This is a genomic window from Rhizobacter sp. OV335, assembly GCF_900142965.1.
In the GTDB taxonomy this organism is placed as follows: Bacteria; Pseudomonadota; Gammaproteobacteria; order Burkholderiales; family Burkholderiaceae_C; genus Rhizobacter.
This window is the reverse complement of the sequence record NZ_FRCQ01000015.1, coordinates 1-57671: the sequence shown is the minus strand read 5'-3', so window position 1 is coordinate 57671 and position 57671 is coordinate 1. Positions and strand designations below refer to the sequence as shown.

General features: G+C 66.7%; 47 protein-coding genes (1 of these 47 running past the window's edge). 22 read left to right on the top strand and 25 right to left on the bottom strand.

The annotated features are described in order from the left end of the window. On the bottom strand, positions 1-343 hold the 5' portion of the coding sequence (locus tag BUE42_RS16810) for a winged helix-turn-helix transcriptional regulator (protein ID WP_073466272.1). 17 nt of this gene lie to the left of the window's left edge; 343 of the gene's 360 nt are visible here — the first part of the coding sequence; the start codon lies at positions 341-343; the stop codon falls past the left edge of the window. 113 nt (positions 344-456) lie between these two features. On the opposite strand from BUE42_RS16810, the gene BUE42_RS16805 reads away from it, so the two are divergent. Beyond that, the gene (locus tag BUE42_RS16805; protein ID WP_073466270.1) at positions 457-1191 is read left to right on the top strand and encodes an SDR family NAD(P)-dependent oxidoreductase; all 735 of its coding nucleotides are present in this window, start codon (positions 457-459) and stop codon (positions 1189-1191) included. A 25-nt stretch (positions 1192-1216) separates the two neighbouring features. After that, positions 1217-1816, top strand: coding sequence for an NADPH-dependent F420 reductase (locus tag BUE42_RS16800; protein WP_073466268.1), 600 nt, complete (start codon positions 1217-1219; stop codon positions 1814-1816). Between the two features lie 158 nt (positions 1817-1974). Here BUE42_RS16800 and BUE42_RS16795 read toward each other — a convergent pair whose 3' ends face one another. Next, positions 1975-2955: an MBL fold metallo-hydrolase gene (locus BUE42_RS16795; protein WP_073466266.1), complete on the bottom strand. Its 981-nt coding sequence runs from the start codon at positions 2953-2955 to the stop codon at positions 1975-1977. Between the two features lie 88 nt (positions 2956-3043). Here BUE42_RS16795 and BUE42_RS16790 point away from each other — a divergent pair, with 88 nt between their 5' ends. Further along, entirely contained in the window at positions 3044-3994 is a 951-nt protein-coding gene (locus BUE42_RS16790) for a LysR family transcriptional regulator (protein WP_073466264.1), read from the top strand. A gap of 132 nt (positions 3995-4126) precedes the next feature. Here BUE42_RS16790 and BUE42_RS16785 read toward each other — a convergent pair whose 3' ends face one another. Then, entirely contained in the window at positions 4127-4378 is a 252-nt protein-coding gene (locus BUE42_RS16785; RefSeq protein ID WP_073466262.1) for a GlsB/YeaQ/YmgE family stress response membrane protein, read from the bottom strand. Positions 4379-4620: 242 nt separating this feature from the next. Between BUE42_RS16785 and BUE42_RS16780 the strand changes: the two genes are divergently transcribed. Then, positions 4621-5541, top strand: a complete 921-nt coding sequence (locus tag BUE42_RS16780; RefSeq protein WP_073466260.1) for a LysR family transcriptional regulator — start codon at positions 4621-4623, stop codon at positions 5539-5541. A 162-nt stretch (positions 5542-5703) separates the two neighbouring features. Here the strand turns inward: BUE42_RS16780 and BUE42_RS16775 are convergent, their stop codons facing one another. From BUE42_RS16775 to BUE42_RS16765, 3 genes are all read right to left on the bottom strand, one after another. Continuing rightward, positions 5704-6396: a dienelactone hydrolase family protein gene (locus BUE42_RS16775; protein ID WP_073466257.1), complete on the bottom strand. Its 693-nt coding sequence runs from the start codon at positions 6394-6396 to the stop codon at positions 5704-5706. Between the two features lie 8 nt (positions 6397-6404). Beyond that, positions 6405-7151 carry an SDR family oxidoreductase gene (locus BUE42_RS16770; protein ID WP_073466255.1) on the bottom strand — a complete coding sequence of 249 codons (747 nt, stop codon included), beginning with the start codon at positions 7149-7151 and terminating at the stop codon, positions 6405-6407. Positions 7152-7321: 170 nt separating this feature from the next. Continuing rightward, a complete protein-coding gene (locus tag BUE42_RS16765) occupies positions 7322-9190 on the bottom strand; it encodes a sigma-54-dependent Fis family transcriptional regulator (protein ID WP_073466253.1) in 1869 nt (622 codons plus the stop codon). Positions 9191-9463: 273 nt separating this feature from the next. Here BUE42_RS16765 and adh point away from each other — a divergent pair, with 273 nt between their 5' ends. Beyond that, entirely contained in the window at positions 9464-10984 is a 1521-nt protein-coding gene (gene adh / locus BUE42_RS16760) for an aldehyde dehydrogenase (RefSeq protein WP_073466420.1), read from the top strand. A 1-nt stretch (position 10985) separates the two neighbouring features. Then, entirely contained in the window at positions 10986-11375 is a 390-nt protein-coding gene (locus tag BUE42_RS16755) for a DUF779 domain-containing protein (RefSeq protein WP_073466251.1), read from the top strand. 49 nt (positions 11376-11424) lie between these two features. Here the strand turns inward: BUE42_RS16755 and BUE42_RS33035 are convergent, their stop codons facing one another. Continuing rightward, positions 11425-11583, bottom strand: a complete 159-nt coding sequence (locus BUE42_RS33035) for a hypothetical protein (protein WP_159445436.1) — start codon at positions 11581-11583, stop codon at positions 11425-11427. Positions 11584-11711: 128 nt separating this feature from the next. Here BUE42_RS33035 and BUE42_RS16750 point away from each other — a divergent pair, with 128 nt between their 5' ends. The 3 genes from BUE42_RS16750 to uvrA are packed head-to-tail and all read left to right on the top strand — an operon-like array spanning position 11712 to position 16502. After that, complete coding sequence (locus BUE42_RS16750) at positions 11712-13019, top strand: NRAMP family divalent metal transporter (protein WP_073466249.1); 1308 nt, start codon at positions 11712-11714, stop codon at positions 13017-13019. Between the two features lie 16 nt (positions 13020-13035). Then, complete coding sequence (locus BUE42_RS16745) at positions 13036-13974, top strand: cation diffusion facilitator family transporter (RefSeq protein WP_073466247.1); 939 nt, start codon at positions 13036-13038, stop codon at positions 13972-13974. Next, complete coding sequence (uvrA, locus tag BUE42_RS16740) at positions 13971-16502, top strand: excinuclease ABC subunit UvrA (RefSeq protein WP_073466246.1); 2532 nt, start codon at positions 13971-13973, stop codon at positions 16500-16502. Before BUE42_RS16745 ends, uvrA begins: the two co-directional genes overlap by 4 nt. Here the strand turns inward: uvrA and BUE42_RS16735 are convergent. After that, positions 16477-18411, bottom strand: coding sequence for a TOL_0244 family TonB-dependent receptor (locus BUE42_RS16735; RefSeq protein ID WP_083614207.1), 1935 nt, complete (start codon positions 18409-18411; stop codon positions 16477-16479). The genes uvrA and BUE42_RS16735 overlap by 26 nt on opposite strands. Before the next feature lie 105 nt (positions 18412-18516). Here BUE42_RS16735 and BUE42_RS16730 point away from each other — a divergent pair, with 105 nt between their 5' ends. Together BUE42_RS16730 and BUE42_RS16725 are read left to right on the top strand one after the other, a co-directional pair. Next, positions 18517-19044, top strand: a complete 528-nt coding sequence (locus BUE42_RS16730; protein WP_073466244.1) for a TOL_0243 family YfiR-like periplasmic protein — start codon at positions 18517-18519, stop codon at positions 19042-19044. 2 nt (positions 19045-19046) lie between these two features. Further along, positions 19047-21059, top strand: coding sequence for a sensor histidine kinase, YfiR-like protein-associated (locus BUE42_RS16725; protein WP_073466243.1), 2013 nt, complete (start codon positions 19047-19049; stop codon positions 21057-21059). A gap of 3 nt (positions 21060-21062) precedes the next feature. Here BUE42_RS16725 and BUE42_RS16720 read toward each other — a convergent pair whose 3' ends face one another. Then, on the bottom strand, positions 21063-22736 hold the full coding sequence (locus BUE42_RS16720; RefSeq protein ID WP_083614205.1) for a RecQ family ATP-dependent DNA helicase: 1674 nt from the start codon (positions 22734-22736) through the stop codon (positions 21063-21065). A gap of 190 nt (positions 22737-22926) precedes the next feature. Next, a complete protein-coding gene (locus tag BUE42_RS16715) occupies positions 22927-23298 on the bottom strand; it encodes a hypothetical protein (protein ID WP_073466242.1) in 372 nt (123 codons plus the stop codon). A gap of 124 nt (positions 23299-23422) precedes the next feature. On the opposite strand from BUE42_RS16715, the gene BUE42_RS16710 reads away from it, so the two are divergent. Beyond that, on the top strand, positions 23423-23857 hold the full coding sequence (locus BUE42_RS16710) for a VOC family protein (RefSeq protein WP_073466241.1): 435 nt from the start codon (positions 23423-23425) through the stop codon (positions 23855-23857). Between the two features lie 91 nt (positions 23858-23948). On the opposite strand, the gene BUE42_RS16705 is transcribed toward BUE42_RS16710, so the two are convergent. From BUE42_RS16705 to BUE42_RS16695, 3 genes are all read right to left on the bottom strand, one after another. Next, on the bottom strand, positions 23949-24458 hold the full coding sequence (locus tag BUE42_RS16705; RefSeq protein WP_143171549.1) for a hypothetical protein: 510 nt from the start codon (positions 24456-24458) through the stop codon (positions 23949-23951). Between the two features lie 78 nt (positions 24459-24536). Continuing rightward, on the bottom strand, positions 24537-26036 hold the full coding sequence (locus tag BUE42_RS16700; RefSeq protein WP_073466239.1) for an FAD-dependent monooxygenase: 1500 nt from the start codon (positions 26034-26036) through the stop codon (positions 24537-24539). A 61-nt stretch (positions 26037-26097) separates the two neighbouring features. Continuing rightward, positions 26098-26721 carry a dienelactone hydrolase family protein gene (locus tag BUE42_RS16695; protein ID WP_073466238.1) on the bottom strand — a complete coding sequence of 208 codons (624 nt, stop codon included), beginning with the start codon at positions 26719-26721 and terminating at the stop codon, positions 26098-26100. 68 nt (positions 26722-26789) lie between these two features. Between BUE42_RS16695 and BUE42_RS16690 the strand changes: the two genes are divergently transcribed. Continuing rightward, a complete protein-coding gene (locus BUE42_RS16690) occupies positions 26790-27353 on the top strand; it encodes a GNAT family N-acetyltransferase (protein WP_073466237.1) in 564 nt (187 codons plus the stop codon). A gap of 76 nt (positions 27354-27429) precedes the next feature. Here BUE42_RS16690 and BUE42_RS16685 read toward each other — a convergent pair whose 3' ends face one another. Further along, positions 27430-28029 (bottom strand): hypothetical protein, encoded by a 600-nt coding sequence (locus BUE42_RS16685; protein ID WP_073466236.1) that lies wholly within the window; start codon positions 28027-28029, stop codon positions 27430-27432. A 58-nt stretch (positions 28030-28087) separates the two neighbouring features. Between BUE42_RS16685 and BUE42_RS32255 the strand changes: the two genes are divergently transcribed. After that, entirely contained in the window at positions 28088-28537 is a 450-nt protein-coding gene (locus BUE42_RS32255; protein ID WP_073466235.1) for a winged helix-turn-helix transcriptional regulator, read from the top strand. 74 nt (positions 28538-28611) lie between these two features. Here the strand turns inward: BUE42_RS32255 and BUE42_RS16675 are convergent, their stop codons facing one another. The 4 genes from BUE42_RS16675 to BUE42_RS16660 form a co-directional block, all read right to left on the bottom strand. After that, the gene (locus BUE42_RS16675) at positions 28612-29799 is read right to left on the bottom strand and encodes an MFS transporter (protein WP_073466234.1); all 1188 of its coding nucleotides are present in this window, start codon (positions 29797-29799) and stop codon (positions 28612-28614) included. Positions 29800-29989: 190 nt separating this feature from the next. After that, the gene (locus BUE42_RS34305; RefSeq protein ID WP_200798975.1) at positions 29990-30142 is read right to left on the bottom strand and encodes a hypothetical protein; all 153 of its coding nucleotides are present in this window, start codon (positions 30140-30142) and stop codon (positions 29990-29992) included. Between the two features lie 208 nt (positions 30143-30350). Beyond that, positions 30351-30839: a hypothetical protein gene (locus BUE42_RS16665; RefSeq protein ID WP_369822972.1), complete on the bottom strand. Its 489-nt coding sequence runs from the start codon at positions 30837-30839 to the stop codon at positions 30351-30353. Between the two features lie 6 nt (positions 30840-30845). After that, positions 30846-31130, bottom strand: a complete 285-nt coding sequence (locus tag BUE42_RS16660) for a hypothetical protein (protein WP_159445435.1) — start codon at positions 31128-31130, stop codon at positions 30846-30848. A gap of 238 nt (positions 31131-31368) precedes the next feature. Here BUE42_RS16660 and BUE42_RS16655 point away from each other — a divergent pair, with 238 nt between their 5' ends. Genes BUE42_RS16655 through BUE42_RS16640 form a run of 4 tightly spaced genes read left to right on the top strand, consistent with a single transcriptional unit; the run spans position 31369 to position 34809 of the window. Further along, positions 31369-32427 carry a DUF2169 family type VI secretion system accessory protein gene (locus BUE42_RS16655; RefSeq protein WP_073466417.1) on the top strand — a complete coding sequence of 353 codons (1059 nt, stop codon included), beginning with the start codon at positions 31369-31371 and terminating at the stop codon, positions 32425-32427. Next, positions 32424-33482, top strand: coding sequence for a beta-ketoacyl synthase N-terminal-like domain-containing protein (locus tag BUE42_RS16650; protein ID WP_073466231.1), 1059 nt, complete (start codon positions 32424-32426; stop codon positions 33480-33482). The genes BUE42_RS16655 and BUE42_RS16650 overlap by 4 nt, the downstream gene beginning before the upstream one ends. Beyond that, positions 33482-34288, top strand: a complete 807-nt coding sequence (locus BUE42_RS31640) for a DUF4150 domain-containing protein (protein ID WP_083614203.1) — start codon at positions 33482-33484, stop codon at positions 34286-34288. Before BUE42_RS16650 ends, BUE42_RS31640 begins: the two co-directional genes overlap by 1 nt. After that, a complete protein-coding gene (locus BUE42_RS16640; RefSeq protein WP_073466230.1) occupies positions 34285-34809 on the top strand; it encodes a hypothetical protein in 525 nt (174 codons plus the stop codon). The genes BUE42_RS31640 and BUE42_RS16640 overlap by 4 nt, the downstream gene beginning before the upstream one ends. 65 nt (positions 34810-34874) lie before the next feature. On the opposite strand, the gene BUE42_RS16635 is transcribed toward BUE42_RS16640, so the two are convergent. Further along, the gene (locus tag BUE42_RS16635) at positions 34875-35840 is read right to left on the bottom strand and encodes an alkaline phosphatase D family protein (protein ID WP_159445434.1); all 966 of its coding nucleotides are present in this window, start codon (positions 35838-35840) and stop codon (positions 34875-34877) included. A gap of 251 nt (positions 35841-36091) precedes the next feature. On the opposite strand from BUE42_RS16635, the gene BUE42_RS16630 reads away from it, so the two are divergent. After that, on the top strand, positions 36092-40819 hold the full coding sequence (locus BUE42_RS16630) for a DUF3320 domain-containing protein (protein WP_073466228.1): 4728 nt from the start codon (positions 36092-36094) through the stop codon (positions 40817-40819). On the opposite strand, the gene BUE42_RS16625 is transcribed toward BUE42_RS16630, so the two are convergent. From BUE42_RS16625 to paoA, 4 genes are read right to left on the bottom strand one after another with little or no spacing between them, the layout of a single operon-like run. Continuing rightward, the gene (locus BUE42_RS16625; RefSeq protein ID WP_143171545.1) at positions 40803-41690 is read right to left on the bottom strand and encodes a PEP-CTERM sorting domain-containing protein; all 888 of its coding nucleotides are present in this window, start codon (positions 41688-41690) and stop codon (positions 40803-40805) included. The genes BUE42_RS16630 and BUE42_RS16625 overlap by 17 nt on opposite strands. A gap of 42 nt (positions 41691-41732) precedes the next feature. Next, a complete protein-coding gene (gene paoC / locus BUE42_RS16620) occupies positions 41733-43943 on the bottom strand; it encodes an aldehyde oxidoreductase molybdenum-binding subunit PaoC (protein ID WP_073466226.1) in 2211 nt (736 codons plus the stop codon). Continuing rightward, complete coding sequence (locus tag BUE42_RS16615; RefSeq protein WP_073466225.1) at positions 43940-44896, bottom strand: FAD binding domain-containing protein; 957 nt, start codon at positions 44894-44896, stop codon at positions 43940-43942. Before BUE42_RS16615 ends, paoC begins: the two co-directional genes overlap by 4 nt. Continuing rightward, on the bottom strand, positions 44893-45549 hold the full coding sequence (paoA, locus tag BUE42_RS16610; RefSeq protein WP_073466224.1) for an aldehyde dehydrogenase iron-sulfur subunit PaoA: 657 nt from the start codon (positions 45547-45549) through the stop codon (positions 44893-44895). The genes BUE42_RS16615 and paoA overlap by 4 nt, the downstream gene beginning before the upstream one ends. Positions 45550-45929: 380 nt before the next feature. On the opposite strand from paoA, the gene BUE42_RS16605 reads away from it, so the two are divergent. The 3 genes from BUE42_RS16605 to BUE42_RS16595 are packed head-to-tail and all read left to right on the top strand — an operon-like array spanning position 45930 to position 56027. Continuing rightward, positions 45930-51470, top strand: coding sequence for a choice-of-anchor D domain-containing protein (locus BUE42_RS16605; RefSeq protein WP_159445433.1), 5541 nt, complete (start codon positions 45930-45932; stop codon positions 51468-51470). Then, a complete protein-coding gene (locus BUE42_RS16600) occupies positions 51467-55561 on the top strand; it encodes an RHS repeat domain-containing protein (RefSeq protein WP_073466222.1) in 4095 nt (1364 codons plus the stop codon). The genes BUE42_RS16605 and BUE42_RS16600 overlap by 4 nt, the downstream gene beginning before the upstream one ends. Further along, positions 55551-56027 (top strand): DUF4265 domain-containing protein, encoded by a 477-nt coding sequence (locus BUE42_RS16595; protein WP_073466221.1) that lies wholly within the window; start codon positions 55551-55553, stop codon positions 56025-56027. Before BUE42_RS16600 ends, BUE42_RS16595 begins: the two co-directional genes overlap by 11 nt. Positions 56028-56062: 35 nt before the next feature. Here the strand turns inward: BUE42_RS16595 and BUE42_RS16590 are convergent, their stop codons facing one another. Further along, a complete protein-coding gene (locus tag BUE42_RS16590; RefSeq protein WP_073466220.1) occupies positions 56063-56953 on the bottom strand; it encodes an alpha/beta fold hydrolase in 891 nt (296 codons plus the stop codon). 50 nt (positions 56954-57003) lie between these two features. Then, entirely contained in the window at positions 57004-57522 is a 519-nt protein-coding gene (locus tag BUE42_RS16585; RefSeq protein WP_143171543.1) for a hypothetical protein, read from the bottom strand. Between the last annotated feature and the right edge of the window lie 149 nt (positions 57523-57671).

Below are 57671 nucleotides of genomic sequence, written 5' to 3'. Positions count from 1 at the left end.
TGGCAAAGATGCTTGCCATCTCCGCCGCGTTCTCGGTTCCCCAGGTGCACAGCGGGACGATCGCGTTGGCCAGGCTGCGACCGAGCGGGGTCAACGCGTAGTCCACACGCGGCGGCACCTCCTTGTAGTCGTTCCGCGCGAGCACGCGATCGGCCTCCAGATCCTTCAATTGCTGGATCAGCACCTTGTCGCTGACGCCCTGGGTCAGGCGCTTGAGTTCGCCGTAGCGCTTCGGGCCGTCGCGCAGAAAAAACAGGATCAGCGGTTTCCACTTGCCCGAGATGACGCGCAGTGTCGCGTTGAGCCCGCAGCCGGTGTCGCAGATTTCAGGGGGCGTCGTCATTTTTAGGTACTTACCAAAAAGTGCATACTTGTCCTTAGGTTATCAGAACTCCATAGTTGTCCTCAGGCAAGCATTTCTCCAGCTTCCCCGCAACGCAACCAAGGATCTCTGACATGACCAGACTGAATGGAAAGACCGCCGTGATCACCGGCGGCGCGACCGGCATCGGCTTCGCCGCAGCAAAGCGTTTCATCGAGGAAGGCGCCTTCGTCTTCATCTACGCCCGCCGACAAGAATCGCTCGATGCCGCTGTGGCCAAGCTCGGACCCAATGCCCGTGGGGTGAAGGGCTCGGTCTCCGATCTGGCCGACCTCGACCGGCTCTACGCGGCAGTGAAGGCCGAGCGCGGAACCCTCGACATCGTGCTCGCCAATGCCGGGGCGGGAAGCCAGGCTCGGCTCGGCGAGATCACCGCCGAGCACATTGACGAAACCTTCGACACCAATGTGAAGGGCACCATCTTCACGGTCCAGAAGGCGCTGCCGCTGATGGGCAAGGGTGGTTCGATCATCCTGACCGGATCGAGCGCCGGCACCACGGGCGCCCCGAGCATGAGCGCCTACAGCGCGAGCAAGGCGGCAGTGCGCAACCTGGCGCGGACCTGGGCGGAGGACTTGAAAGGCACCGGCATCCGGGTCAACGTGCTGTCGCCCGGGGCGACGGCGACCGAACTCGCGAAGCAAGCGCTGGGCGAAGAAGGCCAGAAGGTCTACGCCGCGATGACGCCGCTCCAGCGCATGGCCGATCCGGCGGAGATCGCAGCGGCGGCTGCCTTTCTCGCGTCGTCGGACAGCAGCTTCATGACCGCCAGCGAGGTTGCCGTCGACGGCGGCCTGGCGCAACTCTGACCCGCTGAACCCAAGGAGAACACACATGAGTTACGCAATCATCGGCTTCGGCAAGATCGGCCACGCTCTCGCCAAGGCGTTTGCCCGCAATGGCATCGAAGTAGCCGTTGCAACCACGCGCGCCCCGGAAAGCTTTGCATCCGATGCGGCCGCGATCGGACCCCAGATCATCCCCAAGACACTGGCGGAAGCCGTCAAGGCGGACGTCATCTTTTTGGCAGTCCGTTTCGAGTCGCACCCGGATGTCGCGAAGGCGCTGCCGACTTGGCAGGGGAAGACCATCATCGATGTGACCAATGCCTATGGCGTGTCCCCTGAGGCGCTGGGAGGACAGCCTTCTTCAAAGGTTGTCGCGCAGGCCTTCACGGGTGGAAGACTGGTCAAGGGCTTCAACCATCTGGTCGCTACTGTCCTTGACCAGGATCCTGCCGTGCACGGTGGCAGGAGAGTCGTGTTCCTGGCGAGCGACGATGACGGCGCCGCAGCGGAGATTGGTGCGCTTGCTGAAAATCTCGGCTTCTCGCCGATCAAACTTGGCAGGCTGTCAGAAGGTGGACTGCTTGTGCAGGCGCGCGGAAACAGCTGGGGTCAACTGATCTTCAAGGACTTGGTCAAGTTCGCCTGATGAATCGTGATCGCTGATTCCGATGCGAGCCTGCCTCGTGGACATTGGCAGCCACAGTTTGATTGAAGCGAGGGCATGCCGGCGGTAACCGCGATCACGAAGCCGTCGATGGAGGACATGCCTTTACTCCGGAGGCCGGCAACGTTTCAGCGCATGGGTCACTTCGCCTCGTAGTGGTCGTTCACGTAGGTCATGGGGATCCACCGGTAGCCTGTGCCATCGCGGCGCAGATGGCCGACGCCGGGGAACGAGATGTGGTCGGCCGCGACCCAGTACCGGCCCTTGACCGCGTCGGCGAACGCCTTCTTGCGCGTTGCTGCGGCGGCCTTGGGATCGACGTCGAAGACGATCGTCACGCCCGGGTCGGGCATCTGAACTTCCGCCACGTGAACCAGGTCGCCCCAGAACACCAGCTTCTCGCCCTTGCTCTCGAGCGCGTAGAAGGTGTGGCCCGGTGTGTGGCCCGGAGCGGGGATGGAACGGATGCCGGCGAACAGCTCGGTCGCGCCGGAGAACGTCTTCACCTTGCCGGCATCGACATAGGGCTGCACCTTGGCTGACGCCTCGTCGAAGTACTTCTTCGCGGCATCCCGCGCCCGGGCGCGGCTTTCGGGATTCAGCCAGTACGCGACCTCCTTCTGCTCGATGTGGACCGTGGCGTTGGGAAACACGATGCGCTTGCCATCCATCAAGCCACCGGTGTGGTCGGTGTGGATGTGCGTGATCAGGATGTCGGTGATCTGCTCCGGCGTGACGCCCACCGCCTTGAGACTGGCCTCGAGCTTGTTCAACGTCGGGCCATAAAGCTCGCCGGTGCCGGCGTCCATCAGGATCAGGCGGTCGCCCGCCCGGATCAGGTAGGCGTTGACCGAGGCATCGACCTCGGTCGTCTGATACGTGTCCGCCAGGCGCGACGCCACCTCGCCGGGCTGGGCGTTGGTCAGCAGCTTCAGCGTCGGGATCGGCAGCGTGCCGTCGGACAGCGCCGCGACCTCGAAGTCGCCGAGCTTGAAGTGGTAGTAGCCGGCTTGATAGCGGCTCACCTTGGTCGCAGGCGCCTCGGCCGCGGATGAGACCGGGGCGACCAGGCTGGTGGCGACAGCGGCGGCCAGGAAGGCCGCAAGGAATGTGCGTTTCATCGTGGAGGCTCTGTTAAGTGGTGAAAGGCACTATAGTTATCGCCATCCGATTGATAAAGAATGAGATCACGATTTCACAATCAATAATATGGAAACAATGATCGACAACCTGGTCGAGCTGACGATCTTCGACAAGGTCGCCAGTGCGGGCAGTCTCACGGGGGCCGCGAACGAGCTGGGCCTGTCACTGGCAGTGGTCAGCAAGCGCTTGGCCAGCCTCGAGGCGCGCATGGGCGTTCGCCTGCTCAACCGGACCACACGGCGGCAATCAATGACGCAGGAAGGCGAACGCTTCCACCTGCATTGCGTGCGCATCCTTGCGGAGGTGCAGCAGGCCGAGGCGGTGATGCAGCACAGCCGCACCGACATCAACGGACACCTGCGGGTGACGGCGACGCGCATGCTGGGCACGCGCTATCTCGCAGCGCTGGCGGCGCAGTTCCAAGCCATGCATCCGGCGTTGAGGATCGAGCTCGTCTTGAGCGATGACGTCGTGGATCTCGTGGAGCAAGGCATTGACCTGGCGCTGCGCTTCGGGGTGCTCGACGACTCGACGATGACGGCACGCCACATCGCCGACAGCGAGCTCGTCCTGTGCGCCGCGCCGGACTACTTGCGGCGCTTCGGCTCTCCCGACACGCCTGCTGCACTCTCAGCGCATAACTGCATCCTCTACGGCACGCGAAGCACCCGACACTGGCTCTTCCAGCACGAAGGCAAACCGGTCTCGGCCGAGGTGAACGCGACCTTCCTGTGCAATGACGGCAACGCGGCCAAAGCGCTCGCGCTCGCCGGCGGTGGGATCTTTCTCAAGTCGATATGGGATGTGGGCTCGGAACTGAGGGATGGAACGCTGGTGCGCGTGCTGGGGCGATACAGCATCCCCAGCGCACCGCTGCATGTCGTGTACCCGCATGCATTGCATCTGGCCCCGCGAGTACGCCACTTTGCCGATTACGCTCTCAAGAGCCTTCGCAGCGAATGGGAGCTGCTTACCGACAAGGCCTCCGCGGGGGATCGCTCTCCGATTGAGGTTTGATTCTGAGAGGACTCTTGCTTGTTCACGAACCGTTTGCCAGCGCTTTGACTTGCCGTCATTGGCCTGGCGGCCGGATCCATTACTTTCGTCGTACTCCTCTGGCCAGTCTTCACAGGTTCGTTCCAGGCGCGGTCAGCTGCTGCTGCCCTTGAGCTTGCTGACGACGAACAGCAGCACGATGGCGCCGATGACCGAGGCGATCCATCCGGCCGGCTGCCCCACCGAATACCAGCCTATCGCCTGGCCGACGAAGCCAGCGATCATCGAGCCGGCGACGCCCAGCAGGCAAGTCAGGATCCAGCCCATCTTCTGCTCGCCTGGCAGCAGAAAGCGCGCGATCGCGCCGACGATCAGCCCGACGAGGATGGTGCTGATGATGCCCATGGTGTTGGCTCTCTCGTGTGATGGATGTTGAAGATCCTGCCAGACCGAGCATGCCACAAGCCCGCGAACGGACGGGCGTGTGTTGATGGCTTTCGCGCCTCGCCCGGCAGCCGAATCGCAGCACCGGCGGAATAGCGGAGGGTCAGGGACATCGTATCGAGCCCCTGTAGAGTGAGGGCGCGCGGCCGTTCGATGGACGCAGCCCGGCTGCTCTGCGCCGTCGGTTTGTTGAGGTGAGTCAATTGGACAGACTGGAAGCGATGGCGATGCTGGTTTCTTCCGTCGAGGAGGGAAGCCTGTCGGCGGCCGCCAGGAAACTGCGGATTCCCGTTGCCACGCTCACGCGCAATGTCAACGACCTGGAGGCGATGGTCGGCACGAAGCTTCTCGTTCGAACCACGCGCAAGCTCTCGCTGACGGATGCGGGAGCCGACTACGTTGCCGCGGCAAGGCAGATTCTCGAACAGGTCGATGAGCAGGAACGTCGCGCCTCCGGCGAGTTCACGAACCCACGCGGCGAGCTCGTCGTGACAACGCCGGTGCAGGTGGCGCGGCTGCGGGTACTGCCCGTCATCCATCAATTCCTTGCGCAGTTTCCCGAGATCCGCATACAGCTCCTGCAATCCGACCGCAACATCGACCTCGTCGACTCGCACGCGGATGTCGCGGTGCGGATCGGCCGCCTGCGCGACAGCAGCCTGGTGGCCACGCGGGTCGGGTTGTTGCGCGTCGTGGTGGTGGCCAGCCCGGCGCTTTTGGAGAAGCACGGCGTGCCGCGCAGCCCCGAGGATCTGCGCGGCTACCCTCGCGTCGTGTTCAACAGCCCGTTCCTGTCGCCGTGGCGCTTTCGCCATCCGGAAGCCAGCGAGCTGCACACGATCACGGACACACCGCGATTGCTCGTGTCGTCGCCAGACGCAGCCGCCGATGCCGCCATCGACGGCGTGGGCGCGACGATGCTGCTCGAGCACGACGTGGCAGAGGCAGTGCGCGCCGGGAAGCTCCGATTCATCCTGCAGGAGTTCGAGGTCGACCCGATCCCAGTGCATCTCGTCCACCTGTCTCGCGACATGATGCCGGTCAAGCTCCGCCGATTCATCGACTTCGCCGTCCCGCAACTTCGCGAGGCATTGGCAGACTTCGGACGCATCCCGTCGCCTTGAGAAGTCGCGCGCTTCGACGGTGCCGCGCTACTTTTTCAGCGGGCGAGCCGCCCACACCAAGTCCGGCGATGGTCTCGTCGCCCACCTCCTTGGTGTGGATCACCGCGTGGTCGCCGGGAGAAATGCGCATTTCATTGTTCCTGTGAGGTCATCAGAACGGGGTCAGGCCAGGTGCCTGGCGAAGAACGTGAACGTGCGGTCCCACGCCCTCTGCGTCCACACCGGGTCATGGTGCGTCTCCGCGATCCGCCCCTCGCCCACCGCCTGCTCGTTGCCGAACGCGTGGTGCGCCAGGTAGTGGTGGAAGTCGTGCTTCACGCCGGCGGCTGTCAGTTTTTCCACCAGGCCGGCCACCAGGGCCGGCGGGAAGAACTGGTCCTGGTCGGCCCAGTGGCCCTGCAGCGGAACCTTGATCTTGCTGGCGTCGAGGTACTCCAGCGGCGGGCAGCCGTACCAGGTGACGGCGGCGTCGAGCTCGGGCACGTTGGCGGCGGCCAGCAGCGTCAACGCGCCGCCCATGCAGAAGCCGACGCAGCCGACCTTGGCGGCGCGGGTCTTCAAGAACTGCACGGCGCCACGCACGTCCTGGGCGGCGGCGGAGCCGAAGTCCAGGCCGTTCATCAGGTGGTGCGCCTCCTCCTTCTCGACCGTGCTCTTGCCGCGGTACAGGTCGGGCACCAGCGCCAGGAAGCCGGCGTGGGCCAGGCGGTCGGCGACGCCGCGGATCTGGTCGTTCAGGCCCCACCATTCCTGGATCACCACCACCGCGGGTGCGCCTTGCGGCTGCGCCGGCTCTGCGAGGTAGCCCGGCAGCTCGTGGCCATCCGGGCGCTTGAATTGGATCGTCGTTCCCATGGTGATCCTCAAAACTGGGTCAGGCCGCCGTCGACCACGAGTTCCGTGCCGGTCGTGTATGACGAGTCGTCGCTGGCGAGGAACAGCACGGTCTTCGCGAGTTCCGCGGCATCGCCGAAGCGCTTCAGGCCGATCTTCTGCGTGACGCCGGCGGCGACCTCCGACAGCACGTTGTCGGGCAGGCCGATCTTGCTGTAGAAGGGTGTCGCGATGGCGCCCGGGCTGACCGCGTTCACGCGGATGCCGCGCGGCGCCAGTTCTGCGCCCAGGGTGCGAACCAGCGAGCGCGCCGCAGCCTTGGTCGCTGCCAGGATCGACAGGCCCGCGAAGCCGATCGTGTTCAGGAACGACGTCGTCACGATGATGCTGCCGCCCTGGGCCATCACCGGCGCCGCCTTCTGGATCGTGAAGAACGTGCCGGTGAAATTGAGCGCGAGGTTGTCGGCAACGTACGCTTCCGTCACCGCCTCCAGCGGAGCGACCGTGGTCGCGCCGGCGTTGGCGAACAGGACGTCGATGCGACCGAACCTGGCGCGCGTCTCTTCGACGGAACGCTCGATGTCGGCCACCTTGCGGATGTCGGCACGCACCAGCAGCGCCTTGCCGCCGAGTTGGTTGCCGGCCGCGGCCAGGCGCTCTGCGTTCGAGCCGACCAGCACCACCTGGGCGCCCTCGGCCTGGAACAGCTTCGCGGTTTCCAGGCCGATGCCCGACGTGCCGCCAGTGATGAATGCAACTTTGTTCTTGAGCTTCATTTCAGGTAGTTCCCATGGTTGAGTTGAGTGACGAAGGAGACGTTTCGGTCGATCACTTCGCATGGGATGAATCATGTGTCTCGCCACTCGGAAGCGGAATGAGCTGAATGCGAGCAACATCTGCTCGGGAAACGGCGAGATGGTGAACTCGTCGAAGACTGATGCGGCGGTCAGCGGGACGTCGAGCGCTGGGCCAGGTGGCGATACACGGTGCTGCGATGAACGCCGAGGCGCTTTGCGGCCGTGGCGACGTTGCCATGGCACGCCGACAGCACCTGGTCGATGGTGTTCTCGACGACGTCCGAGAGTGCGGGCTCGACCTCGACGAGGTGGTGCTGCGGATCCTGCGCCGTTGTCGCAACGAAGCGATCCGGCAACTGGTCGACGCCGAGGGTGTCACCTTCGTCGGCCAGCGCAACCATCGCGCGCAGCACGCTGTTGAGCTCTCGCACGTTGCCGGCCCACGCATGCGCGTCGAGCCGGTCGAGCGCCGCCCGGTCGATGGAAAGCCGCTTCGCTTGCGCCAGCTGGCCGAACAGGCGCTCGATGAGGGCGCGCCGGTCGCGCCGCTGGCGCAAGGGCGGCACGGCCACGCGGTAGCCGTCGACGCGGTAGAGCAGGTCGGCCCGGAAGGCCCCGGCCGCGCTCATCTGCTGAAGATCGCGGTGAGTGGCGCAGACGAGGTCGAAGTCGACGCGGATGCCCGGCCCGCCACCGAGCGGCACGACGGTGCGCTCCTCGAGCACGCGCAGCAGCCGCGTCTGCAGCAGCAGCGGCATGTCGCCGATCTCGTCGAGGAACAGCACGCCGCCCGACGCCTCGCGGATGCGCCCCGGCATGCCGCGCCGGCGCGCGCCGGTGAAGGCGCCGGCCTCGTAGCCGAACAGCTCGGCCTCGATCAAGGTCTCGGGGAGCGCGGCGCAGTTGACCGCGACGAACGGTCCCTTGCTGCGTCGCGAGGCGTGGTGGAGCGCACGGGCGAACACCTCCTTGCCGCTGCCCGTCTCGCCGGTGACCAGGATCGGCAAGCCGCCATCGAGGACCTTGCACGCGAGCTTCAGCAACGGGGCGACATCGTCCATCGCGGGATGCACCTCGGCCACGCGCGCCGCAGGCGGCCGGCTCGGCGTGCGCCAGCTCGCGCCGCGAGCCGCGCGCTCGACCGTCGCGGCGATCTGTCGGCCGTCGGGCAGCGTCAGCAGGCCTGCCCGGCTTTCGAGCTGGGACCAGCGCATGCCGATCAAGGCCTCGACGGATTGATCGAGCAGGCCGCCCCAGGCGGTGCCGAGCAGTCCGAGCGCGACCCGATTGGCCGCGACGATGCGGCCGTCGTCGATGACGACCAGCCCCTCGCGCGCGGTGCCCAGCAGGCCGGGCTTGGCGTGGAAGCGCAGCAGGTGGCCGCTGGCTTGCGCGAGCATCAGCCGGTGCTCGACCTGCTGCGCCGCCATGCGCACCAGGCCCAGCGTGTGGTCATTGACCTGCGCCGCCTCGCCCGAGATGTCGATCACGCCGGCGATCTCGCCGCGGCCGGTGAAGATCGGCGAGGCCGCACAGCCGATCGCGCCGTTCTGCGGCAGGAAGTGCTCGCCGCCCAGCACCATCAGCGACTGGCGTTCCAGCAGCGCGGTGCCGATGGCATTGGTGCCGCGGCTCGTTTCGGACCACTCGACGCCAGGCGCGAGCGCGATGCGCTGCGCCTTCGGCAGGAACTCGGGGCTGCCGATCTCCTCGAGGATCAGGCCCGACGGGTCGGTGAGGATCACGACGCAGCCGGCGCTCAACGCGTGCTCGGCCAGGCCGTCGAGCTCGGGCTGCGCGCACGCCAGCATCTGCATCGATTGCTCGCGGCGTTCGCGCAGGTGTTGCAGCAGCACCGGTTCCGGCTCGACCACCGCCTGGTCGACGCTGCGGCAGCGTCGCCACGAACGGGAGATGTGCGGAGCCATGCCCTCGGCATCCGACAGGTCTCGGCCCTGCATGAAGAACAGATCGCGGGCGTGCTCGATCCGCAACGAAAGCGCCTGCGCCTCTTTCATGCCTGTCTCCGATCTCTGTCTTCGATCTTGCTGGCGTGTCGCAGCACGCGACATGCCTCGCGACATCGTCGCACGGATGTGTCGCAGATCGCGAATCCCGACCTGCGCGTCCGGTTGTGACATGCGCGGTGATGTCAACGGTGCAGCCGCTCCGATCGATGCCGAGGCGCGGGTTCGGGTAAGCACCGACCCGATCGGGTACGTGCGTTGCAGACCTTGCCCTGCGGCATCGCAGTGGGCGACGCCGACCACACCCAGATCGGAGACGCAAAGATGGACAAGCTCGACCCTGGCAAGTTCGGCACCCCGGTGGCCTTCAAGAAGCGCTACGGCAACTACATCGGCGGCGAGTGGACGGCGCCTTCCGGCCGCCAGTACTTCGAGAACATCACGCCGGTGACCGGCCTGCCGTTCTGCGAGATCCCGCGCTCGACCGCCGAAGACATCGACCGCGCACTCGACGCCGCGCACAAGGCGAAGACGGCCTGGGGCAAGACCTCGACGACGGAGCGCGCCAACCTGCTGAACAAGATCGCCGACCGCATGGAGGCCAACCTGCCGATGCTGGCCGCCGCCGAGACCTGGGACAACGGCAAGCCGATCCGCGAGACCACGGCCGCCGACCTGCCGCTGGCCGTCGACCACTTCCGCTACTTCGCGTCGGCGATCCGCGCGCAGGAAGGCGGCATCAGCCAGATCGACAACGACACCGTGGCCTATCACTTCCACGAGCCGATCGGCGTGGTCGGCCAGATCATCCCGTGGAACTTCCCGATCCTGATGGCGGTGTGGAAGCTGGCGCCGGCGCTGGCCGCCGGCAACTGCGTGGTGCTGAAGCCGGCCGAGCAGACGCCGGTGTCGATGCTCGTGCTGCTGGAGACGGTGGCCGACCTGCTGCCGGCCGGCGTGCTCAACGTCGTCAACGGCTTCGGGCTGGAGGCGGGCAAGCCGCTCGCGTCGAGCAACCGCATCGGCAAGATCGCCTTCACCGGCGAGACCACCACCGGTCGGCTGATCTCGCAGTACGCGAGCCAGAACCTGATCCCGGTGACGCTGGAGCTGGGCGGCAAGTCGCCGAACGTGTTCTTCGCCGACGTGATGGAGAAGGACGATGCCTTCTTCGACAAGGCGCTCGAAGGCTTCGCGATGTTCGCGCTGAACCAGGGCGAGGTCTGCACCTGCCCGTCGCGCGCGCTGGTGCAGGACTCGATCTACGACCGCTTCATGGAGCGCGCGATCCAGCGCGTGGCGGCCATCAAGCAGGGCAGCCCGCTCGACCCGTCGACGATGATCGGTGCGCAGGCCTCGAGCGAGCAGCTGGAGAAGATCCTGTCGTACTTCGACATCGGCCGGCAGGAAGGCGCCAAGGTGCTGATCGGCGGCGAGCGCAACATGCTGCCCGGCCAGCTCGAAGGCGGCTACTACGTGAAGCCGACCGTCTTCGAGGGCCACAACAAGATGCGCATCTTCCAGGAGGAGATCTTCGGGCCGGTGGTGTCGGTCACGCGCTTCAAGGACGAGGAAGAGGCGCTGTCGATCGCCAACGACACGCTGTACGGGCTCGGTGCCGGCGTGTGGAGCCGCGACATGAACACCGCCTTCCGCATGGGGCGCGGCATCCAGGCCGGGCGCGTGTGGACCAACTGCTACCACCACTACCCGGCGCATGCGGCCTTCGGCGGCTACAAGCAATCGGGCATCGGGCGCGAGAACCACAAGATGATGCTCGACCACTACCAGCAGACCAAGAACCTGCTGGTGAGCTACAGCGAGCACAAGCTCGGGTTCTTCTGAGATGGAAGCGAGCGCCGAAGTCCTGCGCGTGACGGCCACCGACGCGGCGCTCGAACTGATCGAGCGGCTGCAGGTGAAGCACGGCCCGCTGATGTTCCACCAGTCGGGCGGTTGCTGCGATGGCAGCTCGCCGATGTGCTACCCGCACGGGGAGTTCATCGTCGGCGACTACGACCGCCTGCTGGGTCACATCGGCGGCATGCCGTTCTACATCAGCGGGCCGCAGTTCGAGTACTGGCAGCACACGCAGCTGATCATCGACGTGGTGCCGGGACGGGGCGGCATGTTCTCGGTGGAAGGGCCGGAGGGGCTGCGCTTCCTGACCCGCTCCAGGCTCTTCACCGACGAAGAGTGGGCGGTGCTGGACGACGCCGAGCCGCAGCGGCCATGAGCTGCGGCCGACGGGCGAAACCCGTCGGTCGCCAGCTCGATGGATTGCCTTACTTGCCGGTCTCCGCGTAGGCGAGACGCGCCGCCGTGTGGGCCTTCAATCGCTCCGCGGCGCCGGGCTTCCTGAGCTTCACGTCGCGCTTGGCGCGGTGAACGTTGTCGCGGAGAACATGCAGTCTCGCTCGATTGCGCTGTGCTTGAATGGCCATTCGTTTCTCCAGTGGTGAACTTGCAGGGTAACTCACCGTCGTTCGGCACTTCGGTTCGGTACTTGTCCTACGGCGCAAGCCGTTGCGCTCCTATGGCAGGCGCTGCCGGGGTTTTCGATGATCGCCGCATGGCCATCGCAACGTCGAAGAACGGCGCCCCTTCCGCCGAACCCTCCCCGGGCAGGAAGCCATCGTGGTGGAAGACCCTCGGCCCCGGCCTGATCACCGGCGCGGCCGACGACGACCCGAGCGGCATCGCCACCTACACCCAGGCCGGCGCCCAGTTCGGCTACGGCATCGGCTGGACGGTGCTGCTGACCTTTCCGCTGATGGTCGGCATCCAGCTCGCGAGCGCGCGCATCGGCCGCATCACCGGCAAGGGCCTGACCGAGAACCTCGCCAAGCTCTGCCCCGCGTGGCTGGTGAACGGACTGGTCTCGCTGCTCGTCGTCGCCAACGTGATCAACCTCGGGGCCGACCTGAACGCGATGGCCGACGCGCTCGCGCAGGTGCTGGGCGGCCCGGCCGCGCCCTATGCGATCGGGTTCGGCCTGCTGTCGCTCGGGCTGCAGGTGTGGCTGCCGTACCAGCGCTACGTCGGCATCCTGAAGTGGTTGACGCTGAGCCTGTTCGCCTACGTCGGCGTGGCGTTCGCGGTGCACGTCGACTGGCGCACCGCACTGCACGGCGCGCTGCTGCCCCAGATCCGCTGGAGCAAGGACTACGTGACGACCATCGTCGCGATCCTGGGCACCACGATCAGCCCCTACCTCTTCTTCTGGCAGGCCGCCCAGGAGGTCGAGGAGATCCACCGCGTGGCCGCAGACCAGCCGCTGCTGCGCGCGCCGGCCCAGCGCGCGGCGCAGTTCAAGCGCCTGCGCCTCGACACGATCGCCGGCATGGGTTTCTCGAACCTGATCGCGTTCTTCATGATCGTCGCGAGCGCGGCCACGCTGCACCAGCAAGGCATCAGCCACGTCGAGACGACGACCCAGGCCGCGCAGGCGCTCAAGCCCATCGCCGGCAACTTCGCGTTCGTGCTGTTCGCGGCCGGCATCATCGGCACCGGCCTGCTGGCGCTGCCGGTGCTCGCCGGGTCGGCGGCCTACGCGGTGGCCAGCGTGGCGCGCGTGCGCAAAGGGCTGGACCAGCCGCTGCACCTCGCCAAGGCCTTCTACGGCATCCTGGCCGCGGCGATGGCGGTGGGCGTGTGCATCAGCATCGCCGGCTTCAACCCGATGAGTGCGCTGTACTGGTCGGCCGTCGTCAACGCGGTGATCGCGGTGCCGATCATGGTGGGCGTGATGATCGCGTCGTCGACGCCGAAGGTGATCGGCACGATGCCGCTGGGCCGGGTCTGGCGCGTGCTGGGCTGGGGCGCGACCGTCGTGATGGCCGCCGCCAGCGTGGCCATGCTCGTGGCCTCGGTCCTCTGACAGGCGAGGCGGCGCGGTGGCCGAGTCCCGGGTCGCGATCTACGGTGCGATTGCCGCCAACGTGGCGATCGCGATCACCAAGTTCAGCGTCGCCGGCATCACCGGCAGCTCGGCGATGCTGTCGGAAGGCATCCACTCCGGCGTCGACACCTTCAACGGCGTGCTGCTGCTGGTGGGCCTGCGCCTGAGCCGGCGGCCGGCCACCGAGGAGCACCCCTTCGGCCATGGCAAGGAGCTGTACTTCTGGAGCCTGATCGTCGCCGTGCTGATCTTCGGGCTGGGTGGCGGCATCTCGTTCTACGAGGGCGTGCAGCATGTGCGGAACCCGGTTCCGCTGAAGGATGCGGGCTGGAACTACGTGGTGTTGGCGCTGGCCTTCGTCTTCGAGGGCACCAGCTTCCTGGTCGCGTTGCGCCAGTTCATCCGGGAGGCGGGCAAGACGCCGTTCTGGGAGGCCTTGCACCGCAGCAAGGACCCGACCACCTACACCGTGCTGGCCGAGGATGCCGCCGCGTTGGTCGGGCTGCTGATCGCGGCCGCCGGCATCGGGCTCAGCCATCGGCTCGACATGCCCGAGCTGGATGGCGTGGCCTCGATGCTCATCGGCGTGCTGCTGTCGGGCGTGGCCGTGCTGCTGATTGCCGAGTCTCGCGGCCTGCTGATCGGCGAGGGCATCCGGCCGGAGACCGCCCGTGCGATCCGCAAGCTCGCGCTGTCGCATCGCGGCGTGAGCGGTGTCGGGCGCATCCTGTCGATGTACATCGGTCCCGATGAGGTGCTCGTCACGATGGACATCGACTTCGCCGCCGGCGTCAGCGCGGCGGAAGCGGCTGCCACCACCACGGCCTTGCAGAGCCAGGTGCGCACGGCGTACCCGACAATCAAGCGCTTGTTCATCGAAGCTGCCGCCATGCCATTGCCCAGCACCACAGAGCCCGGCTCTGCCACGCAATGACCGCCCGCCGCCCGATCGCCGGGTGCGTCGAAGTCCGCGGCGCCCGCGAGCACAACCTGAAGAACGTCGATGTCGACATCCCGCGCGACGCGCTGGTGGTGTTCACCGGCGTGTCCGGCTCGGGCAAGTCGTCGCTGGCGTTCGGCACGCTCTATGCCGAGGCGCAACGCCGCTACTTCGAATCGGTCTCGCCGTATGCACGCCGGCTGATCGACCAGGTCGGCGTGCCGGCGGTCGACTCGATCGAAGGCCTGCCGCCGGCGATCTCGCTGCAGCAGCAGCGCGGCACGCCGAACGCGCGCTCGTCGGTCGGCAGCGTCACCACGCTGTCCAGCTTGGTGCGGATGCTGTACTCGCGCGCCGGCAGCTACCCGCCGCGCCAGCCGATGCTCTACGCCGAGGACTTCTCGCCCAACACGCCGCAAGGCGCCTGCCCAGAATGCCACGGCCTCGGGCGGGTGTTCGAGGTGAACGAGAAGACGATGGTGCCCGACGATTCGCTGACCATCCGCGAGCGCGCCGTCGCCGCATGGCCCACCGCGTGGCAGGGGCAGAACCTGCGCGACATCCTGGTGACGCTCGGCCACGACGTCGACACGCCGTGGCGAGACCTGCCGAAGAAGGTCCGCCACTGGATCCTCTTCACCGATGAACAGCCGACCGTGCCGGTCTACGCCGGCTTCACGCCGGCCGAGACGCGTGCGGCGCTGCGGCGCAAGGCCGAGCCGAGCTACCAGGGCACCTTCATCGGCGCACGCAAGCACGTGTTGCAGACCTTCGCGACCACGCAGAGCGCGCTGATGAAGAAGCGCGTGGCCCGTTTCATGGTGGGCAGCCCGTGTCCGCTGTGCCGTGGCAAGCGGCTCAAGCAGGAGTCGCTGTCGGTGACCTTCGCCGGGCGGGACATCGGCGAGCTGTCGCAGATGTCGCTGGACGACGTGGCGCGCGTGCTGGCATCGGCCGCGCCCGACCTGCCGGAAGAAAAGCGCATCGCGGCGCAGCGCATCGCCGCCGGCCTGGTGGCGCGGATCGCGGCGCTGCAGCGGCTCGGCCTGGGCTACCTGTCGCTCGACCGCAGCACGCCGACGCTGTCGCCCGGCGAACTGCAGCGCTTGCGGCTGGCCACGCAGATCCACTCGAACCTGTTCGGCGTGGTGTACGTGCTCGACGAGCCTTCGGCCGGGCTGCACCCGGCCGACAACGAGGCGCTGATGCAGGCCCTCGATCAGCTGAAGCAATCGGGCAACTCGATCTTCGTCGTCGAGCACGACCTCGACGTGATGCGGCGCGCCGACTGGCTGGTCGACGTCGGCCCCGATGCCGGCGCGCAAGGTGGGCGCGTGTTGTACAGCGGGCCGCCTGAAGGCTTGCGGCAGGTCAGTGGGTCGCACACGGCGCGCTACCTGTTCGAAGAGCCGTCGACCGGCAAACGCCCGACGCGCGCCGCGGCGGACTGGCTGGTACTGCAGGGCATCGAGCTGAACAACCTCGCGGGCGTCGACGTGCAGTTTCCGCTGCGCTCACTGACGGCGGTCACCGGTGTCTCGGGGTCCGGCAAATCGAGCCTGGTGACGCAGGCGCTGGTCGGGCTGGTGAATCAGCACCTGGGCGACGAACCGCCTGCCGCCGACGAAGACGCCGACACGCTGCAACTGGATGGCGCCGTCCAAGGCAAGGGCCGCATCGTGACGGGCCTGCAAGGCATCAAGCGGCTGGTGCAGGTCAACCAGCGGCCGATCGGCCGCACGCCGCGCTCCAACCTAGCCACCTACACCGGCCTGTTCGACCATGTTCGCAAGCTGTTCGCCGGCACCGCGGCGGCACGGTCGCGCCGCTTCGATGCCGGGCGGTTCTCGTTCAACGTGGCCAAGGGGCGCTGCGCGACCTGCGAAGGAGAAGGCTTCGTCAGTGTCGAGCTGCTCTTCATGCCGAGCGTCTACGCCCCGTGCTCGACCTGCCACGGCGCGCGGTTCAACGACGCGACCTTGAAGGTGCGCCTGCGCGACAAGACCATCGCCGACGTGCTGGGCATGACGGTCGACGAGGCGCACGCCTTCTTTGCCGATGACACAGCCGTCGCCCAGCCGTTGGCCTTGCTGAGCGACATCGGCCTGGGCTACCTCCGGCTGGGCCAGCCTGCCACCGAGCTGTCGGGTGGCGAGGCGCAACGCATCAAGCTGGCCACCGAGCTGCAGCGCGCACAGCGTGGCGATGCGCTCTACGTGCTCGACGAGCCCACCACCGGCCTGCATGCCGCCGATGTCGATCGCCTGATGAAGCAGCTGCAGCACCTGGTGGAACGCGGCAACACCGTCATCGTCGTCGAGCACGACCTGCGGGTCATCGCCGATTGCGACTGGGTGATCGACATGGGGCCGGGCGGAGGCGCGGCGGGCGGCCGCATCGTTGGCAGCGGAACGCCACAGGATCTGGCCGCGAGCACCGAGAGCCGGACGGCGCACTACCTGCGGCAACGAGCGGGAACCCAGGGGTCGTCGAAGATCAATCGGGTTGGTAGGTCAGCGTGATGAAGGCCGACCGCGGGATCTCGCTGATGGAGGCGAAGCCCTGGTACTCGACGTGCCCGCGGTTGAAGGCGTCTCGAACGCCGAAGGTCAATTGGAAATCCGCGCTCGCTTTCCAGTTCAGCACGACGTCCGTTGCCGTGTAGGCGGGGATCAGCGGCGCAGGAAGTTCGCCCACATGGCGCACCGAGAGGCTCATGTCCATGTGGTCGCCCAGGCGGTGCAGCGACCTCAGCGACCATTGCGAGCGGGCGTCATTGCCGAGGTTGCTCGGGCCCGTCGGATCGGTGCTGCCGGGTTCGAGGCGCAGGTTCTTGTCCAGCCACAAGCCACCCAGGTCCAGGCGCCAGATGGCGGCGGGCTGCCAGCTTCCCCACGCTTCGATGCCGCGCACCTGGCCCTTGATCCGGTTCTCCAGCTCGATCGATGACCCGACGAACTCCCCACTGCGCAACCGGTGGTAGTCCTGCACGAAGCCGGTGATGGACAAGGACGTGCTGGAGCTCCCCTGAACCCTGTAGCCCAGTTCGGCCACGTTGGCGATCTCGGAATCGAAATTCGGACCCCCGGCGAACACGTAGGGCGGCTTGGGCGGCGCAAAGATGTCCCGGTCGAAGCGCGCAGGCGACCGGACAGCTCTCGACAGCGCGGCCCAGACCAGGCCGGCGTCAGGCAGCTTCCACCCCAGACGTGCGCTGGGCAGCGCCTCCCACCCGGTGTAGGCGTTGCGCTCCATCCGCAGGCCCAGGGTCAGCGCGACCTCATCGGTCAAGCCGATCTGGTCCTGGGCGAAGGCGCTGTACCACTCGAGCTGCCGCTCGGTCGGCTGAAAAGAAAAGATCAGGCCCGGTTCGGAGCGCGACGAGGCGTGCCGGTAGCCCGCGCCGGCAAGCCATTGGTGCACGCCGTCGACACGCAGGAATTTTCCTTCGACGTCGACAATGTCGGCCTTCTCCTGCAACAGGTACTTGTCCGTGCGCTTGGTGCGATCGACATACGCTTGGACGTCGAACTCGCTGTTGCGCGCCAGTTGCCGGGTCCATTGCCCCCGCACATTGCTGCCCGACAGATCGACGGCGCCGGCAACCGGCCTGTCATCCGTGGTGCCGGTGTAGGCATTGGCATCGATCGCCACAGCATCGCCGTGCTGCTTCCAGTCGGCTCTCAAGCCGGCGAAGGTTCCGGACGATGCATCGCCCTGATCGCCTCCGTTGCGCAACTCGCTGGCGTCGCGCTTGAAGCTCCTGACGTTGCCTCGCACCGCAAGGCTGTCCGAGAGGCTCGATCCGAACCGGACCATGGCCGATCTTTCCAGCGTGCCCGCGGTGGCAGAGGCCAGGACCCCTTGCGTCTTCGCGGCCGGCAGCGTGACCACGTTGATGACGCCGTTGACCGCGTTGGTTCCCCAGGTGGCGCCGGCCGGACCGCTGATGACCTCGATGCGATCGATGTTGCCGGGGACGAAGTCCTGAGCGTCCCAGAAGACGCCGGAAAACAGGGGCGAGTAGATGGTGCGGCCATCGACCATCACCAGCAGCTTGTTGGAAATGTTGCCGTTGAACCCCCGGGCGGAGACGGCGTATTGCCTGGCATCGATGGCGGCGACTTGCAGGTTGGGAGCCAGGCGAAGTGCCTCGGGCAGCGACAAGACACCGGCGCGGCGGATCTCGTCCCCGCTGATCACGTAGATCGACGCGGCCGCCTCCGACAAGGGCTGGTCGCGCCGCGACACGGACGAGACCGTGACGTCGCTCAATTCCTCGAGGCTCAGGCTCAGCAAGCCGTCGCCCGCGCGATCGGCAGCCGACGCGGCCGAGGTGGCGGTCAGCAGGCAGACGCCCCATGCGAGGGCCGCGGCAGCGCCCACGGCCATCCCCTGCAGGGATCCAGATTTCATGAGCGAGGCTCGCATGGCATCCTCTCCTCGAAAAATGCCGGGGCACGCAGGCTCGACAGGCCCGCCGGGACCCCCTACTCTAACGGGATGGTTTTCCGCCGAGTCCTGCTGCGTCGAGCGTTGGAACTGGGCGTCTCGATGCTGCCGCTGGCTTGCGCGGTGGCGCAAGGCATCAGGTTCGCTGGAGAGACCCAGATCAAGGCCGCGTATCTCTTCAAGTTCCTGGCCTTCACCGAATGGCCGGCGCGGGCGTTCGACGGCCGGGAGGCGCCGCTCGTGATCGGCGTCATGGGCTCGGAGGCGCTCATGAAGGAGCTTTCGCAGACGGTCGCCGGTCGGACCGTCGCCGATCGCGTGGTGTCGGTTCGCGAACTGCACGCCGGCGATTCGACGACGGGCTTGCATGTGCTGTTCGTGGGGCGAGCCGCTGCGCACCGGCTGAACGCCGTTCTCGCCGCCGCCAAGGGTCAACCACTGCTGACGGTGGGCGAGGCCGAGGATGGCCAGCCGCAGGTCGTCGCGATCAACTTCGTGGTGGTCGACGAGAAGCTGCGTTTCGACATTCTTCCCTCCGCGGCGGAGCTGGCCGGCCTGAAGATCAGTTCTCGCCTGCTTGCCGTGGCTCGCAAGGTTTCTACGGGCTCTTGACGATGAAGCAGGCCCGATCGCTGCGCACGAAATTGATGGCGGTCGTCCTGTTGACGACCTTCGTTGCGTTGACGACGGCGCTGGTGGCCATGGTGGCGTACAACCTGCGCGAATACCACCGCGGCTCGATCGCCGACCTTCGGACCCAGGCCGAGCTTCTGGCCAGCACGATCGCGCCGGCACTGGCCTTCGATGATCCGAAGGTCGCGACCGAGAACCTGGCGCTGATGCGTTTTCGCAGCCAGGTCCGGGCGGCGGCGGTCTATGACGCGTCGGGCAAGTTGTTCGCGAGCTGGGCCGACAAGCCGGAGGGGGCGCGTTTCCCGGTGCGTCCGGGCTCCAGTGGAGAACTGGTGGAAGGCCGTGACCTGCTGGCCTGGCGGCCGATCGTCAGGGGCGGCGAACTGCTCGGCACCGTCTACCTGCGCGCCGACTACGCGCTGGTCGAGCGGATGATCGACTACGCCGGCATTGCGCTGTCGGTCGCCGCACTGGCGATGCTGCTGGCCTGGGCGCTGACGCGCCGGCTGCAGAGCATCGTGACACGGCCGATCCTGGCCATCGCGAGCGTGGCGCGCGAGGTCGTGCTGGCGCGCGACTACTCGCGGCGCGCGCAACGCATCAGCGACGACGAGGTCGGCACCCTCGTCGATTCGTTCAACCGGATGATGGACGTCGTCGAGCAGCACGCGATGGAAGGCCAGCAGGCGCTCCTGAAGATCGAGCTGGAGGTCGAGCACCGGCGCGAGGCGCAAAAGGAGGTCATGCGCTTCAACGAGCAGCTCGAACAGCGTGTGGGCGAGCGCACCGCCGAACTCGAAGCGTCGAATCTGGAGCTCGCGCTGGCGACTGAGGCGGCCGAGAAGGCGAATCGAGCCAAGTCGGAGTTCCTGTCCAGCATGAGTCATGAGCTGCGAACGCCGCTGAATGCTGTCCTCGGCTTCGGGCAGCTGCTCGAAGCGAACTCGCAAGCGCTGCCCGATGCCAAGCGTGTCGAGTTCACGCAGCAGATCCTGAAGGCGGGCCGGCATCTGCTGAACCTCATCAACGAGATCCTCGATTTGGCGCGCATCGAATCGGCCAACATGATGCTGTCCCTCGAGCCGGTGGGGCTGGCCGAGATGCTGCGGGAATGCGAAACCATGATGGAGCCGTCCGCGAACCAGCGCGGCATCCGGATGTCGTTCCCGCAGCAGGTGTCGCTGAGCGTGATCGCCGACCGCACGCGGCTGAAGCAGGTGCTGTTGAACTTGCTGTCCAACGCCGTCAAGTACAACCGGGACGGCGGGGCCGTGGTCGTCGAGTGCGGGCTGGCGGAGCCGAACTGGATCTGGCTCTCGGTGACCGACACCGGACGTGGCTTGCAGCCGGATCAGGTCGCCGCGCTGTTCCAGCCCTTCAATCGCCTGGGGCAGGAGGCGAGCAACGTCGAGGGGACCGGCATCGGCCTGGTGGTGACCAAGCGCCTGGTCGAGATGATGGGAGGGCAGGTCGAAGCGAGCAGCAAGCCGGGCAGTGGCAGCACCTTCCTGATTCGGTTGCGGGCGGCGGAAGCGGTGTCGCCGCAGTCCGCACCGTCGGACATCGCGCATCCCCGGGCGCAGGCCGCCGCGCTTCGCACGAGCGCCGTACCGCTGCTGCTGCATGTGGAGGACAACCCGGCCAACCTGCAGCTCGTCAGCGAGATCGTGGCGCTGCGGGGTGACATCGAACAGATCTCGGCGCCGGACGCCCAGCTGGGGATCGAGCTGGCGCGGGCGCACCTTCCGCAGATCATCCTGATGGACATCAACTTGCCAGGGCTGAACGGCAGCGATGCATTTCATGTGCTGAGTTCGGATCCGCGAACGGCGCACATCCCCGTCATCGCGGTGACAGCCAATGCGATGGCGGGCGACGTGGCCCGCGGCCTGGCGGGCGGCTTCTTCCGCTACATCACCAAGCCGATCGCCGTGGACCAGCTGAACGAGGCCATCGACAGTGCGCTTGCGTTCGTCAACCACCGTTCTTCGTAGGGCTCACGCCGACATCGGCGCCGCGCGCGACTTATTGAGGGCCGCGACGAACTGCGGCTGGAAGCTTCGCGTGGCACCGTTCGGGAATTCGATGGTGACGCTGAGCGCGTCGGCCGCCTTCACCGTGCCGACACCATGGCGACGCGTGCGCACCGGTTGACCGAGCGCGAACGCGGGCAGCTCGATCTGCGGCGGCGGCTGCGCGTCGTCCGGTGCTTCAGCCTCTGCGGCTTCATGGCGGGCCAGGCGCGCGCAGTTGTCGCAGCTGCCGCAACGCGGGTGTTCGGCCGAAGGCTCGAAGTGCGCCAGCAGCAGTTGCCAGCGGCAGCGCCCGCTCTGCGCGTAGGCGACCATCGCTTCCAGCGAGGCCCGGTCGCTCTCGGCTTTGTGACCGTAGCGCTCGGCGATGTTCACCAGGGCGGCGAGGTCGACGGGTGCCGTGGGATCGATGAGATCGTGCTGGCGCAGCACGTTCAACGCGACCTCAAGCTTGCGCCGCGGGCGCTCGATGGCATCGAGCGCGGTGTCGAGTTCGGCCTCGTCCCACGGCCCCTGGCGGGAGCGCAGCAGCTGCAGCACGGCCTCGAAATCCTGCAGCTGCGGGTAGCGGCCCGACAGGAAGAACTGCTGGACGGAGCGGTCGCTGTCGGAGAAGAGCAGCGTGCACTCGGCAGGCAGGCCGTCGCGGCCGGCACGGCCCGACTCCTGGTAGTAGGCGTCCAGGCCGGGCGGAATCTGGTGGTGCAGCACGAAGCGGATGTCGGGCTTGTCGACGCCGAGGCCGAAGGCGTTGGTGGCGACCATCACGCGCACGCGGCCGTCCATGAAGGCGTCCTGCTGCTCGTGGCGCTGGCTGGCGGAGAGGCGGCCGTGGTAGAGGCCGACCGATTCATCGGCGGCTTGCAGCGCTTCGAAGACCTCTTGTGCAGCCTTCACGGTGGCGACGTAGACCAGGCCGCAGCCTTCGGTCGCGCGCGCCAGGGCGAGCAGGCGCGCGAGCTTGTCTTCGGCACGGCCGATGGCCTCGGCGCGGTAGTGCAGGTTGGCGCGGTAGACGCCGGTGCCGATGACGCCGGCGCGCGGGATGTCGAAGAGCTCGACGATGTCGTCGACGACACCCTGCGTGGCGGTGGCCGTGAGGGCCAGGACGGGAGGGCGGCCGAGGGCGTCGCGCAGGCTGCCGAGCTGCAGGAAGGCGGGCCGGAAATCGTGGCCCCATTGCGAGATGCAGTGGGCCTCGTCGATGGCGAGCAGCGAGACGCCGCGCGCGGCGAGGCAGGCGCAGAAGTCAGCGTCGGCCAGGCGCTCGGGGGTGGTGAAGAGGATCAGCGGGTCGTCGGCGACCAGGGCCTGCTCGGCGCGGGCGAGCTCGGCGGCGCTGCAGGCGCTGTGGAACTGCACGGCGCTGATGCCCAGTTCGGCGACGCCGTCGCACTGGTCCTTCATCAGCGCGATCAGCGGCGAGACCACGACGGTGAGGCCGCCGTTGACGACGGCGGGGAGCTGGTAGCACAGGGATTTGCCGGCCCCGGTGGGCAGCACGGCCAGCGTGGAAAGGCGGCGCATCACGCGGTCGATGACTTCCTGCTGTCCGTCGCGCAGGCGCTTCAGGTGGAACTTCTGGCGCAGCGCGCGCTGGATCGGGGCGGTGCTGGGCGTGCTGCGGGGGCGGGGCATGGGGGCTCGTGTCGCGAAGGTGGCGAGGGCCTCACGGTAGGGCTTGTGCAGGGGCAGGGCTGTAGGCGGGGCGCACCGGCGGCAGGTAGGAGAAACACCCGGCGACGATCTGCACGGACGAAGGTTCGGCACGTCGTCAGCCTGCTGGCAAGGGCGCGGCGTGGATTGCCAGTTGCCGGGATGGCGCCAATCACGTCGTCAAACACAGGAGGATGAACGCTCCGAATGCAATCATGTTGAGGTACCAGAAGCCGTTGATGATCTGCAATCCATGGATCGACCGCTTGCCACGGAAGACCTTGAATGACAGCGCCACCAGCAGGGGTGGTGCCACCAAGATGACGAGGAAGATTGCCAATCTTGGCTGCGCGCACCGAGAGGCGCTGCCTTGAGAGTAGACGTAGGCCGCCAGCAAGCCAATGACGACTCCGTGCAACGAGCCGGCGATGCGCCTGGCCACCGAGGCCGACTTCGGAGCTGCAAAAAGGTAGACACCGCTGATGACGCTGGGGACTGCCGCGATAGCAAGCAACAGAAGAAGATATTGGGGATGGATCGGCATCAGTGGGTCCCGGAACAGGGCAGCTCGAAAGCAAGCTTCAGCAGTCAGTCGATTCTGCACTGCGCGAAGGTCGAGTCTCCTGCGAGAATCAACCACGGCTCCTCGGCCGGCATCGCCTATTGCCATGACAGTCAAGCGAATGGACAACGTCCTGATCGTTGTCGACGATCTCGAAGCGGTGAAGGCGTTCTTCATCGAGTTGGGCCTCGAGCTCGAGGGCCAGGCCACGGTTGAAGGGCCTTCTGTCGGGAGTCTCATCGGGCTTGGAGACGTCCGGGCCACCCTCGTGATGCTGCGGACTCCCGATGGGCAGGGAATTGAACTGGACAAGTTCCACACGCCAAACGCAATCAGGTTCGGGCCCGTGGACGCGCCAGTGAACGCTTTGGGTCTTCGTCGCGTCATGTTTGCCGTCGATGGCCTTGATGCTGTCGTTGCGCGGATGCTGGCTCGCGGCGCAGAACTCATTGGCCAGATGCAGTACGAGACGTCGTACCGGCTCGCCTATATTCGTGGGCCTGAGGGCATCATCGTCGGGCTTGCCGAGCAACTCGGCTGAGGGGGCGGGCGCAGTCGGCCAGTGGCATGGCGCGCGGATCGTGGGCCTGTTGTGCGCGTCAGGCGGATCACGCCAAGGATGTTGGTCTCCATCAAGACCCGTCGACGTGCTCCTGCGCCTGCAGCGCCGCGCGCAAGGCCAGCGCGCCCTTGCCGATGAAGAAGAGCACCAGCACGTGGAAGCCGACCGGCATCCAGTCGGCTGCGAACAGGTACAGCAGCGCATCGAGTGCGTACACCACACCGCCCACGTAGAAGGCCCGCATGCTGCCGCGTTGCGCCATCAGGCCCATCGCGAAGAAGAAGGCCAGCACCAGCGCGTCGAGCACCAGGCCGGCGACCATCAGCCCGGAAAACAGCGCGTCGATGAAACTGGTGATGCCCAGGCCGACGACGAAGTTGGTGTCACTGCCCGAGTGCTGCATGCCGACGTTCACCGCCGACAGGCCGGCGATCCACCAGAACCAGCGCGCACCGGACTGGACGAGCGGCATCGATTCGGCGAGCGCACGCGGCGTCAGCGGAACGGCCGGGGCAGGTGCTGGGGCAACAACGGGTGCGTGGTCGGTGGCAACGGCAGGCGTGCCGGCGGGTTCGGTCATGGGGTCCTCCTCGTGGGCGGCCTCGTCGGGCCGCAATCCGCGACGATAACAAAGCTGCACATATCGCAGCCGGATGCGCTACGTCGCCGCAGGGGACCCGAACCAGGTGGTCAATGCATCGACGAGCCCGAACCGAGCGGTGTCTCCGACCCAAGCCACGTGGCCGTCGGGCCGAATCAACACCGCTGTGGGCGCAGTGACCACCCCGAGTGCCGGAAGCTCCCACGTGCCAACGCACTTCGCGTCGACGAGCTGAACCCGATCTGCCCACGCAGCGATGTCAAGGCTACCGGGCTCACCGAGGTTGAGCAGGACGGGTCGGGCATCACGCAACAGGGTGGAGACCCGCAGCGGGCCGGTCGCGGCGACCAGGTCGAGATCGGGCATGCGGCGTCCGAGCAGCGGGTGGCCCTTGCCGAGGTCGTAGTGAATGTCCAGGCCCGACATCTCCGCAGCGATTCGTTTGCGCGGCTCCTCCATCTTGAGGAGGTCACCCACGATGCCGCGGACGGCCAGTGTGCGGTCGTCTTCGCGGTGCAGTGCAACCTGCGCCATCGTGGTCTTGAGCACGCGCGCACCGACCGGGTGACGCTCGGCGTGATACGTGTCGAGCAAGCTGTCCGGTGACGTCCCCTTGATCACCTGCGCCAGCTTCCACCCGAGGTTCACCGCATCCTGCACGCCTGTGTTGAGCCCCAGCCCGCCGATCGGCGAGTGAACATGGGCGGCGTCGCCGGCGAGCAACACGCGTCCACGGCGATACTGCGCGGCCTGTCGCGTCATGTCGGTGAACCTGGAGATCCAGGTCGGGCTGTGGACGCCATAGTCGGTGCCGCACGCGGCGATGAGCAGTTCCTTGAGATCGCGCAGCGTCGGCTCGGTGCTTGCACGCGTGTTCGGTTCGGTCACCATGACGCCGATCGGGCCGACATCCTTGTAAGTGATTTCGCTGCCCTTGATCTCGTACTCCGACCGCCCGAAGGCGTACGTCCCGGCAGGCGACCGATGCACCCCGTACGGAGGCTTTTCCGTCATCTCCACTTCCGCGAGGATGTTGCTCGTGGTCGGATCCCAACCCGGGAAGTCAATGCCCGCCGTCTTGCGTACGAGGCTGCGTCCACCATCGCACCCGACGAGATATTGCGACCTCAGTGACCGACCGTCGGCGAGTGCGACGTCGACACCGGTGTCGTGCTGCACGAATCCCGTGATGTCGCGGCCGTAGAGAATGGGCACCTTGAGCTCGGTGACCCAAGTGGCCAGGATGCGCTCGATGTGCTTCTGCCGCAGCGCAAGCCCGTAGTTGTGGCGGGTCGGGAAATCGCTGATGTCCAGACGGGTGACGGCGAAGCCCGTGACCTGCGCGATTTGTCCCGCCGAGAGGAATCGATCCGCGATGCCGCGCTGGTCGAGTACTTCAATGGTTCGCGAGGAGATTCCCAGGGCGCGCGCACCGGAGAGTTCTTGATCGGGCCGGCGCTCGACGACGGCGACGTCCACGCCCGCCAGCGCCAATTCACCTGCCAGCATCAGCCCCGTCGGGCCTCCGCCGGCGATCACCACCGCGTGCTCGGTCATCGTTCGTGTGCTCCCAGATCAGGCATGGGCCGCTTCAGTCGAGAGTGTTGTGTTGGACGCATCAGTGCGGCAGGGAGCGCAGGAAGTCCGCGATGCGCTGCCAGGTCAATTCTGACGCGTGTTCGTCATGGTCTGGCAGGCTGGCGTCCGTGTAGAAGTGACCGGCGTTCGGATAGGTGAAAACCTGGGCTTGCGCGCCTCTGCGACTCGCAGAATCCCGCCACGTTGCCACCGCGGCGGGCGGCGCGAATTCGACATCCAGGGCGCCCACGTGGACCTGCAGGGGAAGGCCGGGGCGAGCCGTGTCCGGAATGTCAGCCAGAGCGTGAAGCATCAGCGCGCCTGCCGTTTGCCTTCGCTCTGGCAGCAGCGTACCAACCACACCGACGCCCATGGACAGGCCAGCCAACACTGCGTCGGCCGGAAGAGGCTGCACCGAGCGGCGGGCGCGTTGCGTGATGACGTTCCAGCCGATCTCGCGCATCAGCGGGAAGCCCTCCTCATGGCTCGTCGCGGTGCGCCCTTCGTAGAGGTCCGGTGTAACGACTTCATGACCATGACTGCGCAGTCGCTGCGCCGCCTGCAGCTCCACCGACCGCAGTCCGAGCATCGAGTGAAATAGCACGACAAAAGGCATGGCCAATGGTAGATCAGGGTAGACCGTAGCCGGCCAGGAGCGAACCATTGCGGCCGACGGCTCTCGGGATGGATGGCGCCACGCCATCGTGCACTTGAGATGAGACACTCCGCTCGATGAGCCTGACGTTCTCGATTGACTCGCTGCACTCGGATGCCTTTGATCCGTTCGCAGCCTACCTCGCCGATCATGTCGCCGACAACGGCCGCGACGGGATGCCGCTGTTCCAGCCGCTGGCCCGAGCGGAGTCGCGTTTCGACGGCGAACGGGCGCGGACCTTCCGGGACGCACTCGACGTGCCCATGTCCGAGCCAGGATGGCGACGTGCCTGGGTTGCGCGCCACCTGGCCGACGGCCGCATCATTGGCCACATTGATCTGCGCGCCCGGGCTGAAGCCCATACGACGCACCGCTGCATTCTGGGCATGGGCGTCGACCGTGCGCGGCGCGGCACGGGTGTCGGCGCCGCACTTCTGGCGCATGCACGCGATTGGGCGACGTCGCAGACGGCGCTCGACTGGATCGACCTGCAGGTTCTGTCATCCAACGATCCGGCGATCCGCCTCTATCAGCGCTCGGGTTTCATCGATACAGGACATCTCGTCGACTTGTTTCGCATCGAGGGACGGTCGATGGGATTCCGATCGATGGCGCTGAGGCTTGTGCGCGACGGCCATTGAGCTGGGCCGTTCTCTGGAAGCGACGCGTCCGACGTCGGGTTTCGGTCGCTCAGAGAGCAGCCATTGGTGCCGCGACTCACGACCGCGTATCCACCGCGATCCAGTTGATCTCCCACGTCACGCCGCCATCGGCCGAGAACGCCTGCTCGAACCGGCAGCTGTCGGCGCTGGTCGACTCGATGACGAAGCGCACGAGCACGGGCCGGCCATTGAATTCCTCCGCGCTGTAGAACACGCCGCGCGCGGTGCCGCCGAATCCGCCTGTCATCGGGATGGCGAGCGTGCCGGATGCGGCGTTCGAGAAGTTGAGCGTCCACCGCTTGAGCGTCGTGTCGAAGAGCCGCAGCGAGAGCCCCTGGATCCGCCCGGCGGATCCGGAGACGTCGAGTTCGGCGAGGTTCGCGCGACCGCCCAGCACCGGGCTCACGACGGTTGTGCCCGCGTACTCCGCCCAGGCCTCGGACCCGCTCAGCGGCTGCAGGCGGCGCCGCAGCAGCGTGTGCCAGCGGCCGTGCTCGAAGTCGAAATCATGCGGCGAGCCGACGGGTGTCGCAGCGATGGCCCGCGCGATGTCGACCGGTGCAGTCGAGGGCGGCGCCGGCACGGCGCAGGCGCCGAGGAGCGCCAGCAGACCGGCGATGCCGTGCGAGATCGAACGAGTGGGCAGCTGGACCATGGTTGCGAGGCCTCCGGCGGTGAGGGTGACTACACTGGGGCGCACTCTAGCCAGCACCATGGACACCGCCAAGAAGGCACCTGGAGGTAACCGTCCGCGCGTTGCACGTGCCAACGCGATCCCGGGCTGCGCGCTGACGGCTGCGCTGGCCGCCATCGGCGGGCGCTGGAAGCTCTTCGTGGTGTACCGGCTGTCAGACGGCCCGCGGCACTTTGCCGCGCTGCGGCGCAGCCTGCCGGACGTGTCGGCCAAGGTGCTGGCGCAACAGCTGCGCGAGATGCAGGCCGATGGCCTCGTGAGCCGGGAGCGCAGCGGGCCGGTGCCGGCCGTCGTGCACTACGCACTCACGTCGCATGGGCGCTCGGTGCTGCCGGTGGCGGAGGCGATCCGCCATTGGGGCATGGCGCATCAGGCTGCGCATGCAGGGCAGGGCCCGGTGGATGGCGTGGTCGATGCGCGTGCGGTGTGCGATGTCGATGCAGGTCTGCCTCGAACGTCGGGTCTGTGATCGGACCTTGAAGGTCCAGTTCTCAAGAGAAGACATCGTCACTCCGCCCCAGTCTGCCACCTCCAGCGCGGGAATCACGGTCGGCGCTCGCACGGCGTGCGGGCGATGAAAAGGGCCACGGCAAGCGACAGTGCCGACGTCGTCAACATGACGCCCAGCACGGCAACGCGAGCGTTCGATGCATTGACGACCCAGCCCGAGAGAAACGCGATGATGCCGGCGCCGGTCACGGTCACGGCTGCGGCCAGTCCCGAGGCCGCGCCGGCCAGCTTCGGCCGCAGCGACAGCACTTGCGCATTGGCCACCGGCATCGTCAGCCCGTTGCCCAGTCCCACGAACACGCAAGGGCCGAAGAAGGCGAGCGGATGCGCCCAGCCTGCCGCGGCAAGCGCCAGTCCCGCGAGCAGGCCGATGGACGTGAGCGCGCGGCCCACGAGGATGATCCCGGTGGCCGCATGGCGTGCGCCGATGCGCCCGACCATGTAGCTGCCGATGATGAAGCCGGCAGGAACCATCCCCATGTGAAGGCCCAGCGCCGTGCTCGATGTTTCACCCAGCTGAGTCGCCACCAGGGGCGCTCCGCCCAGAAAGACATACAGCGTGCCGATGGCGAAGGCCATGCAAAGTGAATACGCCCAGAACTGCATCGAGCGGCTCAATTCAGAATAGCCCCTCAATTGCAGCGCGATGGACTGCGTGCGATGGTGGTTCGTTTCCTTCAAATGGAATGCCACCAGGTAAAGCCCCGCGAGCCCGAGTGCTGCGAACGCGATGAAGTTGGCGCGCCAGCCGAAGTGGGCATCGAGCACTCCGCCGAACGTGGGTCCGATCATCGGCGCCACGGCCCATGCCGACGAGACATAGCCGATCCGGCTTGCGGCCTGGCCCTCGAGGGACGTGTCTCGAATGGCGGCGAGCGACACGACGTATCCGGCGATGACGCTGCTCTGGAGCAACCGGCACCCCAGGAAGGTGACGATGTCGTTCGCCAGGCTGCAGCCGATCGATGCCATCGTGAAGATCGCCAGCGCGAGCAGCGCGACGGGCTTGCGCCCGAACCAGTCGGAGAGCGCGCCGGCGATCAAGTGCGTGACGGCGGTGGCCACCGCATACCCCGCGATGGCAACATTGACGAGCGCGAAGTCGGCGTGGAGATCCCTGGCGATGTTCGGCAACGACGGCACGAACATGTTGATGGGCAGGACGGCCAGCGCGGAAAGGGGAATCAGGACCGAAAGGCGAGGGGAGGCCTGTGATGGCATGGCGGCTCAACTCCGTGGATGGACCGAGGGGCGGAGGGCCGTGCGGTAGGCGCGGCCTGGGTCTGCTCGTGCTGGGTCAAACAGGAGTCATGCGCCATCGGGCCTGGTGAGGCCGGCGACGTGAAGACGGGCAGCTGGTCAGCTGCCCGGGTGGGGCGATGTTAGCGAACCGGCGAGCGGCCGTGTGCCGTCAGGCCGGGCTCGATCGCAGCCCGTAGGCCTTGTCACCCACGAAGAGGTACTCGACCCGCATCACCGCGTCGCCCTTTTCATCGGCACCGGTGTAGCCGATAGCGGAGACGCGCGCACCCGGGCGGATCTCGGCGACCTTCCAGGCCTCCATGCGGGTGAGCGGGGCGAGCTCCAGCTCCCAGCGGCGGTCGCTGCGCTTGGGCAGCGTGGCCTTGGCGAGCAGGGCGGGGCCGTCGACGGCGGCACTCTGCGCCGGCAGCGTGCGCCGGGCCAGGTCGGCCGGCAGCTTGAGGCCGGCGGGCAGCTCGATGATCAGTTCGGCAGGGCGATGGCGGCGAGAACGGCGAACTGGCGGCGGCTCAACGGCATGGCGGTCTCCGGTGGGTGAAGAAGATGAACGAAGCGGGTGGTGGCGGCTGGCGGCACCAATAGGCGATCCAGCGTCCGCACACCACCACGGCGAGCCAGAGGCCAGTGGACACCAGCATCTGTAGCCGCGCCGCCGAGTCGAGTTTGCGCAGCGAGCCGCGCAGATGGAACGCGGCGGCGTTGAGCCCGGCGAGCGCCAGCAGGCCCATCTTGACGATGAAGGCTCGGTTGGCGAGCAACTCGTCAGGCTGCGTGGCGAACATCAGCAAGCCGCTCGCGGCCGCGAGCGAGAAGCCGGCGAGTGCCAGCGTCAGCGACAGCCGGGCCAGGGCGGGGACGGGCAGGGCAGGGCAGCGGCGCGGCCGAACACGCGCACCTCGAGTGCGATCAGGTTGCCCAGCAGCAGCGCGATGCCGACGATGTGCACGACCTCGAGCGCGGGGGTAGGCCCAGGCGGTGGTCTTCAGGAAGGTGAACATGAGCCTTCAGATGTCGGGGCCGATCAAGTCGCCGAGCGACAACACGGACAACACCGATGGCGCTTCGCCGCCAATGCCGGTCGCCGGCTTGGCCAACTCCTTTCGATAGGCCTTCTGGGCGGCCTCCGCTCGTTCCTGGCGTTCGCGCGCAAACAAGGTTTCCAGTTCCGCCTCAGACAGAACCATGTCCTTGGGAAGTTGGCGATCGCAACGTTCGCACTTTGGGTGGCGATTCGTCAGCACGACGAATCCGCAGTGGGGGCACTTCGCGGGAACCACTTGAATTGGCATGGCACGTCTCAGACCTCGGACCACATTGCGGCGAAGTCAACCGACCTCGCGCGACACTCGAAGATGCACGGCCGGCTCAGGATTGGGGAGGCCCGGATTCAGCCTGGAGCCGATGGCCGGACGGATGTGCAATTGACATCGATTTCGCGGTGGAGCGGGGCGGTACCTCTTTTACCGCCCTTTGTGAGTTGACGTTGGTCAGACCGAGAGCATCCGCGGCCGATGGAAGATGTCGCCCATGTGGATGCTGAGGAACACGACGCCTTTTGCTGCCGAATCGACCTGGACGCGCGACGAGCGCGGCGCGGAGTTTTGGATGATCGCGATCCGGGCCAGCTTCGAGATTGATCCGCAGGGGCGCCAGGCGCCTGCCGCGGAGCAGACGCCCGTCCAGCGAGCGCCGGTCTTCGCAGGCGACCCGCTGGCATCCGGCCTGCTGAGCGACAGCGATTTTGCGCTCCACAAGGATGGCACCGATGTGCTCGTTGACAGCCACGCTCACGCGCCGCGAGGACGCCAGGTCACCGAGAGCCGCGTGCGCCTGCAGGTGCACACCACGATCGACAAGACGCTGAACGTCTTTGGCGAACGCCGCCTCTCCGACGGGCTGCTCGGGCTCTCGATCGCGAAGCCCGAGCCCTTCGTGCAGATGCCGCTGACCTGGGAGCGCGCCTACGGCGGCTGGGACCGCAAGGGGAAAACCGAGCAATGGGAACCCTCGAATCCCGCCGGCAAGGGCTTCGCCGGCGATTCCGCGCACCTCGACGGCACGCTCGCGCCCAACCTCGAATACCCCGGTGATCCGTATGGCGGACCGGGCAAGGGCCGGGCGGCATCCTTCGGCCCGGTGGCCGCGCATTGGCAGCCGCGATTGCAATACGCTGGAACCTACGATCAGACGTGGCAGGACACGCGCGACCCGTTGCCCCCGACGGACTTCGACAGGCGCTACTTTCGCAGCGCCCCGCACGACCAGCAGACGCAGACGCCGCTGGTCGGCCACGAACAGGTGCTGCTGCACGGCTTCACGCCGGACGTGTTCCTCGGCTTCCTGCTGCCGAAGCTCAGCTTCGAGACCGTCACCACCTTCACGCGCTACGGCGACGTACGGCAGCGGCCGGTCATCCAGACGCTGTGGTTGATGCCGGATCGGCGCCGCTTCGAAATCGTCTATGCCTCGGCGCTGGAGGTGCCGCCCGGGCGCGAAGAGAAGCTCATTGGCACGACGGTGTTCATGCGCAAGCGGGTCAACACGCCGGAGGCGATCCTGCGCACCGGCGTCTGGAGCCCGGAATGAGCGCCGGGCTGGCCGTCATCGGATGCGGGGCGAGAACCCCCGTCGGGTTCCATCGCCGATCGAGCACCGCCGCTGTGCGCGCGGGCATCAGCATGATGGCCGAGCATCCGTTCCTGATCGATCGCTTCGGCAAGCCGATCAAAGTGACGCGCGATGCCGGGCTGGACCCGCAGCTGCAAGGCTTCGAGCGCCTGCTGGCGTTGGCTATCCCGGCGGCGCGCGAGGCGCTGGAGCCGCTCGAACCCTTTGTGGGCGCAGTCAACGCGCCGAAGGTGTCGATTGTGCTGAGCACGGGCGAGCCGCGGCCGGGCCAGGGCACCGGCACGAGCGCATCGCTCGCCGACGCGCTGTGCGACGACCTTGCAGCCTTCGTCCACATCGGGAGGCAGATGCACTGGATGGGCGGCCACGCCGGCGGCATCGTCGCGCTGGAGACGGCCGCTCGCCTGCTGGCCGAAGGCGAGGCCGATATGGTGCTCGCGGGCGGTGTTGACAGCTACCTGTTTCGCGACACCCTCGAATGGCTGGACGACAACGAACAGCTGCATTCCGAAGACAACATCTACGGCTTCTGCCCCGGCGAGGCGGCGGGCTTCGTGCTCGTGACACGGGCGGACACCGCGCAGCGCTTCGGCCTGACACCGCTTCTGTCGCTGGTTTCGGCCGGATCCGGCATCGAGAAGAACCTGATCCGCACCGAAGACATCTGCCTGGGCGAGGGCTTGTCGAAGGCCTTCCTCGCGGCGGCCAAGCCGCTGGCGCAGGAGGAACGCATCGATCGCGTCGTCTGCGACATGAACGGCGAGCGGTACCGCGGCAACGAATACGGCTTTGCGGTGCTGAAGGCTTCGAAGCTGTTCAGGGATGCCGCGGCCTTCGAGGCCCCGGCCGATTGCTGGGGCGACGTGGGCGCGGCCTCGGGGCCGTTGTATGTGGGCCTGGTGGCGGCGGCGGAAGAGCGCGGCTATGCCAAGGGGCCGCTGAGCTTGGTCTGGGCGAGTTCGGAAGGAGGACGGCGCGCCGCGGCCGTCCTGCGGCGATGGGGAGGGGCGTGATGCCTACGGATATTTCAGTCGACGGGTTGGGCCTGACGTACAAGGGCAGCGTGGGCATCTCGAACGCCACGATTCCGGACGTGTGCAAGACGCCATCGCCCGGCGGGCCGATCCCTGTGCCGTATCCCAACATCGCGCGGCAATCGTCGCTGCAGAATGGAACGACCACCGTCAAGGCCCATGGGCAGATGATTGCGGTGAAGGGCTCGCAGTACGGCAGCTCCAACGGCGACGAGGCCGGCACGGGGGGCGGCGTGAAATCCGGCGTCAACATGAAGGCAACCGACTGGATCACATACTCGTTCGACGTGAAGATGGACGGCCAGAACGCCTGCCGCCACACCGACAAGAAGTTCCACAACAACAAGAACACTGTGGACCTGGCTGGCAACATGGATCCGAACAATCCGCCGGCCGGATTGACGCCCGAGCAGAAGGCGCTGTGGAAGCCGTGCATCGAGCAGCACGACAAGTACAAGGCGATCCAGAAGGCGGAGGCTGATCACCGCACGGCTGAGTTCAATGATCTTGAGACCAAGGTGAAGGAGCATGTCAGGCGGAACAATCCGCTCGATCCCAATCCTCCGCTGACCCAGGCCGGCTGGCGCACTTTTCGCCAGATCCAGAGCGAGAAGGTGGTGTTGTTGTGGCAGCTCTGCGACGAACGGGAGAAGTACATCGACATGGGATGCGACGATATTCCCTGGCCCGGCTCGAAGCACCCGACGACCGAGGCCCGGCGCAATGCGCACTATGGGGAACTGAACCGTATGCGAGACCGACTGAGGAAAACGGACAGACGATGACCACTACTCCCCCTACAGCAAACGACCTGAAGGCCGAAGTCGAGGCGGCCTGGGCCGTGATGGAGGCGCCACCGTCCCAGGACATGGCGTTGATGGACTGGGAATACGGCGAGGAGGCCAAGGCCGCCTTCGTCGGCGTGCGGCCGGCTGACGTCGACATCGACTCTGTGGGCTTCAAGGTGGCCACACCGCTGCTCGACCTGCCGGCGCACGCAGCGGCCGCATACCTGGGGCCTTATCTGGTGTCGCTGCTGGAAGGATTCCAGGTGGAGCAGGCGGTGGGCTTCCCGATCGACATCAAGACGCGCTCGCACACGATCTTCACGTTGGCGTCGTCGGGCTTCTGGGTCGATATCGCGGCACCGTATCTCGGGGATGCGTGTGTGGCGGCCGTCGGGCGGGTGGCGCAGTTTGTCGTCGATCACGGCGACGTGTTCGAGCCGGCGGAGGGTGATGCGCGGGGGTTGGAGCGGTTGGTTCGGTCGGTGGATCGGAGGTTGAATCCTTCGGGGAGCCGCTGACGACGATGATGCAAATGCGGCGCACGCCCCCAGAGCAGCGCGCCAGCACCATCGTCGCGTCGGCATCACGGTCGCATTTGCCAGCTGCTTCGGTCGATCGTGACGGGAGCCAGCGCTCCGGGGAACCCGAAGCGGAGCCATTGGCCGCGCAGCGTGGTGGCATCGATATCCAGTAGACCGAAGTTCTGGCACTGGGTCCCGGCCCAGATCGCGCGGCGGATGGCTGCGCCTGACGCCGTGAAGTCGTACAGCATGCGCCCCTTGTCCGTTGGAATGCGGTGGAAGTCATTGGCGTGGATGTCGCCCGACAAGCAAGCAATGCTGTACTTGTCGGCCAATGCACGCAGCCAGGCCAGGTCTTCGAAGTTGCCCCATTGGTCTCCCTTGTGGGCTTCGATCACCGAGCCGCTGGCCACGAGGTGCAGCGCGTCGGCGGGCGCTGCGGCCATCGCTGTCTCGATCTCGCCGCGCTGCGCGGAACCGAGCAGCGTGCGGTTCACGCGCCAGCTGCGGCCGTCCACCAGATGCAGGTGAACCGGTGCGCCGCTCGGCAAGCCCTTGGTCAGCTTCACTTCTCGGTAGCCGGGTGCTGGCTCGTTCGCATTCCACAGCCGGGCATCGCTGTCGTTGACAGGAAATGTCGCCCGCTCCTCGAGATGAGCGCAGTACGCATTGAAGAGCGCCCGCGAGGCCCGGATCAGGCCAGCGTAGGTCTTCTTCTGAATGGCCTTCTCCTCGTAGCATTCGTTCCAGAGAAAGTCATGGTCATCCCAGATCGCGTAGGTGGGAACCGCGGTGATCAGGGCCGCGAAATCGGGCTGCGCCAGTTGCCTGCGGTACTTGGCCGCGACGAACTGCAAGAACTCGAAATCTCCCATGACCTTCGGATGCGTGGGGTTCGTCAACTCGTCGATGTAGATCGAGTCGCCCGTGAGCACCAATGCATCCGGCTTGAGCGCCAGGATCTGCCGCCACACCGGCTGTTGCGGAAAGACGGTGGCGCTGAAGCAGGAGGTGAAGGCGATCTTCATCGTGACGGGCTTTCGGGTGGCGCCGGTCGCGTGGGCCAGCGTTGGCATGCTCTCAGGCGTTGGCTCTGGGCCGCATCATGAAGGTGCACGAGGCCTGTGTCGTGCGAGCGCCATTGGGATCGCTGTCCCCAGCGTTGACATCGGCATTCGTGGTGAAGCCGGCGGCCACGTAGGCTGTGTCAAAAAGCGAATAATGTTTGGGTTGATCGCACCTGCGACATCAACGCCCCAGGGTGAAGAGGAATCGGCAAATGGCGACATCGACAACAACGCAAGGCACCGAGGACCAAGGGGCCAGGGCCGCAATATCCAGGCTTTTCGACGAAACGCGGCGACGGTTGGTCGAAACGGGGACCAGAAATCGCCTGGTGCATGTCAATCGGGCGAACACCCGCGGAAACGTGTTGAACGTCGTCAATGAGCGCTCCGACGATGCCTATGCAGTCCTGTCGTCAGGCAAGGCGATGAAGTTTCACGCGACCGGGCGTGACAAGGGCGATGAGGAGATGGCCTTTGCGGACACAGGTCACGATGACCTTGGCGAGGAGCGTTTCACCGATGCCCAGCTGGATACCCGCCTGGGGCCTGACGCCCTACAGAGGAAGCTGTTGAAGATTGCGCGCGAGGCGCAGACAGCGGAGGAGGAGTCCGGCGTCAACATTCTCTATATCGCCATGGGCTTCCTGACTTGGTTCGAGGACGAAGGCTCGAACGTGCCGAGGGAGGCGCCTCTTGTTCTGCTGCCTGTCGAACTCGTCCGCAACGCTCGCACGTCGACCCATGACGTTCGCATGCGCGAGGAGGACGTCATGACGAACCTTCCTCTCAAGCAACGTCTGACGGACGATTTCGGAATCGGCTTGCCGGAGCTCGATGTCGGCGAAGAATGGAAGCCGAGCGACTATTTCGCGCAGGTCGCAGCAGTGATCGCCCAGCGTCAGGGATGGAAGATCGACCCGGACGGGATGCAGGTCGGCTTCTTCAGCTTCAACAAGCTCCTCATGTACCTGGATCTTGCTGTCGACGCCTGGCCAGACAATGCGTTGGTCGATCACAGGCTCACCCGGGGCTTGCTTTACGAGGGCTTCGAGAGCGAGGCGCCGCTCTTCCGGCCCGAGGATCGCCTCGACGAGGTGCTGCCCCCGGAGAGGCTGTTTCACGTCGTCGACGCCGATGCGTCGCAAGCCAAGGTGATCGAGGAGGTTCGCTCGGGGCGAAATCTGGTGGTGCAAGGCCCGCCCGGAACCGGGAAGAGCCAGACCATCACGAACATCATCGCCGCGGCAGCCAAGGAGGGGAAGCGCGTTCTCTTTCTTGCCGAAAAGATGGCTGCGCTCTCTGTGGTGCACGACCGCCTGTTGAAGGTCGGCCTGCGTGACATCTGCCTTGAACTGCACTCCCGCAGCGCCAACAAGAAGTCCGTGCTGGCGGAGCTCGCACGAACGATGACGCAGTCGAGCGCGGTCCCGAAGCTTCCCGGTGATCCCGTCGACTTGCGGAAGACGCGTGACCGCCTGAATGAACTGGCTGAAGCGCTTCATCGGCCGATTGGTACGACGGGCGCAACACCCTATGGCGTGCTGGGCCGCCAGTCGCGATTCGTGGGAGCCGGGCACCCACCGCCACGCCTCGATGGACAGGCGTTCGCATCCATGACTTGCGAGGAGGAGGCCGCCTTGCTCATCACGATCGGGCGGTACCACGAGAGCCTTGCCGTCGACGGACCCGCAGCTGAGCATCCGTTCGAGGGCACCCGCAATCTCGACTTGCAGCCCGTCGACCTCGCACGGCTGCCCGCGATGCTTCTCGAGGCGCAGCGTGCGGCATTGAACATGGCGTCGGCACTGAACACGCCTCTCGAGGCGTTGGCCGCGAAGGAAGCGATTGTTCTCGCCACGGTGGCTCCTCTTGCGGATCTGCTGGCGCGGTTGGAGGGGCTGCCCGCAGGCACATCCGGTGTAGCGCACGCCATGCTCACTTCGCCGGATCTGTCCCGGTTGCGGGAGGCGCTCCAGACTGGAGCGGCCTGGCGGACTTTGCGCGATGAATTGGAGCCTGTCTTCGTCGAGACGGCGTTCGTGCATGCGCTCGGCGGCCTGCGGAGCCCGCTCGTTGCGGGAACCCGTTCCTTCTTCGCCCGTTGGGGTGGCGCGTATCGGAGGGCATCGCGGGAACTCGCTGGCCTGCTGCGTGGACCGCTGCCGAAAACGGCAGCTGAGAGGGTCGCGCTTGTCGACAGGTCGAGTTCGGTGGCTGCTGCAAAGTCGACGTGGGAGGCGGATGGTGACCATGGCAGTCGCATCCTCGGCGAAGCGTGGCGCGGCGAGAAAACGGACTTCGCTGGGCTCTTTGCGGTCGCACAGTGGTGCGAGAGACTTCGTGAGACCCGGATTGCCTCGGCACCGGACGCGATGCTGGCGTTGGCGGGACGCGCTGACGCCATGGCCGCCATGCGCCAGGCGATGCTCCAGGCGGAGCCGGGTTGCAGATCGGCGCTCCAGGCGGTGGTCGAGTTGCTTGACCTGGACCCGACCGTGCTGGGCGGCCGCGACGTGGAGAGTGCCGATCTTGGTGTCGTCGCGCAGCGCTTCAGCCAGATGGCCGAAGCAGCAAGCCGATACGGGTCGTGGGTGCAGATGGCGCACCTTCGAAAGTCATTCGAGACAGCCGGGATGGCAGCGCTCGCCGACAGGATGAGCTCAGGCGATCTGGACGGTGCCTCCGCCGCCGTGGAGCTGCAGTTTGCGCGGGCGGAGCGTCTCTGGAAGCTCGCGCTCGCAGACTCGCCGGCCCTCCGAGACATCGCCAGGGCAAGACGCCACGATCTTGTGGAGACCTTTTCAACGCTCGAACGCCAGCGCCTCGGCGAGAACGTGACGAGCATCCTCGCCGGGCATCTTGCCCAGGTGCCGCAAGGCGCGCAGGGCGAGATGAAAGTCATTCGCGGAGAAATTGGCAAAAAGCGCGGCCACATGGCCATCCGTCGCCTGTTCGAGCGAGCGGGCACTGCCGTGCAGCGGATCAAGCCGGTGCTCTTGATGAGTCCCATCTCGGTAGCGCAGTTCCTCCCGCCCGGCGCGCTCTCGTTCGACCTGCTCGTCATCGACGAGGCCTCGCAGGTTCGCCCGGAGGATGCCCTCGGCGCCATCGCCCGCGCGAGCCAGATCGTTGTCGTCGGCGACAAGAAGCAGCTGCCTCCGTCTTCCTTCTTCGACCGCGTGCTCGCGGACCAGGAAGACGAGCACGAGGGCGACGACGAGGATCTCGGGCCTGACCTGCTCGAGGGCGCGGCCAAGCTCGCGACGATGGAAAGCATCCTGACCTTGTGTGAAGCGCGTGGCCTCGGCTCGCGCATGCTGCGCTGGCACTACCGCTCACGCGATCCCTCGTTGATCGAGGTCTCGAATCGCGAGTTCTACGACAACGGGCTCGTCCTGCCTCCGTCGCCATTGCAGGAGGATGACGCTTACGGCCTTTGCTTCACGCGCATGGCGGGTGTGTACGACAAGGGCGGAAAGCGCGACAACCGCAAGGAGGGCGAAGCGATCGTGGCTCGGGTGGCCGAGCACGCCAGCGCGCACCCGACGCTGTCCCTGGGCATCGTCACCTTTTCATTCACCCAACGGAACCTGATCACTGAACTGCTCGAACTGGCGCGGCGCGGTGATTCGACGCTCGACGCGTTCCTGCGGGAAGGTCAGTACGAAGACGTGTTCGTCAAGAACATCGAGAACGTGCAAGGTGATGAGCGCGACGTGATTCTGGTCAGCGTGGGATACGGTCCGACAACGGCAGGCGGCCGGCTTTCGAGCATGTCGTTCGGTCCGGTGAACGGAGAAGGCGGTGAGCGCCGCCTGAACGTGCTCTTCACCCGGGCGCGTATCCGATGCGAGATCTTCGCGTCGTTCGATCCGGGCGATATCGATGTAGGCCGGACGGCCCGAGAAGGCCCTCGCATCCTCAAACGCTTTCTGGAGTTTGCGAAGAATGGCCGCGTCGATGTCAGCGCCCCGACCGGCCTGTACACGGACACGCCGTTCGAGGAGGACGTGGCGGATGTGATCCGGAGCTGCGGTTTCCTTGCCGACCCGCAGGTGGGCTCGGTGGGTTTTCGGATCGACATCGGCGTACGACACGCCGACAAGCCATCGACCTACCTGCTCGCCGTGGAGTGTGACGGGGCGACGTATCACGGCGCCTTGTGGGCACGCGAGCGAGACAGGCTGCGCCAGGATCTGCTCGAGCATCTTGGCTGGCGCTTCCATCGGATCTGGAGCACGGACTGGTTCTATCACCGGCAAGCGGAGATCGAGCGGCTGCGCGCCGCTCTCGCGGCGGCGCGAGATGCGGCCGCGGGAGAGACCCGCATTGAGGGCGTCAACAGGAGCCGGCCGAAGCCAGTGGAGGATCTGGAGAGGGGGTCGGAGCCCATCGAGATTCCCGAAGTCGTCGAGCGCCAGATGCCGCCTTACCAACGCGCCGTGTTCCCGGTGGATGGTCGCCAGGAGCCCCATGAGGTCCGGCCATCGACGCTCGCCGACTTGGCGCAGCGGATCGTGACGGCCGAAGGTCCGCTCCATATCGAGGAAGTCGCACGGCGCATTGCGAGCAGCTATGGCAAAGAGCGGGCGGGTGCACGCATCCTCGAGGCGACACGTGTGGCGTTGGAAAGCGCACGGGCGAGACATGCCGAACTGCGCTCCGACGGCATCTTCTGGTTCACGAGTGCCCAGGCGGAAGCGCCACCTGTTCGTGATCGGGCCGCAGAAAGCGGCGCAACCGTGAAGGCCGACTGCATCTCTCCCCTTGAGATCGATGCGGCCTTGCAGATTGCGCGTGATGACAACGGCGGAGGTGACGCCGCCGACCTGGTTCGAACTGCCGCGAGACTCATGGGATTCCGCCGTGTGGGTTCGGATCTGCAGGCCAGGATCATCAGTCGACTCGAGCGATCTTCGGGAATCACGGACCCATCGTGACGTTCTCCGACCGCGAGAGAGTGGTGATCAGCGCGATCAGCCCCAGCCCCATCGCCATCATCAGAAATGTGGCTGGCTCGGGAACCGGCAGCGTCGAGGCAGTCGCAAACACTTCGAACTGACCGAACAGCGTCTGTGCGGAGTGGTTGTGGATCGTCAGCGACAGGTGGCCGAACGAGTCGGCGCTGTACGTGAAGTCGCTCTCGTGGCCGATGCGATCCTGGGTGGGCAGAGAGGCGAGGTCGCGTGGGTCGCCTGTGAAGATGCTGCCCTCCACGACCAAGCTGGTGAACAAGTTGTCCGGATCCCGCCAGGTCAGCGTGCCTCGGTTCGCGTATTCGTACCCCTGGTTGGGGACCCACGAGAACGTCGCCTGCGGTGCCATCGGTAGGGCAGAGGCCAGCGTCGCCAAGCCCGTGAGGGTGACGGACGCAAAGGGATCGAGCGTGAACGCGCGACGCCAGTCGATGAAGGAATTGGCGAAGTCGTTCAGCGCGCCGCGCTGCCAGCTGGCGTGCAGCTGGTTCTCGCCCATGTGGTTGGCGGCCGACAGCTGGAAGCCGTTGATCGGCGGCAGCACGTCGTCGTAGTGCCCGAAGGGTTCGCCGGCCGAGGCTGCCGGGTCGAGTTCGGTGGAGACGTGCCGCACATAGCGGTACGAAGAGTCGTCGGGCACGCCGCGGGAGACGGACTCCTCGATCCAGAAAGTGTTGTCGGTGATCCAGCGTCCGCCGCTGCCCGCCATGTCGATCGGGTCGATGGAGAAATCGGTCGAGCCCTGGTCGGCCCGGGCGGCGCCCGGCCCCGCCAGGCCACCCAGCCCGAGCCCCAGCGCAAAGAACACATGGAGCGCAAGATTCCTCAGATTCATGTCGACCTCCGAAGATGTTGAAGGGAGAAGAAGACGCCCCGCTCAAGCGAACGCCGGCATTCGCTCAAGCAGCTTGTCCAGCGTGATCGGGTAGTCGCGCACGCGCACACCGGTGGCGTTGTAGACCGCATTTGCGATCGCCGCGCCGACACCGCACAGGCCCAGTTCGCCCACGCCCTTGGCCTTCATCGGTGACGAGATCGGATCGGTCTCGTCGAGGAAGATCACGTCCTGGTGCGGAATGTCGGCGTGCACCGGCACCTCGTAGCCGGCCAGGTCGTGGTTGACGAAGAAGCCGCGGCGCTTGTCCACCGCGAGCTCCTCCATCAGCGCCGCGCCGACGCCCATCGTCATCGCGCCGATGACCTGGCTGCGCGCCGAGATCGGGTTCAGGATGCGCCCGGCCGCGCACACCGCCAGCATCCGCCGCACCCGGGGTTCGCCCGTCGCCGCGTCGACGGCGACCTCGACGAAGTGCGCCGCGAATGTCGACTGCTGGTACTTCTTGTCCAGGTCGCCGTACTCGATGGCGTCTTCGGCCGCCAGGCCCTGTGGCCCCGCCGCCTCGCCCAGCGGCACGCTGCGGCCCGCTGCGCGCACGGTCCCGTCGGCGAACACCGCATCGGCAATCGGCACGCCGATCTTCTTCGCCACCGCCTCGCGCAGCTTCACGCACGCCGCATAGACACCGGCGGTCGAGTTGTTGCCGCCCCACTGGCCTCCGGATCCTGCCGACACCGGATGCAGCGAATCCCCCAGGCGCACCTGCACGCTGCCGAGCGGCACGCCCATCATCTCCGCCGCCGTCTGCGCAATGATGGTGTACGAGCCGGTGCCGATGTCGGTCATGTCGGTCTCCACCGTCACGATGCCGCGGTTGTCGATGCGCACGCGGGCACCGGATTTCGTCAGCAGGTTGTTGCGGAAGCCGGTGGCCATGCCCATGCCGATCAGCCAGCGGCCCTCGCGCCGTTGTGCGGGCTGCGCGCTGCGCCGTTCCCAGCCGAAGCGCTCGGCACCCAGGCGCAGGCACTGCACCAATTGCCGCTGCGAATACGGACGGCCGGGCTTCTCGGGGTCCACCTGCGTGTCGTTGACGACGCGGAAGGCGACAGGGTCCATACCGAGCTTCTCGGCCATCTCGTCGATCGCGATCTCCAAGGCCATCAGACCCGGTGCCTCGCCCGGTGCGCGCATCGCATTGCCTTCCGGCAGATCGAGCACCGCCAGGCGCGTGGTGGTCAGGCGGTTGGCGCCGGCATACAGCAAGCGAGTCTGGTTGACGGCCGTCTCCGCCTGGCCGCCGGGGAGGTCGCCCGACCAGCCCTCGTGCGCGATCGCGATGATCCTGCCGTCGGGCATCGCGCCGATGCGGATGCGCTGGATGGTGGCGGGCCGGTGCGTCGTGTTGTTCATCACCAGCGGCCGCTGCAGCGCCACCTTCACCGGCCGGCGCACCGCGCGCGCGCCCAGTGCGGCCAGCACCGCGTCGGCCCGCACGAAAAGCTTGCCGCCGAAGCCGCCACCGATGAAGGGCGAGACCAGGCGCACGTTGTCCTTCGGGACGCCGAGCGTCTTCGCGAGATCGCCGACGCTCCAGGCAATCATCTGGTTCGCGGTCCACACGGTGAGCTTGTCGCCGCGCCACATGGCGGTGGACGCATGCGGTTCCATCATCGCGTGCGACTGGTCGGGCGTGGTGTAGGTGGCGTCGAGCTGCGCCGGCGCGGCGGCGTAGGCGCCGGCGAAGTCGCCGACCTTCGACTCCGGCGGCCCGCCGAATGGCGTCGGCTTCGGCATGGGCGCACCGGCCTTCTCCGCCGACAGGTCGTACTTGCCCGGCCCCTGCGTGTAGGTGATGCGCACCAGCTGCGCGGCGGCCCGCGCCTGCTCGAAGGTGGTCGCCACCACCAGCGCGACCGCCTGGTGGTAGTGGTCGATGGCCGGCCCGCCCAGCAGCTTGGCGGTGTTGAACGACCCCTTGCCGAGCTTGCCGGCGTTGCGCGCGGTGACGATCGCCAGCACGCCGGGCGCCGCGTGCGCGGCGCGCAGGTCCATGGCCGCGATCCGCCCCTTGGCGATGCCGGCGCCGACGACGTAGCCGTACACCGCGTCCGGTGCCGCATCGTGGCGCTCATAGGCATAGGGGGCGGTGCCGGTCGTCTTCAACGGGCCGTCGATGCGTGGCGTGGGCCGTCCGACGACCTTGAGCTGGTCGATCGGGTTGGTGGTGGCAGGGGTGTCGAACTTCATGAGGTGCTCCTTGCCTGGGCCAGCACCGCGGCGAGCGTGCGCTCTGCCAACGGAACCTTGAACGCGTTGTCGTGCGTCGGTCGGGCGTCTGCCAGCAGCCGTGCGGTGGCGGCCTTCGCGCCCTGGGGCAGGGCCGCATCAGCCGCGGCGTCGCGCCATGGCTTGTGGGCGACACCGCCGAGCGCGACGCGCCCGGAGCCATCGCGCTGGATCACCGCGGCCACCGAGACCAGCGCGAAGGCGTAGGACGCCCGGTCGCGCACCTTGCGGTACAGGTGCGTGCCGCCGAGGGGTGGCGGCAGCGTCACCGCGGTGATCAGCTCGTTGCGCTCCAGCGTGGTGTCGATGTGCGGCGTGTTGCCCGGCGGGCGATGGAAGTCGGCGATGGGGATCACCCGCGTGCGCCCGTCGGGCCGCACGGTCTCGATGCCGGCGTCCAGCACCCGCATCGCCACCGCCATGTCGCTCGGGTGCGTGGCGATGCAGGCTTCGCTGCCGCCCACCACCGCAAGCGGCCGGCTGAAGCCGCCGATCGCGCTGCAACCGCTGCCCGGCTGGCGCTTGTTGCAGGGCTGGTCGGTGTCGTAGAAGTATGGGCAGCGGGTGCGCTGCAGCAGGTTGCCGGCGGTGGTGGCGCGGTTGCGCAGCTGGCCCGATGCGCCTGACAGCAGCGCGCGCGACAGCACGCCGTAGTCGCGGCGCACGCGTTCGTCGGCGGCCAGCGCGGTGTTGCGCACCAGCGCGCCGACGCGCAGGCCGCCGTCGGTCGTCGGCTCGATCTTGTTGAGGCCGAGACCGTTCACGTCGACGAGGTGCACCGGTGCCTCGATCTGCAGTTTCATCAGGTCGAGCAGGTTGGTGCCGCCGGCGATGAACTTCGCGCCGGGGTGGCGTTCGATGGCCGCCGCCGCCTCGGCCGGTGCGGTGGGGCGTTCGTAGGTGAACGGACTCATGTGCGCACCCCCGCGACTTCGGAGATCGCCTCGACGATGTTGGAATAGGCGCCGCATCGGCAAATGTTGCCGCTCATCCGTTCGCGCAGTTCCTCGGCCGACAGCAGCGGCCGCTCGGACAGGCTGGCACTCACGTGGCTCGGCACGCCGCGGCGCAGCTCGTCGAGCGCGCCCACCGCCGAGCAGATCTGCCCGGGCGTGCAGTAGCCGCATTGGTAGCCGTCGTGCTGGATGAAAGCGGCCTGCAGCGGGTGCAGCTGCGTGGGCGTGCCCAGCCCCTCGATCGTGGTCAGCTTGGCGCCCTGGTGCATCACCGCGAGCGTCAGACAGGAGTTGATGCGCTCGCCGTCGAGCAGCACGGTGCAGGCGCCGCACTGGCCGTGGTCGCAGCCCTTCTTGGTGCCGGTCAGGTGCAGGTGCTCGCGCAGCGTGTCGAGCAGGCTGGTGCGGTTGTCCAGCGTCAGCGTGTGCGGCGTGCCGTTGACTTCGAGCGTGACGCTCGAGCTTGGCACGGAGGCGCTCGAGTTCGCCTGGGGCGCGGGCACGTCGGCGGCTGGCGCCGCGTGGACCGGCGCGCTCACCGTGGCCGCCGACGCGGCGCCGACGATCAGCACGTCGCGGCGTGAAATTGCCAATTCATCGGAACTGCCCATCTCGTGGCCTCCTGCTGCGCTGGGGTAATTCAGCATTGCGGGCAAGCGGGATGCCCGGTGGTGTGGAGTCGCCAACGGGTCCGCTTTCAATTCCGTCATCAGCATTGAGGATGGATTCGCTGAACTTGCGTGCATCGGCGCAATTGATCAGCTATCCTGCGGCCCCGTGGGAAAGCCACGCGCATCGCACGCCACGAAGAACTGTGCGTCGATGCCCGAGGGTTCGCGGTAGGTCAAAACGAGGGGGGTCCTGAGTGGAAAAGTTTCAGCCGGCCAAGGCAGGCAGCTGCATGTCTGCGGCCATTGAATCCGATCATCGATCACACATCCCTGGAGCACGAAGCTCCGTCATCGCGCGGCGTGCATGCGTGTCGATGGCCATGGCCATCTCTGTGCTGACGCTTGGTTTGCTGCCGCGTCTCGCCACCGCCCAGCCGTCGGTCGCGCAGAGCGGCGCGGCCACCTTCACCTATGCCGTGCAGGTGCCTCCCGGCATTCGTGGCATGGCGCCCAATCTCTCGCTGGACTACTCGAGCCTCTCTCGTGCCAATGGGATCGCCGGTGTCGGCTGGTCATTGCGCGGCGTGATGGCCGTGGGCCGCTGCGGTGCCACCCGGGCTACCGACGGCGCCTATGCCGGCGTCATCTTCAACTCCACCGACAAGCTGTGCCTGGACGGCGAGCGACTGATCCAACTGGCCGCCGATGGCGCGACGCCGATCATCGGCACGATCAAGGACGACGCCCTGGGCAGCGCTGCCGGTGCGTTCAAGGAGTTCCGCACCGAGAAAGATGCCTACGCCCGCATCCGCTCCTACGGCTTTGCCGATGGCGCCAATGCGGTGTCCGGCCCGGCCTTCTTCCGCATCTGGACCAAGGATGGCAAGGTCATCGACATCGGCAGCGATGCGGCGCGGCCGGACTCCGCCAGCGCGGACGCGACGATACGCGCCTACTACCCCGACAGCCGCATTCGCTATGCGCGCATGTGGGTCGTCTCCCGCATCGCCGACGTGTTCGGCAACAAGATCGATTTCAAGTACCGCCAGCGCGACGTGTCGGCGGGATCGAACGGGGCCTCTTCGATGGGGCATGAGTGGAGCCTCGCGGAAGTCCAGTACGCCGGCAACAAGGTGCTGTTCGACTACACGGACCGTGCCCAGACCGGCCTGCCGGTGCAGGACATCTCGGAGTCGTATCACCGCATCGAGAAGTCGATCAGCGCCTGGCGCCTCGGCAAGATCCGCATCTACGCGAACGCGGGCAACACCGATTCGGCCGGCGTGCTGCCCGGCGCATTGCTGGTGCGCGAAGTGAGGATGGTCTATGAAGCCAGCCCGCGCACCCAGCGTTCCAGGCTGCGCACCATCCAGGCCTGTCACGGTCCCAATGCGCTGTGCACGCCGCCGACCACCTTCGACTACTCGGCCGGCGGTTCCGACTTCTACAGCCCCAAGACCAACTTCAGCCTGGCGACGACGCCGCTCTACACGCCGCCGGCGATCGGCGCGAGTTTCGGCACCCGGGGCGTGCTCGCGGCGGATTTCAACGGCGATGGCCGCACCGACATCCTGAGCTGGTCCAACTCGCCGAACGCGAACACCTTGTGGTTGAGCGACGGCAACGGGCACTTCACGCAATCCGCCAACTTCAACATCCTCAACCGTCGACTTTTCGACTGGCGGGCCATTTGCTACGGCGTCGTCCTCCGCGACTTCAACGGCGATGGCCTGCCCGACATCTTTGCGTTCGCGAACCCGGGCGTGCATGCATCCAACGGCACGTACTGCGACAACACCGACGCCAACCTGCTGTACGTCAATCGCGGCGACGGCTCGTTCGAGCCGAGGCCCATCACCGGCGTGACGCTGGAGCGCATCGAGGCGAACGATGTCGAGTGGAACTTCGGCACGATCTGGGCGCAGGGCAAGGACTTCTTTTTCATCGATCTCGACGGAGACGGCAAGCTCGACGTCGTGACCACGCTCCGGCCGGAGCGCCCGGTGGGCCACGAGAAGGATCCGCTGCCGGTGAACGCCTGCGACGATGTGACCGTGTGCACCCGGGTCTATCGAGGCGATGGTCGGGGTGGCTTCACGGAGGTTCCGACACCGCTGCTTCATCGGACGCTGTTCACCAGCCTGACGCCGCTGGGCAACTACACGCTGGACTACGACGGCGACGGATACCCGGACATCAACACCAACGCCTTCTCGGATGGTGCGGGGAACATCCGGTGGTCGGTACTGCCGCCCGATGTGCGAAACATCATCGTCACCCGCCTGTTTCCGGTCGACTACCAGCCCATCGACTACGACGGCGACGGACAGGTCGATTTCCTGAGCGACCTGGGGATGCTGGTTCACGACAACTTTGATCCGATGACCTTCTCGCACGTGACGATCGCGTCGGGATTCCTGCCCCAGGTCCCGACCGGCAAGGCGGGCGCGGTGAAGTTCGGCAACCGCGTCGTCGCGGATTTCAACGGCGATGGCAAGCAGGACGTGCTGACCTATACGTCCGGCAAGGCCAACACGCTCTCGCTGAGCAATGGCGATGGCAGCTTCACGCCGTCCGGCAGCTTCAACCTCAACGGCCTGGCCTTCTTCAACGTCGACCTGAACCTGGTGCCGCTCACCAGCCTGATCCTCGGCGACTTCAACGGCGACGGCTATCCGCAGATCCTGCTGCTGGGCGCCTCCTCCAACACGCTCTACGAACGAGCGGATGCCAGCCCGCCGGACCTGCTGACGCGCGTGGTTGCCGAGACCGGCCTCATCACGTCCTTCAACTACTTCTCTCCCGGCTCACCCGGTGCGCCCGGCGACGTGCTGGGCCGGCGATACACCGGCGACACCGGAACGCCCTACGCCGCGACCGGAGCGACCATGGACGTGGTGCTGACCTCTTACCTCGTGGCCACGATGAATGCCGACAACGGCGTGGGCGGCAGCACCAAGACCGAGTACGGCTACACCGGCATGAAGATCAGCACGGATGGCCGCGATTCGCTCGGCTTCCGCGTCGTGAAAAAGCAGAGCGTGTCTCCGGTGGGAACACCGATCACCAGCGAGACCCGGTTCCTCCAGAGCTTCCCCTACGTCGGGCAGGCCGGCATGAACTCCACCTACCGTGCTCCGCTCAATGCGGTGTCCGATGCCACGTTGTTGACCCGGGTGCAGAACATCTACTGCGACCAGATGGCGGCCACGGGCGCCGATGCGAGCGCGATGGCCAGCGGCGTGCCATGCCCGTCGTCCGCCGTCATCAAGCGGCCCTATCTGCTGGACGCGACATCCACGGCGCTGGACCTCGAAGGCCTGGCCCTGCCAAGCACCGTCAACCACACCACGGTCAACGCGAGCGGCGACCCGCTGCAGTCGACGGCGGTGACCTCGTTGAACGGCAACCCGGACGACACGTTCCAGAAGGTGACGAGCAACTTCTATTGGCCCGACGACACCCGTTGCACGGACGCGCTCAACTGCAAGTGGATCCTGGGTCGGCTGCAGCAGACGAGCACGCGCAGCTCGGCTCCCGGCGTGCTGCTCGCCACCAGCGCCGGCAACGCCACCAACGCCACCGCCACACGAGGCTCGGGTCCCACGCAGGTGGGCGTGCTGACCGGCATCGACTTCGGCTCGTTGATGGTCGGCCAGACCTCGACCAAGGTGGCCACGCTGGCCAATGACGGTGCCGCCGCCTTGAGCCTGACGCCGCCGACGGCGTCGAGCGTGACGGGAGCGGATTTCCGCTTCATCTCGACCACGTGCACCAGCAGCCTGCCGGTGGGAGGCAGCTGCACGGTGAGCGTGAGCTTCCTGCCCACGGCCGGCGCGGCGCGCACCGGCCAGCTCAGCATCGCAGCCGGCGGCGGCACCCTGAACGCCGCCCTGGCGGGCAGCGGCACGATGCCCTCGGTGTCCATCCTGCCTGGCTGGACCAACTGGGGCATCGTGGGTGCAGGTTCCGATTCGGGTGACGTGTCGACGATCCGGAACGACAGCCCCGTGGCCGTGCTGCTCACCGGCCATGCCCCGGCGTCGAATCCGACCGGCACGATGCGATCGGCCAGCAGCACCGACGCGGGCGCGTGCAATTTCGGCACCACCGTGCTGGCACCGGGCGGGACCTGCCGCACGTTCTTCGGCACGGATGCGGGAGCCGTTGCGGGCACCTACACCGCCGTCGACCAGGTCAGCTTCGTGATCCAGGGGCTCAGCGCGCCCACCTTCTCGGTGCAGCAGCCCTACGCCTTCATGATGGCCTCGCCCGCCGCACCCGCGACGGTGGATTTCAGCAGAGTCGACTCTGCCGGCGCGATCACCCTGTTCCTGACACTGATCAACGGCGCCGACGCGCCGTTCGAGAACATCGCGCTGGCGATCAGCGGCGCGGACGCCGCCCGGTTCTCGGTGGCGTCCAACGGCTGCGGCGTCAGCACACCGGCCCACAGCAGCTGCATGATCGGCGTGACCTTCACACCCGGCAGCGTCCGCAACGGCTTCGCGGCGACGCTGAGCGTGGCGGGCGCCTACAGCCGCTTCACGTCGGGCGGCAAGGCGAGTCTGTATCCGCATCCGATCTCGGTGCCGATCAGCCTGACCGGCGTGGGCTACGGCTCAGTGGCCACGCTGCTCAGTGCGCCCAGCTATACCTTCCCGGCGACCTGGTTTGGTGGCGCCGCGCAGACCTTCACCGTCACCTACCGCAATGACGGCACGGCGCCGATGACACTCGCCAGCCCGTCGCTGCTCGCACCGTTGGCCGTGACGGGCAACGGCTGCACCGCGGTGGCACCAGGTGCTGCCTGCAACATGGTGGTGGCGCTGTCCACGCAGACGCCGGGGATCGGGGGAAGCCAGTCGATGGTGCCCGGCGGTGCCACAACGGCGCCGGCCGCGACGACGCTCGGATGGACCGTCTACTACGCGGAGCCGCGCTGGAGCACCACGCTGCTGGACTTCGGGCCGGTCATCGCCGGCACGTCTGCATCGCAGACGATCAGCTTGTTCAACCTCGGCAACGTGGCCTACGACTGGGCCACCAATTCCGGCATCGCCAACCTGCCGCAAGGGTTCTCGTTCAACACCAGCGCCTGCGGCAGCGTGGCACCGAGCGGTGGCAGCTGCCCCGTCACGGTGACGTTCTCTCCGCCTCAGGTGGCGCCGTACGGCGGCCCCAACATCACGATGGTCGCGAGGTCCATTGCGTCCAATGTGCTGGCGGTGCAGGGCGTGGGCGTCACCGCGCCGAGCATCCAGACCGACCAGGCGGGTCCGTACACCGCCGTGGCGGTGTCACCGGCGACGGCGGCGACCACGGTGACCTACTTCAACAGCGGCCAGATGCCGACGGTATTGAACCTGTCCGTGCCGAACGCGAGCCGGATATTCAGCATGTCCACCACGACGCTGAACTGCCCGAGCAACGGGTCGTGCGGCAGCGTCACGCTGAGTTCCGGCACGGTGGGCATCACCACGGGCACGCTGGTCGCGACGCCCGCGGCGGGCGGCACCGGGACCAGCGTCGGCTTCCTGCTCAGCGTCACGGCACCGGCTCCGTTGCTGTCGGTCAACCCGGCGTCGTTGGCCTTCGGCGTGGTGGCGAAGGAGGGAACGCGCAATCTGACCCTGACCCTGTCGAACACGGGCAATGTCGCGGCGACCGGCCTGCAGTACGCCATTGCGACCTCTGGCGGTTCATTCGACAGCGGCAGCTACGGCGCGGGCACTGGCATCACCTGTCCGGCTGCAGGCGGAAGCCTCGCCGCGGGAGCCAGTTGCACCTACGCGGTCCGTTTCCTGGCGGGATGCACCGGCGGCAGCCGGTCGGGAACGCTCACGATCTCGACGGCCGGAACGACACCCCTTGTCGTCAGCCTGACGGGGTCGACCAATGGCACGGGGATCTGCAGATGAACCACAAGAAACTCGACATCGTGGGCCGCGGGAGGCTCCTCGCGCTGGTCGAAGTGCTGGCCTGCCTGATCGGGGCGCATGCCGCGCCTGCGCAGGCGCAACTGGCCGCTGCAGATCCAGCGAACTACAGTCGCACCAAGAGCTTCGTATTCAATGCGGACGGCACGCTGCAGAGCGAAACCTCGGAGCCCGCGAATCCGCTGCAATGCGGCGTCATCTCGTATGAATACGATGGCGCCGGCAACGTGCGGCGCACCACCACCGCGAGCTGTGCGGGCGCGACGGGGCGCATGGTGGCGCTGCCTCGCTCTTCGTACAGCAGCTACGCGGCGCAGCCCAGCCAGGGCGTCACCGTCAACGGATCGCTGACCCCCAATGCCACGGTGGCCATTCCGGCCGGCCTGTTCGTCGATTCGACGACCAATGCGCTGGGAAAATCGGCATTCGCCAATTACGACCCCCGGTTCGGCGTGCTCAGCAAGGGCACCGACATCAACCAGCTGAGCAGCAGCGCGGTGGTGGACGACCTGGGTCGGACCGTCCAGGAAACGCACGTCGACGGCACGCGCACGCTGAGCTGGCATTGCATCGTCGGCCCCGGGCTCGACACCAGCACCAACACGGTCCTCGCCGGGGCCGGCTGCCCCACGCCGGCCAGCGGCGAGGCACCGCCCTTTGCCGTGCGCTTCGTCCACGTGGAGCCGCGCTCGACGACCAACGCGAAGATGGGCCCGTTAGTGCGGACCTACTACGACGCGCTCAATCGCCAGATCCGCACCGCCACCGAGTCCTTCAACGGTCCCGGGCAGCCGGCGGCACGCGCTGGGGCACTGGTGGTGGCCGACGTGGTCTACGACGCCTACGGCTCCAAGGTGATGGAGACGAAGCCCTACTTCCTGGCCTCGGGCGCGTCCACCACCGATGGCAGCAACGCTGTCGGGGTGACGCGCTACACCTACGACGAGCTGGGCCGCATGGTGGCGTCGCACGGGGCCGACCCGGCCGGCAGCGTCGCGAAGGACTTCGGCGGCTCGGGCACGGGCTACGGTGCCTATGGCAACCGCCAGGCCGCCGTGACCACCTATGCGCGCCACGGCAACACCGTCGTCGTCACCAACGATGCCGGCCAGGCCCGCACCGAAGAGCGCACGGCACGCGGCGATCTGTCGCGGGTGACGGATGCGCTCGGCGCCCAGATCGCGTTCCTGTCCGATGCGTTCGGCAACGTGATCCAGGTGCGCGATGCGCTGCAGAACCGGATCACGACCTCTTACGACACGCTGGGTCGGAAGATCCAGACGCAGGACCCGGACCACGGTGTTCTCACGTATTGCTACGACGCACTGGGCCAGCTGAAGGCGCTGCAGAACTCCGCGATGCGCGGCAGCCATGTGCCGACGACGTGCCCGGATGTCGAGAACAGCGGCGTCCTGGCGACCGGCGTGTCGGGCTGGACCACCTACGCCTACGACCTGCTCGGACGCATGACGCACCGGGTGGAGCCGGAGTTCCAGAACCGCTGGGTCTACGACGACTGCAGCAAGGGCGTCGGCAAGCTGTGCCAAGTGACGAGGCCCGGCGACCTGGACAAGAAGATCTACTACGACGAGTTGGGGCGCGAGATCAGCAACCGGCTGGACATTGCCAACGGCCCGAGCTTCCTGTCGTCAGTGGGCTTCGAGCCGACGACGGGGCGGCTGGCGAGCAAGACCTATCCCACCGGTCTGCAGGTCGGCTATGACTACACGAGCTCGGGTCACCTGCGGGCGATGCTGCTGAAGACGGCGGCCACGGTCTCGCCGCTGCCCGATGCCAACGGCCAGGTGGCGGCCGGCAAGACGCTGCCCGCAGGCTCGGTGCTGTGGCAAGCGAACGTGATCGATGCACTGGGCGACATCGAGCAGGATCAGGTGGGCAACAACGTCGCCGACCGCACGACCTATGACCCGGCCACCGGGCGGGTGCGAACGGCCAAGGCGGGCATCGGTGCCGCCACCGACATCCTGGACCATCAATACAACTGGAGCAGCGTCAACAACCTGCTCAGCCGCATCGATCGCAACGGCGACGGTGCCTCTGCGGTGAGCGAGGTCTTCGGCTTCGATGGCTTGAACCGGCTCACGCAGTACAGCGTCTCGTCGAGCAGCATTGCCGGCTTCCAGCGCAGTGTCACGCTGCAATACAACGCGCTCGGGATGCTGCTGTTCAAGACCGACGTGGGCAACTATGCCTACGGTTCCAGCGGACCGGGGGCCGATCGCCCGCACCTGCTGCGCAGCCTGACGGGCAACGGCACCACCACCTACGACGCCGACCTGAACGGCAACGTCACGGCGGCCAGCGGCGGCAAGTACAACGGACTCAGCTACACGAGTTTCAACAACGTGCTGACGGGCAGCGGCAACGGCGCCCAGTATGCGTGGCAGTACGACGAGAACCATGCGCGGGTGAAGGAGGTGCGCACGGCGAAGGGCAACACCCGCACGCTGTGGTACCTGCACCCGGACAACGTGGGTGGCCTCGGGTTCGAGATGGAGGTGAACACCAATCCGGCCCTGCAGAGCAGTCGCCACTTCCTGAGCGTCGCCGGCAAGGCGATCGGCGTGCTCGCCTCGGACGCGCCGCTGCCGGTGCCGGCGGGCGGCCAGACGGCGCCGGTGGCGCTGGACACGATCGCCCTCAACAAGGTGGAGTACTGGCACAAGGATCACCTGGGCAGTCTCTCGGCCACCACCGATCACAACGGCACGCCCACGCAGCGCTATTCATACGACCCGTTCGGCAAGCGCCGCTTCATCGGCGGCGACTACGACGAGCAGGGCGCCATCGAGGTGGACTGGGCGCCGAACCGCAACTACGGCACCGCGCGCGGCTTCACCGGCCACGAAGGTCTGGACGACATCGGGCTGATCAACATGAACGGCCGGCTGTACGACCCGACGTCGGGGTTGTTCGTCCAGGCGGACCCGGAGGTCACGAACCCGATCAACCTGCAGAACTACAACCGCTACGCCTATGTGCTGAACAACCCGCTGAACGCCACCGACCCGAGCGGCTTCGGCGATGCGGCGCAATACGGCGACAACGGTTCGTGCGACTCGACGTGCCAGCACAACGAGACCAATGCCATCTACAACTGGGCGATGGCAACGGGCGAGTTCGGCGGAAGCGGTTTCTTCTCGTCATCGTCGGCGCAGCTGAGTTCCAGCAGCAGCAATGGCGACGGATCGGTGTCCGCCGGGCCGATGCTGGTGGCGCTCAGTGACGCACCTGGCGACCCGCAGGGCACCACGCAGCAGGGGGGCTCGGGGCAGCAGAGCCATGCACCGCAGCCTTCGGAGGCGGGAACGGCCTCGAAGGTGCAGATACAGAGCGTTGTGCGGAGGGCGAATCAGCTGCCGAGCAAGAAGGACTACACCCGTGAAGAGGTGAAAGCGCTGGGCAGCGAGATCAAGACCTTGATGCGGGCCGGCGGGCTGACGAACCAGGAGCGCAACAACCTCATCGGTGCGCAGCTCAGTCTGATGCAGGCGGCAGGGCAGAAGCCCGGCTTCATGCAGCCGCGCGAGGTCATGGAGATCGGGCCTTACGAGGGGCTGATGGGCATGGCGATCGCCTCCGAGGCCTTTGGCGGCAGCAAGGCCGACATCAAGCCTGCGGTATCTCCTGCGCAGTTGCCGAAGACGACGAGTGCACTGCACCCTGTGCCGGCCGCTACCGGCAACAAGCCGGTGCGCGTGCTGAAGGACGGGGAGGGGGCTACCCCGGAAGCCATCGCCAACAGCGTTGGCGGCCCGACGGCAGGGTCGAGATCGGGACAGCAGGAGCTGCGGCAAGAGCTGATCCAGGAAGCGACCGTGACGAACGGTGGGGTGTTCAAGTGCTGGCGCTGCGGTCAGACGTCCACCAATCCGGCGGATATGCACGTTGGCCACCGCAACGTGCCTGCATCGAAGGGCGGCAACCAAAACAAGGACAATATCTGCCTCGAAGGCGCAGCTTGCAACCTCAGTGCGGGCAACCGCGGTGCCCCTTCCCAGGGGATGTCATGCGCGGAGCGCGGTAGTTGCGGAGCCCCATATGGTCGATAGGCCCCTGAAGACAATCAACGTTCACGTCGGCAGCAGCAACACGGGGGAACCTGTTTTCGAAGAGATGCTGGTCACCGATCTCGGCGACTCGGTGATGCGTGTCGAGCGTTCGCCGGGCCTAGTGCTGGGCATTGCCCGCGGGGACGAGATCAGGTATCGGATGGAGTCGGGCCAGTTCGAGGTTCTGCGGCGCGCAGGAAATGTCGCGATCCAGGTGTATTACATGCAAAAGCAGTTGAGCGAACAGCAGATCTCCGCGTTTGCGGAATCCCTGGGCGAAGCGATGGGTGCCACCTGGGACGGATTCACGCCGAAGCAGGCTGTCTTTTCCATCGACTTGAAGCGCAACGGGTTTCCTGCCATCGAGAATGCCTTCAACCGCTTCATCGAAGGTCATCCGCGCGTGGAATGGCACTACAGCAATGTGTTTGCCGACGATGGGACGACACCGCTGAACTGGTGGTGAAGGCGTGGTGGGCGGATCGACACGCAGCGCTCACATCAACGGCCCGGTAGACGTCCACGCTGTCCGAAAAAATCGCTGAGCGCGCTGGCGAGCTCGTCCGGCGCTTCTTCCGCCATGTGGTGTCCGCAGTCGATGGGCGCGCCCCGAAGGTCTGTCGCCCACTTTGCCCAGATCGCGCGCGGATCGCCGTGGAGATCGGCCAGGTCATCGCGACTCGACCAGAGGCACAGCATCGGGCATCGCACCAGGTTGCCAGCCTCTCGATCGGCAATCTCGTGCAGACGATCGATGCCAGGCCCTGCGCGGTAGTCCTCGAGCATGGCCCGCACGGTCGCCGGGTCCCGCGTGGCGGACAGGTAGTCGGCCCATGCCTCGTCGGAGCCCATTTGCGCGCGCTTCCTGTCATCGCTGCCATACCAGGCATCGGGGTCCGCCAGGATCGCCCGCTCCGGCTTGTCGGGCTGCAGAAAGAAGAACCAATGCCACCATGCGGCGGCGAAACGGGCATCGCAGCGGTCCAGGTGTTCGACGACTGGCAGAGCGTCGAGGATCGCGAGGCGCTGGACCCGGGCCGGAAAGTCGAGTGCGATGCGCAAGGCCACCAGCCCGCCACGGTCGTGACCGACGACGCCGTAGTGGTGATGCCCCAGCCGGTCCATCAACGCGGCACAGTCGGCGGCCATCGCGCGCTTGCTCGCCTGCGCGTGGTCCGGCAGCGGCTCGAGCTTCGTCGATTGCCCGTACCCACGCAGATCGGGGCACACGACCGTGAATCGGTCGCCGAGCAGCTTCGCCACCCGGTGCCAGGTCGCATGGGTGCGAGGGTGGCCGTGCAGCAGCAACAGCGCCGGGCCATGCCCGCCGTGTCGAACGCGCAAGGTGACGTCTCCGACGTCGATGAATTCCAGGTTGAAGTCTTCGAACATGCGCTGCTCCGAAGTTCGATCTGAAGGCGTGGCCCAGGCGGATGCTCGCCTTAGGGCCGGCTCAAGCGGTACGCAGCGAAGTGCTGCCATTCGCCAGCCGCCTTCTCGGCGTCGATGGTGAGCGTCCATTCCTGGGAGGACGGCAAGAAGACGAACGTGTCGCGGAACGCACCGCCGGGATAGGGAATCCGGACCTCGATCTGATTCGAGGTGACGCTGCCCTCGCCATGTGGCACCGAGTACTCCGGCCCGAATGAATCGAGCCAGTGCGCGAAGATCTTGCCCGTCTTGTCGGCGCCGATGAATACACGGGCTTCATACCGAGGCGGCACCTGCACGTCCACCATGTGCAGCTCGACGAACTTGCCGGCCAGCACGCGTGTCGATTCGAGCTTGTACTGCACCTGCTTGCCGCGCACGTCGCCGACCATGCGCCAAGAGCCTTCAAGGCGGGTGAGCAACTGCTGAGCACCGGTGGCGGCGTCGATCGGATCGGCGGCGTGCGCGGTGAAGGCAGAGAAGACAAGACAGAGCGCTGCGACAGGTGTGAAGGAACGGAGTCGGGTCATCGCTGTGAGGGTGATGGGGATGGACGGCTGCGAGCGTAGCGCAGCATCGGCCCAGGGAGTGTCTGAATTTTTGTGTTCAAGGCGCTCGGAGACTTCTCCATCGAAGTGGAGAAGTCGGTGGTGATGTTACGCGGCAGGCTTGGTGAATC

Coding starts and splice junctions, on each gene's coding strand:
- BUE42_RS16805 (WP_073466270.1), top strand. CDS start 457: ATGACCAGACTGAATGGAAAGACCGCCGTGATCACCGGCGGCGCGACC.
- BUE42_RS16800 (WP_073466268.1), top strand. CDS start 1,217: ATGAGTTACGCAATCATCGGCTTCGGCAAGATCGGCCACGCTCTCGCC.
- BUE42_RS16795 (WP_073466266.1), bottom strand. CDS start 2,955: ATGAAACGCACATTCCTTGCGGCCTTCCTGGCCGCCGCTGTCGCCACC.
- BUE42_RS16790 (WP_073466264.1), top strand. CDS start 3,044: ATGGAAACAATGATCGACAACCTGGTCGAGCTGACGATCTTCGACAAG.
- BUE42_RS16785 (WP_073466262.1), bottom strand. CDS start 4,378: ATGGGCATCATCAGCACCATCCTCGTCGGGCTGATCGTCGGCGCGATC.
- BUE42_RS16775 (WP_073466257.1), bottom strand. CDS start 6,396: ATGGGAACGACGATCCAATTCAAGCGCCCGGATGGCCACGAGCTGCCG.
- BUE42_RS16770 (WP_073466255.1), bottom strand. CDS start 7,151: ATGAAGCTCAAGAACAAAGTTGCATTCATCACTGGCGGCACGTCGGGC.
- BUE42_RS16765 (WP_073466253.1), bottom strand. CDS start 9,190: ATGAAAGAGGCGCAGGCGCTTTCGTTGCGGATCGAGCACGCCCGCGAT.
- adh (WP_073466420.1), top strand. CDS start 9,464: ATGGACAAGCTCGACCCTGGCAAGTTCGGCACCCCGGTGGCCTTCAAG.
- BUE42_RS16755 (WP_073466251.1), top strand. CDS start 10,986: ATGGAAGCGAGCGCCGAAGTCCTGCGCGTGACGGCCACCGACGCGGCG.
- BUE42_RS33035 (WP_159445436.1), bottom strand. CDS start 11,583: ATGGCCATTCAAGCACAGCGCAATCGAGCGAGACTGCATGTTCTCCGC.
- BUE42_RS16750 (WP_073466249.1), top strand. CDS start 11,712: ATGGCCATCGCAACGTCGAAGAACGGCGCCCCTTCCGCCGAACCCTCC.
- uvrA (WP_073466246.1), top strand. CDS start 13,971: ATGACCGCCCGCCGCCCGATCGCCGGGTGCGTCGAAGTCCGCGGCGCC.
- BUE42_RS16735 (WP_083614207.1), bottom strand. CDS start 18,411: ATGCGAGCCTCGCTCATGAAATCTGGATCCCTGCAGGGGATGGCCGTG.
- BUE42_RS16725 (WP_073466243.1), top strand. CDS start 19,047: ATGAAGCAGGCCCGATCGCTGCGCACGAAATTGATGGCGGTCGTCCTG.
- BUE42_RS16720 (WP_083614205.1), bottom strand. CDS start 22,736: ATGCCCCGCCCCCGCAGCACGCCCAGCACCGCCCCGATCCAGCGCGCG.
- BUE42_RS16715 (WP_073466242.1), bottom strand. CDS start 23,298: ATGCCGATCCATCCCCAATATCTTCTTCTGTTGCTTGCTATCGCGGCA.
- BUE42_RS16710 (WP_073466241.1), top strand. CDS start 23,423: ATGACAGTCAAGCGAATGGACAACGTCCTGATCGTTGTCGACGATCTC.
- BUE42_RS16705 (WP_143171549.1), bottom strand. CDS start 24,458: ATGACCGAACCCGCCGGCACGCCTGCCGTTGCCACCGACCACGCACCC.
- BUE42_RS16700 (WP_073466239.1), bottom strand. CDS start 26,036: ATGACCGAGCACGCGGTGGTGATCGCCGGCGGAGGCCCGACGGGGCTG.
- BUE42_RS16695 (WP_073466238.1), bottom strand. CDS start 26,721: ATGGTTCGCTCCTGGCCGGCTACGGTCTACCCTGATCTACCATTGGCC.
- BUE42_RS16690 (WP_073466237.1), top strand. CDS start 26,790: ATGAGCCTGACGTTCTCGATTGACTCGCTGCACTCGGATGCCTTTGAT.
- BUE42_RS16685 (WP_073466236.1), bottom strand. CDS start 28,029: ATGGTCCAGCTGCCCACTCGTTCGATCTCGCACGGCATCGCCGGTCTG.
- BUE42_RS32255 (WP_073466235.1), top strand. CDS start 28,088: ATGGACACCGCCAAGAAGGCACCTGGAGGTAACCGTCCGCGCGTTGCA.
- BUE42_RS16675 (WP_073466234.1), bottom strand. CDS start 29,799: ATGCCATCACAGGCCTCCCCTCGCCTTTCGGTCCTGATTCCCCTTTCC.
- BUE42_RS34305 (WP_200798975.1), bottom strand. CDS start 30,142: ATGGAGGCCTGGAAGGTCGCCGAGATCCGCCCGGGTGCGCGCGTCTCC.
- BUE42_RS16665 (WP_369822972.1), bottom strand. CDS start 30,839: ATGTTCACCTTCCTGAAGACCACCGCCTGGGCCTACCCCCGCGCTCGA.
- BUE42_RS16660 (WP_159445435.1), bottom strand. CDS start 31,130: ATGCCAATTCAAGTGGTTCCCGCGAAGTGCCCCCACTGCGGATTCGTC.
- BUE42_RS16655 (WP_073466417.1), top strand. CDS start 31,369: ATGTGGATGCTGAGGAACACGACGCCTTTTGCTGCCGAATCGACCTGG.
- BUE42_RS16650 (WP_073466231.1), top strand. CDS start 32,424: ATGAGCGCCGGGCTGGCCGTCATCGGATGCGGGGCGAGAACCCCCGTC.
- BUE42_RS31640 (WP_083614203.1), top strand. CDS start 33,482: ATGCCTACGGATATTTCAGTCGACGGGTTGGGCCTGACGTACAAGGGC.
- BUE42_RS16640 (WP_073466230.1), top strand. CDS start 34,285: ATGACCACTACTCCCCCTACAGCAAACGACCTGAAGGCCGAAGTCGAG.
- BUE42_RS16635 (WP_159445434.1), bottom strand. CDS start 35,840: ATGAAGATCGCCTTCACCTCCTGCTTCAGCGCCACCGTCTTTCCGCAA.
- BUE42_RS16630 (WP_073466228.1), top strand. CDS start 36,092: ATGGCGACATCGACAACAACGCAAGGCACCGAGGACCAAGGGGCCAGG.
- BUE42_RS16625 (WP_143171545.1), bottom strand. CDS start 41,690: ATGAATCTGAGGAATCTTGCGCTCCATGTGTTCTTTGCGCTGGGGCTC.
- paoC (WP_073466226.1), bottom strand. CDS start 43,943: ATGAAGTTCGACACCCCTGCCACCACCAACCCGATCGACCAGCTCAAG.
- BUE42_RS16615 (WP_073466225.1), bottom strand. CDS start 44,896: ATGAGTCCGTTCACCTACGAACGCCCCACCGCACCGGCCGAGGCGGCG.
- paoA (WP_073466224.1), bottom strand. CDS start 45,549: ATGGGCAGTTCCGATGAATTGGCAATTTCACGCCGCGACGTGCTGATC.
- BUE42_RS16605 (WP_159445433.1), top strand. CDS start 45,930: ATGGCCATCTCTGTGCTGACGCTTGGTTTGCTGCCGCGTCTCGCCACC.
- BUE42_RS16600 (WP_073466222.1), top strand. CDS start 51,467: ATGAACCACAAGAAACTCGACATCGTGGGCCGCGGGAGGCTCCTCGCG.
- BUE42_RS16595 (WP_073466221.1), top strand. CDS start 55,551: ATGGTCGATAGGCCCCTGAAGACAATCAACGTTCACGTCGGCAGCAGC.
- BUE42_RS16590 (WP_073466220.1), bottom strand. CDS start 56,953: ATGTTCGAAGACTTCAACCTGGAATTCATCGACGTCGGAGACGTCACC.
- BUE42_RS16585 (WP_143171543.1), bottom strand. CDS start 57,522: ATGACCCGACTCCGTTCCTTCACACCTGTCGCAGCGCTCTGTCTTGTC.